The following is a 57,671-nucleotide window of genomic DNA, read 5'->3' on the forward strand; positions in this document are numbered from 1 at the left end:
GGGTTCCACACGTACCCATCCCGAACACGACCGTTAAGCCCTCTAGCGCCGATGGTACTTGGACCGCAGGGTCCTGGGAGAGTAGGACGCCGCCAAGCAAAGAACCACTGCCGATGTTATTCGGTGGTGGTTTTTATTTGTTTATAAGGATTAGAGATGACGAATTGAAGCTCTAAGATGATCGTTAAATGAAGGTAACATTTTTGTTACGGATAACAGCGGCAAAACCAGTATAATAGGACTATGTTAAATATGCTAAAAGTACCTGACCACAGAGCTGGAATGTGCAGCTGTGAAAAGGAGGGTGTGTGTGTTAAGTTGGCGGAGACTTGGACTACAATCAATTCTGTTGCTTTGTTTGACCGTTGTTCTGGCAGGATGCGGTGAAGCTTCAGGATCTGTATGGACTTCATATGAAGGTGCGGTGAACGAGAAGAGTTTCCCGGTGCCTAAAGTAGCGAATAAATCTGACCAGTCCGAGAACAATTCGGATATGGATTATGTTCGATATACGCTGTCTGGTATTAGTGAGAGTACTAGCTTGCCTGAGGTATATCTAGACGAGATTAAAAGCTGGGGTTGGACAGAGAGGCAAGCCAAGGGTACATCCAATGAATCCAGTACCTTGCGTGTATTTGCAAAGGAAGGGCATACTGTGCATTTAGCAGTACATGATGGATCCTTTACACTAATGGTTCCTAGAAATGATGCTACTCAAACGACAGTTAAATCATTGGATGAAGACGATTGAGTTGTCGCGTGTAAGATTGGATATGGAAATTAACACTGTGATGTTCCTTATATAGTAAAGCTCCCGTGTGCTTGATCGGGGGCTTTTTGTTATTTTACAAAGTAGGCATTCGTGATCGGATGACCTAAGGCGTAATGCAGGGGAGGTTATAAAGGTACAGAATATTAGGAGTAGATTGTCGTACAGGAAGGCGAGTATACGTGATTGAACTAGTATATAGGGGAGTGCCTGAGCTTTAAAGGTAGAGGACTAGAGATGAGACTGAGCAAGAGATCGAGATCGCTCAAAGGTGTAAGACCTACGAGATACCTGGGTGAGGAGACTATGGAACGACAGATGAAAAGAGGAGGAGAACGGTGCCTGATGTGGGGATAACTAATTTGACTATACCCATACTGTGGATAAGGGATAAGAAGGGGACGAAAAACAAAGGTTATCCACTGTGGATAACCTTTGTTTGAGCATGTGAGGCTGAGTCCACTGGACGATACGGGATCTTGTTTTTTTCCAACAAATATCCGAGGGGCTCAGGCCATTATGTATTACAGGTAAATGAGGTACAGATACTATTAAATGTATGAAGGACAATAATTATTGCAGATAGTATGAGACATCTTGTTCATTCAATTTGATGAGTCCATCTTTGCGTTCGCGGGAGAGTACCATTACAACATATAAGCGAGGACCCAGTAACCACAAATGCCAGAAGATCAGCGAGAGGGTGAAGGACAAAGGCGACCATATCAAACATACTGTAATGATACATAGTCCAATCCAGCTCATGTTAAGGTGTACCCGGACAAACATACGGAAGCTGAAATGCTGATCAGGGATATAACCCAACCAAGGCATACGCAGATTCCAGCGCCACCGTTTGGCGTAAGAGGTACGGACCAGAAGTAATATCGTTCTGGCGATGACATAATGAATCCAGATGGTGATTGGGCCTGCCAGTACAAAAAAGAAGAGGCCAGTCCAGGAGAATGCAAGTAGATTGAATAAGAGCATGATGACCGGCAGGCACAGATAACTATAGATGACACTGCGGGCGATAGCCTTTTTTTTCAAGAGCCGGTATTGATAAAATGTTGCTTTATTCTCCGGTTCGGCGATCATACGATTATATATCCTCCTTCAAATTCACGTTTGTGTGGGATAGGTATTCGTTTTTCTTATACGTGTAAAAGGGAATGAATCATGTATGTATATATGAACCTTGTATCTCACGCCATGACGAATGTACAAGATATTGAGATTCGACAGAGCTTATCTCAGTATACTCTCGAATGCATGGACTGTCAGGCTTTGATATCGTTATCATGTATTATATATCGGCTGCGATTCCAAGTTTTTTTAAGTAATTTGAATATAAGTTTTGAGCCAGACTAAGGGATGCGTGATTTTAAGGAAAATGCGATGGATGTAGGATAACTATGTAGACATGATTGGAGGAAGGCTCATGATAAGAAGAATGGATGTATTTTTCGGTACAGACACCCTAGAGGGGGCGGGCGAATATATATATTTTATAGAAAGAAAGCACTATGAAAATGTATAAAATAATAGAAACTGTGCAATACTGATAGTAAACGTAAAACAAGGTGGGATGGTTCATGGAAGAACATGCCGAACACACATGTATTATCTGCGAGCAAAGAAAAAAAGAAGGCATTTTTATTGTATCTGAATTCATATGTGACACTTGTGAAGCAGAAATGGTTCATACCGATGCGCAGGATGCCAAGTACAATTATTTTATTCATCAAATGAAGCAAATTTGGGTACAAAAAAACGCATAAATGAATACAGCTAATAGAAGTAGAAGCGAAACATCACATTGTAACGATGCTGATGTGTGTAGAGGCCCAATGGGCCTTTTTCTGTTTTTACGAGAGATAGTCTTGTCTGCCATTTAAGGAAGGCGTATGCTGATATAATGATATAAAAAAATTGCAGTAGCGCGTGTGGAGTTGGGGAAGAAGGGCGTCCTTAGATTAGGAAGCATTTTGGAACGTATCGGACGCACATTATATATGTACAGGATGGTTATTTCATGGATTATAAAACTAAATCAAGTAGAGCCCCTTTATATGAAGCGTTGCTTGCGTATCGTGATTCGAAGCAGCGTTCTTTTCATGTGCCTGGGCATAAGAATGGACAAGCCTACCGACAGTTGGTGGAAGAAGAAGCAGAAGCAGGACAACCAGGACAAAATCATGTTAAGGAGATTATTAATGAGGAATGTCAGCACAACGGAGAGATTCAAAGTGATACAGGTAGAAATGTTAACCGAAGGCTAGAGCGATTCAGTTCAGTGAAGAAACATGGGGATGACATGGGAAGTAGGGAACGACTCAGCGATGAAGGGACTCATTCGGGAATAGGGTTGGTACCGGATCGTTCATTCCTGGAGATGATGGAGATGGATGTTACAGAGATTACGGGCACTGATGACTTGCATCATCCGGAAGGTGTGATTCGGGAAGCGCAGGAGCTTGCAGCAGATTGTTTTGGAGCTGAGGAAAGTTTCTTCCTTGTGGGAGGCAGTACGGCCGGTAATCTGTCCTTATTGCTTACCGTATGTGATGAGGTGAACAGTATTGTGCTGGTGCAACGGAATGTACACAAATCCGTTATTCACGGATTAATGCTGGCCGGCGCAAGAGCTGTATTTCTGGAGCCGTGGGTCGATCCTGCGTCTGGACTTGCGGTCATGCCGTCGGTGGAGACGGTTCAGGCTGCTGTCCAGTCTTATCCTGAGGCAAAGGGAGTACTAGTCACGTTGCCCAATTATTACGGCATGGGCGCTGATCTGACGCCCATAGCCGAGGTGTGCCACGCCGCTGGCATGCCATTGCTCGTGGATGAAGCGCATGGCGCGCATTATGGGCAGCATCCGGAACTGCCTGTCTCTGCACTGTCATGCGGAGCAGACGGTGTTGTGCAGTCGACGCATAAGATGCTGACGGCCTTCACCATGGGTGCCATGCTGCACATTCAGGGACCACGGTTAAACCGGTCCCTGTTAAGGCAGCGCCTGGCCATGGTGCAAAGCTCAAGCCCATCATACCCGGTGATGGCTTCGCTCGATCTGGCGCGCCGGCTGCTGCACGTGCAGGGCGCGGACACATTCACGGCGGGACTCGCCGCCGTGAATGCCTTTAAGCGCGGTCTCGCAGAGCTGCCGCGCTTCCAGTTGCTGCAGTCTGCACAGCCGCTGCAGCCAGAACCGCCAGCCGGAACAGCGAAGCCGGCTGGCATGTCCGTGTCCGCTGCGCAGCAGACACGGGAGGGCCTTAACGTGGCGGCGATGACATCTGCCGCGGGGTATACCGCTCAGGACCCATTCAAGGCCGTCATCTATGACGGCGCAGGGGTGCTGAGCGGTTATGGGCTACAGCAGCAGCTGGAAGCATGCGGCTGTGTGCCCGAGATGAGCGACGAACGGTACGTCGTCTTGCTCTTCAGCCTGGGCTCAACGGTGCAAGATGCTCAGCACTTGTTGCAGGCTTTACACCATATCAGCTCTGCCGATGGGCATGAGCAGGTCCAATCCAATGCAGCGCCATCACATCAGCTCGCTAAAGATTCTGCGCATTATATTTCCACGTGGAACAATTTACAAGAAAACACTGGTTACTCCGAACCGATCTCCTTCACACTGCAACCAATTGTGGAGACGGATACGATCAATGTTCCGATAGAAGAAAGTGCGGGCTGTCGATCAGCTGAGATGGTAGTCCCGTATCCTCCAGGCATTCCGCTTGTATATCCGGGTGAACGCCTAAGTTCATCGATGGTGAAACGTATACAACTCCTACGGGATGAAGGAGCAAAGTTTCACGGGGTATCAGATGTATCTCTACAGGTATTGAAAGTCATGAAGGATTGAAAGATACGCATAGAAGTCTGAATTGCATTTACCAAAGGTAGTTTGCGACAGTACGGATAGTGATGCCGGGCCCTACACATGTGAGGGTCTCTTGGTCATTAATCTACTTGCTAGTTCAACTTATAATGATAGACATAAGAAAGAAGGGAACACTTTGGGTATTCCGCTAAAAAAATATACAGGAATAGTCCTGCAAGTTCTGTTGATGTACGGTTTTTATTGGATTGGGAACTTGATTAAAGCTATATTACATTTGCCGTTAACAGGCAGTATTGTGGGCATGCTGGTATTGTTTATTACCATTCAACTGGGATGGATCAAAATGAGCTGGGGAGAAGAAGGGTCGACGTGGCTTCAATCTCATCTGCAATTGTTGTTTATCCCGCCAACTGTGGGCATTATGAATCATTTTGATTTTTTTAGAGCCAACACATTGTTATTGGTTATTGGTTTGATCGTGAGCACATTAGTCACATGTCTGATATCTGCCAAATTAAGTGAGTGGCTCATGACATGGAGATCGTCTCAATCAGGTATAAAGGAGGCGATCACTTGTCAGCATTCATCCTCGGAATTGGAATGATCGCGCTAACCATCGCTGTATATATTCCAGCCAGTCGTCTATATAAAAGGCTGAAATGGCCGATACTTATGCCTGTACTCACAACAACTGCCATAATGATCCTGATCTTGGTGATTTCCAGTATAAAGCTGGATACTTACATGCTGGGTGGCAGATGGATACAGGAGCTCCTGGGACCAGCAGTTGTATCTCTCGCTTTTCCCCTGTCCAGACATCTGCATGTGCTGAAACAAAATATTATTCCAATTGTGGGTGGAACGATCGGAGGTAGTATTACAGGTGTCTCCACAGGTGCCTTAATCGCCATTCTGCTTGGTTATCCTCAAGAGATGGTCATCGCTTTATTGCCGAAGTCCGTGACCACTCCTGTTGCTATTCAACTTGCTAATCAGGTTGGAGGGAATGCCTCATTCACATCGCTGTTTGTGATGATTGCAGGATTCTCCGGGATATTACTAGGGCCGATGCTCTTGAAATGGGCCAAAGTCCGCAGTAAACATGCCTATGGAATTGGACTGGGTTCAGCATCTCATGCCCTCGGCATGGCAAGGTCTTTTGAATATGGAGAGAATGCAGTAACCCTCAGTTCAGTATCCATGATTGTTAGTGCCATTGCCGGATCAATTATGCTTCCATTATGGGTATGGATCATCTACGGTTGAACGTGTTACTTTGTTGTTCATGTTGGAGTAACCGCTGACCTATAGTATTATAGAAAGAAACAAGCTTGTATGATCTTGGTTTTATTATTACGTACCGATATAGCTGTAGCTATACACCTCTGGGCGGGGGAGATCATATCCTGTAGCAAGAGGGTCTAAGCATATTCACTACAGCAGCAATAGATGCAATTATCGACATAGAAAGCAGGGAAGCATATGCAGGGCAGAGGTAAATTCATTACGCTGGAAGGGGGAGAGGGTTCCGGTAAAACAACGATGATTGGTAGAATAGGTTCTTATTTTGAAGAACGGGGTATACCTTACGTAGTTACGCGAGAGCCTGGCGGAATTGAGATTGCGGAGAAAATACGTTCCATTATCCTGGACCCTCTTCATACGGCTATGGATGCTCGAACCGAAGCGCTATTATATGCAGCTGCACGCAGCCAGCATCTGGCGGAGAAGGTAGAACCTGCGCTGAGAGCTGGGAAAGCAGTCATCTGTGACCGATTTGTCGATAGCAGTCTGGTCTATCAAGGATATGCCCGTGGACTCGGGATAGAGAATGTATGGGCCATTAATCGCTTTGCGATCGGGGATCTCATGCCGGATGTGACCTTGTATCTGGACATCGAGCCTGAAGTGGGCCTTGCACGGATTAACGCTCATGATGGCCGCGAAGTGAACCGTTTGGATCTGGAGAACCTGGAATTTCACCGTAAAGTGCGAGAGGGTTACTTCCTATTAAAAGAGCAGTTCCCGGAACGAATCAGAGTTATCGATGCTTCCATGAAGCAGGAGGATGTTTTGACAGCGATGATTTTGTCGCTGGAGACAGGGATTTTGAAGGATTTTGACGAGTAATTGTCTAATATATAGACAGGGCATTTAATAAAGGTGCTTATTCTAAAGGAGGTTATGCAGGATGAAACTGATTGTTGCGATTATACAGGATAAAGACAGCAACCGATTATCCAGCGCATTGGTCAAAGCAAACTTTCGGGCAACGAAGTTGGCCAGTACGGGTGGATTTTTGAAGGCAGGCAACACGACGTTTATGATCGGTGTCGATGATGGTCAAGTCGAGTCCGTTATGAACGTCATTCGCAGCAGCTGTAAGGTTCGTGAACAGCTCGTGACTCCGGTCACACCGATGAGTGGAACAACCGACTCTTACCTGCCGCTACCTGTTGAAGTTCAAGTAGGTGGAGCTACTGTATTTGTTCTCCCGGTAGATCGCTTCGAACATTTCTAATTTAAACTTTTTGCATGGATCCCATGAGGGTCTTTCATGATGATTGATAGCATGTTGGAAACGATGGAAGCAAGAAGATTTAAATGGAATTCGTGCGTGCTGCGTAATGGAACCACCTTTCTTGATCAGAAGAATTGGCACATTCTTTCCGGGTGAGCATTTCCTAGCTGGGGAATGCTCATCCGGAAAGAGGTTGACTACAAACAACAAGTCCTTGATGGTGATGAGTATCTACCATTATATATAGAGTGTGATCAGCACATATACAAGCCTCATCCTCACGCACAGGCGCAACGCGCACTGTGCTGATGGGCGATTGGCTAACTATGATAGAAAGCGGGCGTATCCATGAAAATCAATCCTGGATTCAGACCGATTCAGAGCGGGATCAGTTCTACTGATTCAGGTTCCAAACCGGTTCAATCCAAAAATTTCTCTGATATGATGAACCACCAGGGGGAACGGGCCTCACAAGCTGAACTGAATCGCCGGTTTAGTGAAATCCAGCTTCAGGGCGATCGCTTGGCACGTTCCATGACGATTCGTGAACTGAAGGCGTACAAGCAACTTGTTAAAAGGTTCCTGGAAGAGACCGTTCGTCGCGGTGTATCCATGAAAGAGACAAGGGGTTGGGATCGTCGTGGCAGAGGCAAGCGTTATAAGCTGATTGATGAAATTGACTCCGCTCTGTTATCCATGGCTGATGAATTGCTGGATACAGAAGAAGGAAAAATCTCTCTATTACAACAAGTAGGCGAAATTCGGGGGATGCTTATTAATTTAAGCTTCTGAGGAGGAAGTATGTCCTTTCAACAGATTATGGGTCAACAAGCGGCCAAGCAAATGTTACAAAGCAGTTTGAGACGTCACGCAATAAGCCACGCGTATCTGTTTAGCGGTCCAGCTGGTAGCGGGCAACAGAAGACGGCAATTACCTTTGCCAAGGCAATATTCTGTACAGAGCTTGAAGATGATGCGTGCGGGCAGTGTCTTGAATGTCGTAAGGTGGAGCATGGTAACCATCCGGATCTAACCATGCTTGCACCAGATGGAAACAACATTAAAATAGATCAAATCCGGGATCTGCAGCGTATCTTTTCATACCGATCAGAGGCAGGCCATCCCAAAGTATATATTATAGAACAAGCCGAGAAAATGACGGTGCAGGCAGCAAACAGTTTGCTCAAATTTCTGGAGGAACCGCAGGTACCAGCAGTCGGCATTCTGATTACAGATAATGGACAGGCCATGTTGCCTACGATTCGTTCCCGTTCCCAATTGGTGCCGTTCAGCGCACTGAATCCGGAAGAGATGCTGCAATCACTAATTGAGGAAGGGCACCCTGCCAATCTGGCTCGCTCTGCCGTCCATTTAGCGTCAGGATTGGAAGCATGTAGAGAAATTCTCCAGCAGAATTGGTTTGCAGAAATTAGAAACGTAATGTTACAATTAGGGAAGGAGTCCCTGGGTAGAGGAAGTACATCATTGATCTCTGCACAGCAGAAGCTTTTTAAAACCGGACTCTCTGAACATCTGGACATGTTACTTAGTTTGTTCCATCTATGGTTTAGGGACATGCTATATGTTCAGTACGATAGGCATGAACATATCGTTTTTATAGATCAGTTAGACATGTTATCTCAGTTGGCACATACCCGCAGCACAGAGCAGTGGGTCTCCTATATGGATATGGCCGCAGCATGCAGAAAAAAATTGCGTTTCAACGTCAATGGCCAGCTTTGTCTGGAGCAATTTTTGATCGGTTTGGCATAAGACTGGGAGAGGGATATGTTAGTTCCAATCATATGCAAACGGTTATAACTTCGGCCGGTTCCCTAAGAAGACGGGGCTTCAGACGAAGTGGGGTTGGCTTACAAGGGGGTTAATTTTTTGTACAGTGTAGTGGGTGTCCGTTTCAAAAAAGCGGGCAAAATTTATTACTTCGATCCCCTAGACCTTCCCATTGAGAAAGAAAACTGCGTTATCGTGGAGACAGCGCGGGGGGTAGAGTACGGTAAGGTTGTTGTTGGTAAGAAGGAAGTGGGCGAGTCCGATGTGGTGTTGCCGCTGAAGAAAGTCATCCGCGTTGCGGGCGAGACCGATGCCCGTGTGGTTGATGAAAATAAGCGTGCAGCGAAGGAAGCATTCGGTACTTGTTTAAATAAAATCAAAGACCATGGCCTCAAAATGAAGCTGGTCGATGTGGAATTTACGTTTGATCGCAATAAAATCATATTTTATTTTACAGCTGAAGGAAGAGTCGATTTCCGGGAGCTGGTCAAGGATCTGGCAAGCATATTCCGGACACGAATCGAGCTGAGACAGATTGGTGTACGTGATGAAGCGAAGATGCTTGGCGGTATCGGACCTTGCGGCCGTGTATTGTGTTGTTCTTCCTGGCTGGGAGACTTTGAGCCGGTATCAATCAAGATGGCTAAAGATCAGAGCCTGTCACTGAATCCGACGAAAATTTCAGGGTTGTGCGGAAGACTCATGTGCTGTCTGAAATTTGAGCATGATAACTATGAAAGTGTGAGAGAAGAACTGCCAGCTGTAGGCAAATTGGTCGTCACCTCATTGGGTGAAGGAAAAGTTGTCGGAATTAATGCCGGTAGCCGCACAGTCCATGTTCAACTGTTCGACATCAGTAAAGTCAAAGAACTTCCGCTGGATGACGTCGTTATCAAGTAAACCATAAAGGTTGCTTCGGGGTGGAAACTTGGAAAAGAAAAATCTGTTTACGCACATTCATGAAATGGAAACCCAACTGGGTCAGTTGCACGGTGATTTAGGAGAGTTAAAAATGATTGTGAAGGAGCTGCTTGAGGATAATCAGCGGCTTACCATCGAGAATGAGCAGTTACGCAAACTGCTCAAACGTGAGGCACCAGCAGATCTGCCGATCTCCTCAGCACTCGCTCCCGTAGCAAGACCAGCAGGTCCGGCTACAGGTGAAGATGTTGTGGGTGAAGGCTATGATAATCTGGCCCGGTTGTATCACGAAGGCTTCCATATCTGCAACGTCTATTATGGACATCTGCGGACGGAAGGCGATTGTCTGTTCTGCCTGTCTTTTTTGAATAAATGAAGTGACCGTAGGGATCCCCTACGGTTTTTTTTCAAGGTTACAAACTTAAATGTAATGAAGATGAGATATAGAGTACCGGAGGATGAGCGTAATATATGAAAGCAAATGAAGTTGTGTTACATGAGTCAGAGCGGATTGATGATCTGCTCTCTCATGATTTAAGAATCATTCAGAGTGATGAAGTGTTCAGTTTTTCGATGGATGCGGTATTATTAGCCCGATTTGCTTCCGTACCTAAACGGGGTCGTATACTTGATTTGTGTACAGGTAACGGGGTGGTTCCCATTCTGCTTACAACGCGTACGCAGGCTAGTCTGGAGGGGATCGAGATTCAGCCTCGTTTGGCTGATATGGCTCGTCGCAGCGTACAATTAAATGCACTGGATGAATCGATTATGATTCGTGAAGGTGATTTGCGGGAACTGGTGAAAGAAACGGGACATGCTGTATTCGATGCAATAACGGTTAACCCCCCATATATGCCCCTGAATGGCAGTGACCTCAAAATGAACACACATCAGGCAATGGCACGTCATGAGATCGGATGTACGCTGGAAGAAGTGATCCAGGCTTGCAGTCGCCTTGTACGTAATGGCGGCAAAGTATCGATGGTTCATCGTCCACAGCGACTTGCAGAGATTATCTCCCTCATGCGTGAGTATAAGCTGGAGCCAAAACGGATTCGGATGGTACATCCCCGTGCTCATCTGGAAGCTAACATGGTATTAATTGAAGGCATGAAAGATGGTAAACCTGAAGTAAGGATGCTTCCTCCACTCATTGTCTACAATGAAGAGGGGAAATATTGCGAAGAGATTATGGATATTTACTATGGCCAGCAGCATACTGAGCGTACTACGAAAGGAGGACTATAGATGACTTTGCATATTCAGAAAAGCTATGCGGAGCAGCTTGAAGGATCAGGCAAGCTGTATCTGGTTGGAACACCCATTGGTAATCTGGAGGACATGACCTTCCGAGCGATCAAGACATTGCAGAGTTGTGACATCATTGCAGCAGAGGACACACGCCAGACCCGAAAGCTGCTTACCCATTTTGAAATTACACCTTCGATGCTGTTTAGTTATCATGAGCATAATAAGGGGGCGAGTGGACCTGAACTGATACGCTATATAATAGAAGGAAAAAATTTGGCACTCGTCAGTGATGCCGGTCTACCGGCCATTTCCGACCCTGGTTCCGACCTTGTACAGCTTGCACTGGCAGCTGGAATAACGGTCATTCCCATCCCTGGACCCAATGCTGCCTTGTCTGCTCTGATCGTGTCCGGATTACCGACGGAGCGTTTCACATTCGGCGGTTTTTTGCCGCGGGAGAAAAAGGACATGCGAAAAGTGCTGGAGGCTTTTGACGAATCCAACGGGACTTTGTTATTTTATGAATCACCTCACCGTATTCGAAAAACATTAGTCCACCTCGAAGAGATTCTGGGTGATCGCTCGATTGTCCTGGCTCGTGAACTAACCAAGCGTCATGAGGAATTCGCAAGGGGCACTGTGAAGGAATGTATAGACTGGCTTGAAGAGCATCCACCTCTTGGCGAGTACTGTTTGCTGGTAGAAGGGATTAAGGAAGAGGAGCGTAAGGCTGAGCGCGAAGCATGGTGGCAGCTGATGTCACTCGCGGATCATGTCAGCCATTATGAGGGTGAAGGATATAATCGCAAAGATGCGATGAAAAAAACGGCGACCGATCGTGGTCTGACGAAGCGGGATGTATATAATGCGTTAATTGAGTAGCCAATCTAACCATATATGTTCTGTTATGGGGAACATAACCTGAAAAGAACCTTATACAACATTAAGGAACCCATAACAGGGCAAAAAAATACCTTCCGCGGTGGGGTTCACACCGGGAAGGCCATTAAGGAATATTAAAAAGGTTAGAAATAACAATGTAATAAGTCCAGTATACCTGGTTGTTCTTATTTTGTCACAGGTGCAGGGATTTCGGAAATACATTCGTTACAAACAATTTTACCTTTGAAGTAAGTAACATTCTCTGCATTACCACAGAAGATACAAGCAGGCTCATATTTTTTCAACATGATGCGCTCGCCGTCAACATAGATTTCCAGAGCATCTTTTTCACCAATACCGAGCGTACGGCGCAATTCAATTGGAATAACTACCCGTCCCAGTTCGTCCACTTTTCTTACAATACCTGTTGATTTCATCATTATAATCAGTGCTCCTCTCAGCTAACTATCATTGTCATTATTCGACATTATTTTATGTTTTATGATACCCATCATACCAACGATTCCCAAAACAGTCAACCTTAAAATTAGCTTAAAATTAAGGCTGTTTTTCACAAGGTTACTGGTGGTAAGGGATTGGTAGCCGTTTTTCGCATTTAAACAACAATGTCAGCTTTGTCGATTTGGAAAACGACAAAATTACCTTATTCGACAAAGTTCGTCATGGCGTGTCGAATCTTAGATGAATCGTAGAGTCCAAAGCGTTAATATAAAAGAAATTAAAGGAGTGAGTCGACATGGAACAACGTTTAACGGAAGAGAAAGTATTCAAAGATCCGGTACATAATTATATCCACGTGCAAGATCCGGTTATATGGCAGTTAATTAACACGCCGGAATTTCAGCGTTTACGCCGGATTCGTCAACTAGGTACTTCTTACCTTACCTTTCACGGAGCAGAGCATAGTCGGTTCTCACATTCACTAGGTGTTTATGAGATCACACGTAAGATCATCTCTCAGTTTGAAAGAAGTCATTATTCGGATTGGCCGAAGGAAGAAAAGATTGTAGCTCTGTGCGCAGCTCTACTTCATGATCTCGGGCATGGGCCATTCTCTCACTCCATCGAGGAAGCTTTTGACATGAATCACGAAGATTGGACTTGTCGCATTATTACAGGTGATACCGAAGTAGGGGCGATCTTAAGACGGTATGCTCCTGATTTTCCTGAGAAAGTCGCGTCTGTCATTCAAAAAACGTACGAAAAGCCAATTGTGGTGAATTTGGTGACCAGCCCGCTTGATGCAGACCGAATGGACTATTTGCTCAGGGATGCTTATTTTACAGGTGTAAATTACGGCACGATTGACCTTGATCGCATCCTTCGGATGCTGCGTCCCTATCATGGACGGATTGTAGTCAAGGAGTCAGGCATGCATGCTGTGGAGGATTACCTCATGTCTCGGTACCAGATGTATTGGCAGATTTACTTCCATCCGGTAACTCGTAGTTCTGAAATTATATTGCGGCAAATATTCAAGCGAGCGAAAATGCTCATACAGCATGGTTTTCAATTTCGCTTCATGATTGATCCACTCCCTCAATTATTTGGAGGAGAATTATCCGTAGATGAATATTTGCAGTTGGATGAAGCATTAATTCAGACGGCATTTACGCAGTGGCGCAAGGAGGACGATACTGTTCTGAGTGAGTTATGCGAACGTTTCATGGATCGCAAGTTATATAAGTATGTAGAGCTTGAACAGGTCGACTTGACAATGATGGAAGAGATTCGGGAAGCTTTTGTACAGGCAGGGCTCGATCCCGAATATGATCTTGAAATTGATTTTCCTTCGGATAATCCGTATGATGTGTTTCGTCCGGATGAATCCACAGATAAGCAGATTCTTCTTCTGGATCGACAGGACAATTTACGTGAGTTGTCAGAAGTATCTGACATTGTCCGTTCCATCAGTGGGCTTCACCGAGGGAAACATCATTTGTATTACCCGCAAAACAAGGTGGATGCGATTATTCATGAATTACCGTCACATATACGCCCCTATTTCTTGTAATCGTCTGGATGTAATCCGATGAAGAATTTCGATATCAAAACACTTTCTAAAAGAGCTATTTTTCATGATACAGTAATCTGCTTTAATGGGGAGTATATGTAGATCGACATAATTTTGTAAATGCAAGCAGGTAGAATGAGCACAATCAGCAAGATATAGATGAGAATATCCGTATATCTTCTATATATTGTAGTTGTGAAGAAACAAACGGAATGAGGTAATACACAGATTACCCAAAATATTTTTTGTGTGAGTCCATGAGTTATTGAATTTTACAAATTGAATTTTCAACAGGAGATAGTCGTTATTTCGACATGAAGGGAGATACAAACATGATGCTGTTCGACACACATACACATCTGGATGCACCACAATTCGACGAGGACCGCGAGGACATGATTCAGCGTGCGGTGGATGCAGGAGTTGGTCGCATGATCAACATTGGCTTTAACCGGGAGACGATTCCAACGACAATGAAACTCGCTGAAACGTATGACTTTATCTATGCGGCTGTAGGGTGGCACCCCGTAGATGCGATTACAATGCAGGAGGGCGATTTGGAGTGGATTGCATCTTTATGCAAGCATGAAAAAGTGGTTGCCATCGGTGAGATTGGATTGGATTATCACTGGGATACTTCACCGAAGGAAATACAGCATCGCGTATTACGACAACAAATTGCTTTGGCGCGTGAAGTGAACATGCCGATTGTCATCCATAATCGGGATGCACATGAGGATATCATAAGAATTTTGCGTGAAGAGAAGGCGGGTGAAGTTGGTGGTGTAATGCACTCGTTCTCGGGCAGCTGGGAAACAGCGAAAAGTTGTCTCGATATGGGCTTCCATCTCTCCTTCGGAGGACCGATCACATTCAAAAATGCAAAACAGCCCAAAGAGGTGCTCGCGAAGGTTCCGATGGACCGGTTTTTCATTGAAACAGATGCGCCATATTTGACACCTCACCCATATCGTGGGAAACGAAATGAGACAGCGCATGTACGTCTGGTTGCAGAGGCAGCTGCGGAAATTAAAGGCATTTCGGTGGAGGAAATTGCTGCAATAACCACCAAAAATGCCATGGAACGATTTGGAATTCGTTAAAAAAACGAGCAAATGAGGTGAAAAAGGCAGGTAAGCGGAGTTAATTTGCCCTTTGATCCAAATAAATCAAGAATATTACAATATTTTAACCAAATATTCAGAAAAACGTACTTGATCAACGCTTTACAACATGCATCAAAACAGGATATCATCTTTTCAGTGAATTGTTGTGCGGAAAATTGGACAGATGTTCGGGGGATGAACAAAGGGACACTTTCCGATGAAACAACATTACTTTCATGAATCAGTCTCGCTGAGTCTCCGTTAACGGAGAGCGGGGGAACCAATAGGGCTTAAACATCGGTATATTTGGCCGATGCGCAACGTTCGCTGACCCAAAAGCAGCGAAGGGAACTGCGAAGCCGTATTTGATTTCTTCTTTGGGTCTCGGGGTGAATTCAAGGGCATCCGCCATGAGCGGGTGACCCAAGATAGGGCGGCTCTCTTTCGCCCGAACCCGACAGCTAACCTCGCAAGCGGAAAAAGAGAGGCAACCTCGTGCATGAATTTCCGATATTCAAAATCATTCGGAAGCCACGAAAGAGTTCCTCTTACACTCTTTCTTTGGCTTTTTTGTTTTTGAATAAAAGAAATATTGTCATCATACGGTAGGTATTCAGGAGGATGACATCATGTTGCGAAGATTGATTCATGGTGCAGAACCGGTCATATGGTCTGATCTGTGTTCTGTAGAAAATTTGGTATAGTCACGTCAAAGACATCATGCATTACTTTAGACGGCGAGGCTATGAAGGAGGACGGAGAAGTGGGCACATTCCAACCAGAAGAGACCCATGAGTCACGATCATCCAGTAAGTCTTTCGCGTTGCGGTGGAAGCATGAGAACATGCGTCAAATGGCATTGATCGCGATTTTCTCAATTGCGCTTACAATCATGATCTTGTTAGTCGTTTACGGTCAGGCCGGGAAACAAATTTCACTGGTTATTGACGGCAAAGCTCAGGTGGTAGAGACTCGTACAGGAATGCTTCAGGAAATGCTGGAGGAGCAGTCAATCACAGTCAGCCCTCACGATAAGGTATCCATGTCCATGAACGGGGCGATTACAGATGGAGACCGAATCGTTATTGAGCGGGCCGTTCCAGTCAACATTACGGCAGACGGAGACACCAAGACTCTGTATACAACGGATTCATCGGTAGAAGATGCAATTCAAAAATCAGGTATTCAAGTTGAGCGTAATGATAAAGTGTATCCGGCGCTTGGAACTGCTATCAAAGCGGATATGAAGATCCGTGTAGTGCGCGTAACAAAGCGTACAGTGGAGGTAGAGCAACCAATCGCTTACAAAGTCATTAAAACGGCTGACCCTAGCTTATACAAAGGGGATAACCGGGTCGTTGTAAACGGCAAAGAAGGCACACTTGTACAGCATATCGAAAAGGTATTTCAGGATGGAGAATTGGTCTCCAAAAAAATGGTCGGCAAATCTGTCGCGAATAATCGTGTAGATAAAGTGATCGCTGTCGGCACCAAAGCAAAACCGGTCGTGAAAGAACCTGAGATTCAGACCGTATCGGCTCAAACTTCAACAACCAAAAAGGCTACAACAACGAACTCGAAGAAAACATCTGCCTCGGGCAGCAAAGTAATTACCGTATCCGGGACTTCTTTTAAATACTCCAAAGTACTTAAAAATGTATCCATGACGGCCTACTCTTCCGAAGAGCCTGGCATTGGAACTAAAACAGCTTCCGGTACTCGTGTAACGGAAGGACGCACCATTGCGGTTGATCCCAAGGTCATTCCAATTGGCTGGTGGGTGTATATCGAAGGTCTGGGATTCCGTCGTGCGGAAGATACAGGCGGTGCCATTAAAGGCAACAAAATTGATGTATATTATGACAGTGTGAAGCATGCCCTGAATTTTGGACGCAAGAAAGGCAAGACGGTCTACGTGATCGGTCCGGTGAAGCCGGAAGCGAACTAAAATCGTTTTACTTTGAAATGGGAATGCTATAAAATAGTTGCATGAATGATTCATGCGGAATATGCGGCGGAGGGGTCTGAATTCAGTCTCCCCCGCCGTTTGGCAGAGAAGAGGATATTCCTCTTCTTTTTGCGTTAGAAAGGAAGAAATGGAACATGATAAAAGAAGTCATTGTGGTGGAAGGCCGTGATGATACGGTAGCCATCCGTCGGGCCGTGGAAGCCGATACCATAGAAACAGGCGGATCAGCCATCAACCAACGCATTCTGAAGCGGATTGCGCTTGCTCAGGAGAGACGGGGAGTCATTGTACTGACAGATCCGGATCATGCCGGCGAACGCATTCGTAAAATTATTGCAAATAAGGTCCCTGGCTGCAAGCATGCCTTCATTCCGGAAGCCGATGCAACCCGCAAAGGGGACATTGGGGTGGAGAATGCCTCACCGGAGGCGATCCGTCATGCTCTGGCACGTGTACATACTTCATACGAAGGTGCTCCGAGCCTGATCGATTGGGAGGACCTGATCGCGGCAGGACTTATCGTACATCCACAGGCGGCTGCACGTCGCATGGAGATGGGTAACCTGCTGGGTATCGGATATTGTAACGGGAAGCAGTTCCACAAACGTCTCAGTGTATTTCAGATTACACGGGAAGAGTTCTCTACAGCATTAGCGCAAATTGAACGTGAAGGATTGTGAGCATATGAAGGACATGGAAGAGACGATAGAAATTGCAACGCCCAAACGAACCAAAGAGATTATTCAAAGACACGGATTCTCATTTAAAAAAAGTCTGGGTCAGAATTTTTTGATCGATCAAAATATACTGAACAAAATTGTGAATGCAGCCGATTTGGACGAGTCCAAGGGTGCGTTAGAGATCGGGCCGGGTATTGGAGCCCTCACGGAACGACTCGCTCGGGTAGCTGGTCCTGTCACAGCTGTAGAGATCGATCAGCGTTTGATCCCCATCCTGGGAGAAGTGATGCAGCCTTATTCGAATGTACGTGTTCATCATGGAGATGTGTTGAAGCTGGATCTGGCTGAGTTGTTTAATACGGATTTTGCATCCGTGGACAAAGTCAGTGTTGTGGCTAACCTGCCTTATTATGTAACGACTCCAATCATGATGAAACTGCTGGAAGAGAAGCTGCCGGTAGACAGCATTGTGGTCATGATCCAAAAAGAAGTGGCTGAACGGATGGCGGCTGCACCGGGATCAAAAGATTACGGCAGTCTGAGCATCGCAGTTCAGTACTACAGTGTGCCGGAGCTTGTGTGTATTGTGCCTCCTACAGTCTTCATTCCGCAACCTAATGTGGAATCAGCTGTCATTAAGCTGAAAGTGCGTGAGCAACCACCAGTGGAGATTCCGGACGAAGCACATTACTTCGAAGTGGTACAGGCTTCTTTTGCCCAGCGAAGAAAAACAATCTCGAACAACCTGAAAGCACGCTTCTTCACGAAGGAGAACCGGGAACAGGCAGACATTCTGCTGGAGCAGGCAGGTATTCAACCATCCCGACGCGGAGAAACGTTAAGTCTGCAGGAGTATGCTACACTCAGCACCGTAATGTGGGAAGCAGGGGTACGCGCAGCGCTATAAAATTCGAATGAACCAAACCGGGTCTCTGCCCATACGATGGGGGTAGAGGTGATTACGTTGATGAATATCGGAGACTTGGTCGTTCGGAAGTCATACGGCGGCGATGTGACTTTTCGGGTGGAAGGCCTCCAGTTGGATGCTGCGGTCATTAAAGGGACTGAGTTCCGGCTGATTGCCGATTCCCCGGTGGACGATTTGATACAGGTTCCTTACGAACCACAAAGCGCCAAGACCAGACAGGCGCATATTAAAGCACATCAGACTCTGTCCCGTCTGCAGCAGAATCGTATGGAACAGGCTGAGCGGAATCGTGAAGGTCTGGTACAGGATTGGTCTGCTCAGCAGGAACCGGCTTATTTTGAAATGCCTGGAAAGGTGCTTCATCTGGATGGAGATCCGAACTATTTGAAAAAAAGTATGGATCTTTATGAGCAACTTCGTGTGCCCGCAGAGGGACAATATGTCCACGAATCGGCAATGGCAGATACCTTATATCGGTTATTACCCAAAGTACGTCCGGATATCGTGGTCATTACGGGTCATGATGGGGTGTTAAAGACACGTCAGCCCTATGACTTATATAGTCTTGGTAGCTATAAGAACTCGCAAAATTTTGTGGCGGCCATTCAGGTGGCCAGACAATATGAACGTCATCTGGACGCACTCACGATTGTGGCAGGGGCCTGTCAGTCCCATTTTGAGGCACTGCTGCGCGCTGGAGCGAACTTTGCCAGTTCTCCAGGCAGAATTCTGATTCATGCACTTGATCCGGTCTATGTGGCAGCCAAGGCCTCTTTTACCTCTGTGCGGGATACGGTCAACATGAGTGATGTTCTGCACAATACCATCAGTGGTAGCCAAGGTGTGGGTGGTGTCGAGACACGGGGGAGTTACCGGGTAGGTCTGCCGGGGCTGAATGATTTATCCACACTAAAAGTGAACCCGTCGGCAGTCTGATGTAGGCCATTTAAAGTCCCAATTTGGGGCTTTTTTTGTTTGCAAAAAAATTCATTGACAACAACTTTTTGATGCTGATATAATAATTAGTTTTGATTTGACAATGACTGTAAAATCCGGTATAATGGACAAGAAAAGAGGTGGTCGTCGACAATGGCTAAAAACACGCTGTTGGATATCAAACGCAATCTCGATGCACATATTGGTCAGAAAATTATGCTGCGGGCTAATGGTGGCCGCCGTAAGACCATTGAGCGTACGGGTGTATTGGAAGAAACGTACCCTTCTGTTTTTATTGTTAAGCTTGATGAGGAGCAAGAAACCTTCAAGCGAGTATCTTATAGTTATGCGGATATACTTACGGAATCGGTGGAAGTCATGGTTTTTGACCCGGGCAGCCAGACGCATAGCTCCTATATGGAGACGTAAGTATCGTTGTACAGGCGATTCACCTCACGGGTGGATCGCTTTTTTATATTTTCTTTTTCGGTAAATCATCCGTTTATCTTCAAAACTAACCCATACATACTCAGGAATGAGCGAGGAACGGTCGCGGCATACTATATAGACAGGTATAGAGACAGTTTCTTAAGCAATGCAGGAAACTGAATTTGGCCTGATGGCAAGATGTCCAAAACGTGAACGAACTCATCACATTATGAAGGATACTTTGGAGGAGGATGGTTCATGAGTCGCAGAAGAAGAAGCGTCATGTCAGAGGATCTGAAGAATGAACTCGCAAAAGACCTTGGCTTCTATGATACGGTCCAACAGGAAGGTTGGGGTGGAATCAAAGCCAAGGATGCAGGAAACATGGTGAAAAGAGCCATTCAACTTGCTGAGCAGGCTGCCCGCAAATCTTAATCCGGTTCAAGCAGACTGAAAAGCGGGGAAATCCGTCAGGGACCACCCCGCTTTTTCCCCTTAGATGCGGAATAGAAATGACTTGACAGCCCCATTTTGATATAATATGTTAAGTTGTCTTAGGGAAAAGGTGAGGACGGGTGAACGCCTTGAAAATTTACGAAAAAGCGCCTGCTAAAATTAATTTGATGCTGGACGTTTTACATAAAAGAAGCGATGGATTCCATGAGGTTGAAATGATCATGACCATGGTCGATCTGGCTGATCGGCTGGAAATGTCGGAGCTGCCGCGAGATAACATTTTCATCTCCAGTCAGGCGGGTTACATCCCGCTGGACGAGAAGAATCTGGCTTTCCAGGCAGCCAGACTCATTAAGGAACGCTATAACGTGCGTACGGGCGTCCATATTCATCTGGATAAAAAGATTCCAGTTGCAGCCGGACTTGCCGGAGGCAGCAGTGATGCAGCAGCAGCTCTGCGTGGATTGAACCGTCTGTGGCGGTTGAATATACCGGATCACGAACTTCAGGAGCTTGGAGCTGAACTGGGTTCGGATGTTCCATTTTGTATCACAGGAGGGACTGCACTCGCTACAGGCCGTGGTGAGAAGTTGACCCCTATTCCTAATCCGCCGCAATGTTGGGTAATTCTGGCCAAGCCTCCAATCAATGTGTCTACAGCCGATGTGTACGGACGGTTCCGCAGTGACAAGATTGTCCGTCATCCAAGTGCGGCTAGAATGGAACAGGCTATTCGCAACCAATCCTTTACGGAAGTCTGTAACCAGATGGGCAATGTGCTTGAAGATGTGACGTTGAAGCTGTATCCGGAAGTTCAGCATTTGAAAGATGCCATGATTCGGTTGGGTGCAGACGGCGTGTTAATGTCCGGTAGCGGTCCAACGGTATTTGGACTGGTCTCCAAAGAATCCAAGGTTGCCCGGATATACAATGGTCTGCGTGGTTTCTGCAAAGAAGTGTACGCTGTACGTATGTTGACGTAAAATTCGCTTTTATAATGTACAAACACGTATAAAGGTGGTATATTTTTAAATAATTATTCGGATTTGGATGTTTCCGTGATCGTGAGGATGGATCTCTGTGAAGAAGTTAAAACGAAGCGCAAGGCTGGTTGAAATGACGCAATACTTATTGTCCAGACCGCATACGGTTATTCCGTTGACCACATTTGCCGAACGTTATGGTGCCGCAAAGTCTTCAATTAGTGAAGATTTGGCGATTATCAAGGAAGTGTTCGAAGAAGGTGGGTCAGGAGAACTGCATACACTGGCTGGAGCTGCCGGGGGAGTAAGATGGATTCCGAAGGTATCCCGAGAACTGGCACTGGCATTTGCGGAGCGGCTCTCGACCCAGCTCGCGCAACCTGATCGGATCTTGCCTGGAGAATACCTGTACATGTCCGACTTGCTTGGTCAACCCGCATTGATGAATGAAGCCGGCAAGATCTTTGCAACGGCCTTTGGCAATATGAATATTGATGTGGTTATGACGGTAGAAACCAAAGGGATTCCACTGGCCTATGCGACTGGAGCCCAGCTCAACCTGCCTGTCGTGCTCGTACGCAGGGACCATCAGGCTACAGAAGGATCGGCCGTAAGTATCAATTATGTATCCGGGTCCCATAAAAGTCTGCATACCATGTCCCTCTCTCGTCGGGCGATGCGTGAGCATTCCAGAGTACTTATTGTGGATGACTTCATGAAGGCTGGGGGAACGGTGCAAGGAATGATCGATCTTTTGGCCGAGTTTAATGCTACTGTTGCTGGGGTAGGGGTACTGGTGGAATCTGGTTCTGTAGATTCAGAAGAGCGGCTATTAACAGATTACGTATCTCTGGCAAAGCTGACAGCGGTTGATGCCAAGAGCAGACAGATTTCCGTCAAGCCTGGCAACTATTTTGATCTGTAGAAAGATGACGAAAGTTATGTCGGTAAAGGGTCTTTTCCATCGACCTGGCATGAACGTTGTCGAATTGTGTATTAAATAAAAAAATTCCTGAAATTAGGAAGTTTTTATGGTTATAAAAAGAAGGAGTTCGTATATGCTGTGTGGAATTATACACCAAGTTCTGATGGAAAAAGGTGGTGAACACACACATGCAAATTACGGATGTCAGACTCCGCCGTGTTAACTCGGAGGGGAGAATGAAGGCTATCGCATCCATTACCATCGATAACGAATTCGTCGTTCATGACATTCGTGTCATTGATGGTAACAACGGAATGTTTGTTGCTATGCCGAGCAAACGTACTCCTGACGGAGAGTTCCGTGATATCGCCCACCCGATCTCTTCCGGTACGCGTGAGAAGATTCAGGCAGCAGTTTTGACTGAATACGATCGTGCCGCAACTGAGGAAGAAGTCATTGAAGAAGGTGCCTGAGAACATTATTGGGGTTCGAAGGAAAAGAGAGCCATGTCTTATGGCTCTCTTTTCTTTTTGATCGGAATAAGATATATTCAGTATTGAGTTTATTAGCAGAGAACAAAAAGCGCATCGTGCGCTTGGTGGCAGGGCGGCATCTTAGGAATCATTGGGATTCGGTTAAGCTCGCAGGTACACGGCGTATACATATAGGTCACGATTCGTTGGTGTCCGCGTTGTTACGTGTGATTACAGAGACAGCAGGCGATGAACAAGACCGGCTTGAAGCCGGCTGAACGATACTCATTGGATATAGATAAACAATCCATTTTCAATGGGATTTTCAGAACAGGAGGTCGTAAATTTTGAAACGAATGGCGATCGTTCTTGCCGCAGGGCAAGGGAAACGAATGAAATCAAAATTGTACAAAGTACTGCATCCCGTATGCGGTAAACCTATGGTTGGACATGTGCTGGATGCAGCACTCAGCGCAGGCGTTGAACGCAGTGTAGTTGTTGTCGGTCATGGTGCCGAAGCGGTGCAGTCATTTTTAGGTTCCAGAGCAGAGTATGCACTTCAGGCGGAACAATTGGGTACAGGTCATGCAGTGAAGCAGGTTAAATCCTTGCTTGGAGGCGAAACAGGTTCTACAATTGTGGTCTGTGGAGATACACCGCTTGTGACCAGTGAGACGTTGGAAGGTCTGATGAAGCTCCATGAGAGTAGCGGAGCAGCAGCAACAGTTCTTACGGCTCAGTTGGACAATCCCAAAGGTTATGGTCGCGTTATTCGCGGACAAGATGGGTCTGTACAACGGATTGTGGAACAAAAGGATTGCACGGAGCAGGAAGATGCTGTGAATGAGATTAACACTGGCACTTACTGTTTTGATAATGCAAAATTGTTCGCTGCTCTGGAAAAAGTGACGAATCAGAACGCTCAGGGAGAGTATTATCTCACAGACGTAGTTGGCATTTTCCGCAATGATGGAGAAGTGGTTGAGGCTTACATGTCAGATGACATCGCAGAATCCATCGGGGTTAATGATCGCCTCGCACTTTCGCAAGCAGAAGCCTTCATGCGTGAACGTCTTGCCGTACGCCATATGTTGAACGGTGTTACAATCATTGATCCGTCATCGACATATATCGGAGCGGATGTTACGATTGGATCAGATACGGTATTGTATCCAGGGACCATTCTTAAAGGCACAACTTCGATCGGTGAAGCATGTCATATTGGTCCTCATGCAGATGTGGAAGATAGCGTTATTCAGGACGGAGTTACAATCAAACATTCGGTGTTGTCCAATGCCGAAGTGGGTTCTGATGCAACGGTTGGTCCATTTGCGAATTTGCGTCCAGGCACCAAATTGGGCCGCAACGTAAAAATTGGTGACTTTGTTGAAGTGAAAAATGCTACAATTGACGAAGGTTCCAAAGTATCTCATCTCAGCTATATTGGGGATGCCAAAGTAGGGAAAAACGTAAATGTTGGATGCGGGGCAATAACTGTCAATTATGATGGTTATAATAAAGCTGTGACAACGATTGAAGATGATGCTTTTGTAGGCAGCAACGTCAATCTGATTGCACCGATTACGGTAGGAAAAGGCGCTTATGTCGTTGCTGGCTCCACCGTTACCCATTCCGTTCCCGAGAATGATCTGGCCATTGCTCGTCCACGTCAGGAGAATAAACCTGGTTATGCGGAGAAGATTCGCGGACGTGCCAAAGCCAAGAAACAAAATGCCAAACCCCAATAAGGGGTTTAGATAACAAGATTGCCTCCCGAAGATCCGGGAGGTGCCGACATGTCGCAGACGCTTATAGATTCCAATGAACCAGCACGGAGGGTTTTTATTTTATGACTTATTTTGATTCGAAATTAAAAATATTTACTTGCAATTCTAACCCCAAGCTTGCCCATCAAATTGCTGATTATATCGGGATTCCTATGGGTGAATCTCACACAACCAGCTTTAGTGATGGCGAGATTCAAGTGAAACTCTCCGAGAGTGTTCGGGGTTGTCACGTTTACATCGTGCAGTCCACTTGCTTGCCGGTTAATGATAACCTGATGGAAATGCTCGTTATGATTGATGCACTCAAACGAGCATCTGCCAAGACGATTAACGTCGTTATTCCTTACTATGGCTATGCAAGACAGGATCGCAAGGCACGTTCGCGTGACCCAATTACAGCGAAACTGGTTGCTAACCTGATTGAAAAAGCGGGTGCAACCCGTGTCATCGCGATGGACTTGCATGCAATGCAGATCCAGGGATTCTTCGACATTCCGGTTGACCATTTGCTTGGCGTGCCAATTCTGGCTCAATATTTCCGGTCGAAACAGATCGAAAATCCGGTTGTTGTGTCGCCTGACCACGGTGGCGTAGTGCGCGCACGTAAACTGGCTGATTTCCTGAATGCACCCCTGGCGATTATCGATAAACGTCGTCCTGAGCCAAATGTGAGCGAAGTGATGAACATTATCGGTAACATCGAGGGTAAAACAGCCATTCTGATCGATGACATTATTGACACGGCGGGAACGATTGTACTGGGAGCGAATGCTCTGATGGAAGGCGGCGTAAAAGAAGTATACGCGTGCTGTACTCACCCGGTATTGTCCGGACCTGCGATGGAACGTTTGGAGAATGCACCATTGAAGGAAGTCATCGTAACGGATACGATTCCAATTACGCATGCTAACCCGACAAGCAAACTCAAAGTGTTGTCTGTAGCGCCTTTGCTCGGAGAAGCGATTATCCGGGTTCATGAGGAATTGTCAATCAGCAAGCTGTTTGAAATTGAATAAGGATGTCTGCATAAAGTAGTAGAGGGGTTACGTTTTCCGGTTCAATGGAAAATGTAACCCCTGTCGGCGTGCCGTTTATTAATAGTGAAGCATCCGCTGGTCAGTCCATATAAGGTTGAACTACTCATTTACACCAGAAGATGTTTCTGCACACGCAGTGATCCAATGTAAATGGTTCGTTCATCTTATATGGTTAATACCCGGGGCGAGAGATAAATCGGAAACGACGCCGATGAAAAAGCGTGTTGGCAATTTCGACGAATTGATTATCGAAACGTGTGATTAGACCAATCTCAATATGGGTGTCGCGGTCGTATACCTGTACAGGTACGTGATATTCGAGATGATAGATAAAATCGCTATGTTGAGTCAGTTGTCCGTGGTCTTCGCGCAAAACCCGCTCACCTTCCTGGGTCGATAAAATATGAACAGTGAATACTACAGTAAATCGATCTTTACTTTCCTGATATTATATGAAATATAAGATTCGAAGTCTATGCCTCACCTCAGGCTAATCCGAAGGAGGGAACAAGATGAAGTGGATTGTCGGACTTGGAAATCCAGGCTCGAACTATGCCAAAACCCGTCACAATATCGGTTTTATGGCACTGGATCGGTTGGCCGATCGCCATAATATCTCCATTACACAGAGTAAATGTAAAGCGCTGATTGGAGAAGGAAACATTGGCGGTGTGAAAACCGTACTGATCAAACCAATGACCTATATGAACTTGTCTGGCGAATCGGTTCGAGCATATATGGATTTTTATAAAGTTAGTCTTGAAGATCTGATTGTTGTGTACGATGACATGGATACAGAGATTGGCAAAGTCAGATTGCGTTACCAAGGTAGTGCAGGCGGACATAATGGAATCAAGTCCATTATTCAGCATACCGGTACACAGCAGTTTAACCGGGTACGCATGGGAATATCCCGACCTGAACCAGGACATGCCATTGTTGATTATGTACTGTCGACATTCATGAAGAAAGAAAAGGAAGCCCTTGATCAGACCATTGAGCAAACATGTGATGCTCTGGAGCATAGCTTGACTCATACGTTTGAACAAACCATGGCGAAGTTTAACGGTTAATTTTGTAAAACAATCTGGTAAAATGATCATAAACAGACGGGTTCAATTCAACCATACTGGACATACTGGACGTATAAACCTTGTTCAGGAGGAATAAACATGTCAGTGAATTACGTATGTAGGCATTGCCGTACCTTTATTGGACGAATCGATTCTGCCCGAATAACGGAAGTAGAGCTCGGCTTTCATTTCTTGACCCCCGACGAGCGGAGGGATATAATAGCGTATAATTCCGGTGGTGACATTACCGTTCGGATTACATGTGATTATTGTAAGGAAGCCCTGGAGCACAATCCGGAGCTTAGCCTGCTCGCGAGTCCGCTTCAGTAGACATCGCCCGTACAGGATCGAATGACAGTTGAGGGCGGTTGCGTAATAACGCTCCACCTTTTATAGCCTTGGCAGCCTGCTGAGGCTTCTTTTCAGTTGGGATGAAAGCCATGACTATTACGAAACCAGGCTCAGCCGCATCAACAGATGTGGCAATATTACGAGTAATCCGATATGATGAAACAGGACAAAAAGGAATTTGTATCCATTTTAATAGTGATGCTACGCGTATGCGTGAGATAATCAAGTAAGTTATAAGAGAGGTGCCCCTTTTGTTACAAGCACTTATACAGGCTTTTTCCAAAGATCCGGACTTCGGGTCCATTACAGCCGGAATCAAGTCCGGCATGAAGGAACAATTGGTTTCGGGTCTATCCGGCTCGGCGCGTCAGATTATGCTGGCTGCTCTGCATCAGGAAATGAACCGACCATTGCTCGTAGTAACGCACAATATGTTTTCAGCTCAAAAAATTGCAGAAGATTTACAGGAAGCGCTTTCACCTGATCAGGTGTTGATCTATCCTGCCAACGAACTTGTCGCTGCTGAAGCTGCTGTTTCCAGCCCGGAAACATTGGGTCAGCGTATTGATGTGTTGGTCCGCTGCGCCCAGGGATTCAGGGGTGTTGTTGTTATTCCTTTTTCCGGAGTAAGACGTTATGTCCCGCTTCCCGAAGTGATGGCCAATGCTCGAATTTTGATTAAACAGGGCAACACACTTGAACTTGACTCCTTCCTGCTGGAGATGGTTAAGCTCGGCTATGAGCGTGTGGAGCGTGTAGAATCTCGTGGTGAGATGAGTGTACGCGGAGGTATCATCGATTTCTATCCGGTTACTTCATCGATTGCATATCGAGTGGAGTTATTTGATGACGAAATCGATTCTATTCGGACATTTGACCCGGCCGATCAGCGTTCGATTGAACGGATTGAAGAGGTTACGGTTTTGCCATGCAAGGAATTAATTGCAGATCGTGAGCGAATGGAAAAGGCTGCCGATGCTGCTGCTCTTTTGCTCGAACAACAGCTGGAGAAAATGACGGACCGGCAGGCCAAGCTGCGTCTTCGTGAAGAAATTCACCGGGAGATCGAGCTTTTGCGGGAGCACGTGTATTTCTCTGAAATGTATAAATATATCTCTCCGCTCTATCCGGAGAATAAAACGATTTACGACTATATGCCAGAAGATACCCTGCTGGTCCTTGATGAACCTGCCAGACTATCGGAGACATCCAAACAGCTGGACCGTGATGAATCGGAGTGGAATCTGCACCTGATGCAAAACGGAAAAACACTTCCCGATCTTCCATTATCCGCAGACGGTGATGAACTATTGTATGAGCGTCCATTCCAGACGCTGTTTATGTCGATCTTTTTGCGTCAGGTTCCACATACCCAACCACAGAACATTCTGAACTTCATCAGTCGTGGCATGCAGGATTTCCATGGACAGATGAACGTGCTGAAGGCAGAGATGGAACGTTGGCAGAAGGCCGGAGTTCAAGTACTTATGCTGGCGAACGGTGAGGAGCGACTCGAGCGGATGCGCCGGGTACTGATGGATTATGATATTCCGGAGCCGGAGATGCTGATTGGTAACTTGCAAACCGGATTTGAAATGCCGTCCATTCATTTGGCTGTCGTGACCGAGGGCGAGATGTTCTCGCAAAAACAGCGTAAAGTACGCAAACCGATTCGAAATGTAGATAATGCGGAACGCATCAAATCCTATAGTGAGTTAAAAGTGGGCGATTATGTCGTTCACCAGAATCACGGGATTGGTAAGTACCTTGGGATCGGCACCCTCGAAGTTGGCGGTATTCATAAGGATTACATGCATATTCTCTATGCGGGTGGAGACAAACTGTCTGTACCTATTGAGCAGATCGATCTCATTCAGAAATATGTTGGTTCCGAAGAGAAAGAACCGAAAATATACAAGCTGGGCGGCAATGAGTGGACACGGGTTAAAAATAAAGTCCGCACATCCGTACAGGATATTGCTGATGATCTGATCAAGCTGTATGCCGAGCGTCAGACCTCCAAAGGATTTGGATTCGACAAGGATTCTGCGGAGCAGCAGGAGTTTGAGGACTTGTTCCCTTACGATGAGACACGTGATCAGGTGCGTGCCATCGAAGAAATCAAGAAGGACATGGAACAAAACCGTCCAATGGACCGTTTATTGTGTGGGGATGTGGGTTACGGCAAAACCGAGGTGGCTATTCGGGCTGCATTTAAAGCAGCGATTGAAGGCAAGCAGGTGGCTGTACTCGTTCCAACAACGATTTTGGCACAGCAGCATTTTGAGACATTCCGTGAGCGGTTCTCCGGTTATCCGTTCAACATTCATGTGCTTAGCCGGTTCCGCTCCCGTAAAGAGCAGAATGAAACCGCCAAAGGCATCAAGGCAGGCACAGTAGATATTGTCATCGGGACGCATCGATTGCTGTCGCAGGATCTGGTGTTCAAGGACCTGGGACTGCTTATTGTAGATGAGGAACAGCGCTTCGGAGTAACCCATAAGGAGAAACTGAAGAAGCTGAAAACCAATGTGGACGTGCTGACGCTGACGGCAACGCCGATTCCGCGAACGCTGCACATGTCGATGTTGGGTGTGCGTGATCTGTCCGTCATTGAGACTCCCCCAGAGAATCGTTTCCCGGTACAGACCTATGTGGTTGAACACAGCCAGGCGCTTGTTCGTGAAGCCATTGAGCGTGAGCTTGCTCGTGGTGGGCAAGTGTATTACCTCTACAACCGTGTTCAGGGAATTCAGGAGATGGCTGCGGAGATTTCTGAACTTGTGCCTGAAGCCAAGGTTGGTGTGGGACATGGTCAGATGTCGGAAACAGAGCTGGAGAAGACAATTCTGGACTTCCTGGATGGTGAATATGACGTGCTCGTGAGCACAAGCATCATCGAGACCGGGGTAGATATTCCGAATGTAAACACACTGATCGTACATGATGCAGACAAAATGGGGCTATCCCAGCTGTATCAGCTGCGCGGACGTGTGGGTCGTTCCAACCGTATTGCGTATGCCTATTTTACGTACCAACGGGACAAAGTACTTACTGAGGTTGCCGAGAAGCGTCTGCAATCGATCAAAGAATTCACCGAACTGGGTTCGGGATTCAAAATCGCCATGCGTGACTTGTCGATCCGTGGTGCGGGAAATCTGCTAGGTGCAGAGCAGCATGGCTTCATCGCTTCCGTCGGGTTTGATCTGTATTCCCAGATGCTTGCGGAGGAGATCAACAAACGCAAAGTTACGATGCTTGGCGAAGAGCCGGTACCTTCCGACCAGTGGAACACAACCCTGGATCTCAGTATCGATGCCTACTTGCCATCCGATTATATCTATGACAGTATTCAGAAGATCGAGATCTACAAAAAAGTGGCGGTTATTGCATCATTCGACGATGCGATGGAGCTGGAAGACGAATTGGTTGACCGATTCGGTGATCTTCCGGAAGCCGTCATTAACTTGCTGGCTGTTGCGCGGATGAAAGTATACGGCAAAATCTACGGTATTGAATCCATTTCCCAACGCGGAGAGGACATTACCGTGAAGTTTTATGAAGGGCGTGAACATGCCTTTGAACTCTCGAAAATCGCACACATTGGAAATCAGTTCGAAAGACGTGTACAATTTGAACAAGGACCCCATATGCTGATTCACGCTAAAGGCAAGGGGCTTGGGGATAAGCAACTGATGGAGCTGGTAGAGAAAATTCTGGAGTCCATGAAAACTGCTTTTAAATCAAAGGGGGAACTAAAGGATGTTAGCAAAGTATAAAAAAGTAGGAAAAGTACTGTCTGTGAGCATGGTCGCAGTACTATCCCTATCACTGCTTGCTGCATGTGGCAAGAAGGAAGAAGCAAAAACACCTGAATCGACGGATACAAGTGCTGTAGTCGCTACGTATGATGGTGGTACTATTACAGCCAATGAATTCGACATGGAGCAACGTGTCATGAAATTCCTTTATCCGGAGTATGCACAAATGATGGATATGGACGATTTCAAAGAGTATCTGGTAAAACAGGAAGTTGCTTATGAATATCTGAGTGGCAAAGCTAGTGAGGAAGCCAAAACAGCAGGTTCCAAAGCGGCAACCGAGCAATTCGATAAAATGAAAGCTTCTGTTCAGGCAGATCAATGGACAGAAATGCTCAAAGCTCAGAACCTGACAGACGATAACATTAAAAACTACATGACTCGAATCATGACAGTGATTAAAGACAAAGAAACAGGGGTTACGGAAGATGCAGTCAAGGCTGAGTTTGAGAAAAACAAAGATCAGTTCACAACAGCTTCCGTTCGCCACGTGCTGATTAACTTCACAGATCCAAAAACGCAAAAAGAGCGTAAAAAAGAAGATGCACTGAAAATTGCAAAAGAAGTAAAAACCAAGTTGGATGGCGGAGCTGATTTTGCTGAAATTGCAAAAAAATATTCCGAAGATCCGGGTTCTGCTGAAAAAGGTGGACTGTACGAAGAAACACCTGTGGGCAGCTGGGTAGAGGCATTCAAGGAAGCTGCAAAAACATTACCATTGAACAAGATCAGTGATCCGGTTGAGACGGAGTACGGTTACCACATCATGAAAGTGGAAGCTCGTACAGAAGCGGACTTCACCAAATTGACGGCTGAGCAAAAAGAAAGCCTGAAGAGTCAATTGGCAGCTGCTGAGATCGATACGTTCATGCAAAATGAGTTGGATAAAATCGTAAAAGAAGTGAAGCTGCCAAAAACAGAAAAAGCTGAAGAAGGCACAACTGAAGGTACGACTGAAGGAACAACGGGTACAGGAACTGAAGGAGAGAAAACAACCGAACCAAAAACGGATGACTCCAAAGGTACAGATACCAAGACTGACCAAGGTACGACTGGAACAGACAAAGATGCAACTACAGATGAAGGTACAAGCAGTAAGTAAGCTGGCAAAATTGCTGTGTTAGCATACGTTCAGGGTTAAATCCGCCCGAATGAGTGCCTTGTACTACGTAAATATGGACAACCATACAGAGAAGCAAGGGGAGGACTTAGGACCTCCTTCTTGCTTCTTCTTGTATACATTCAAGCCGTATGGGTACATGGTCGCCATCTTCGAAAGTTACACAACTATATTCTCCAAAGCATGTATAAGGAAATGGGAACAGATGAATACTATGGTCAAGATATCACACTAAACGTTCTGGGACTTTCCTCTACCCATTAAGGAACAGTAGTTGAAAAATCTTCTCGAGAAAGTGGGGCAACATGTGAAATGAAAGCTACTGGTATTGTCCGCCGTATAGATGACCTAGGTCGTGTGGTCATTCCAAAAGAAATCCGCCGTACGTTACGTATTCGTGAAGGTGATCCACTGGAAATTTTCGTGGATCGTGATGGAGAAGTTATCCTTAAAAAATATTCGCCGATTGGCGAACTTGGTGATTTTGCCAAAGAATATGCAGAATCCCTGTATGAGAGTACAGGTCATGTAACCATGATCTCCGACCGGGATACCATTATCACGGTGGCAGGGGGCTCCAAGAAAGAGTATCTGGACAAGCAGGTAGGTCAGCTGTTGGAAGGTTGTATGGAAAACAGGAAGACCATTTTGGAAACAAACAACGGTTCTTATGAGCTTAGCAAAGATCATGACGAGACGTTATCCTCTTTTGTTATTGCGCCGATTATTTCTGGTGGTGACCCCATCGGAACAGTGATCCTGTTCAATAAGGATGAATCCGTGAAGATGTCTCAGATGGAAGTGAAAATGTCCGAGACCGCTGCCGGTTTCCTTGGCAAGCAGATGGAACAATAGACAGCAAATCGACTCCTGGTGCCCTGATTTGGGCATACGGGAGTTTTTGCATTTTAAGGGACAAGGAGTTGATCCAGGCGGGTGTCATCGTACAGAGTTAGTCTGTACGCCCTCAGGCAGGTATAATAACAAGGTATGCTTAAAAGGATTGCGCAGGAGGGATTTATGAAACAGCCGTCTACAGGCTCAAGGTTGCTACAGGGTGCATTTGTTCTTGGGCTTGCTGCCATTATCTCCAAAATCATTGGTGCTTTTCAGAAGATTCCGCTGCAGAATCTGGGGGGAGACGGTGTTTTTGGCATTTATAATACGGTGTATCCGTTATATATGCTCATTGTTACGCTTGCTGCTGCAGGGCTGCCTCTGGCCGTATCCAAATTCGTAGCAGAGCAGAATGCACTTGGAAGACCGGACGAGAGCAGAAGGATTATCCGGTTATCTTCCGTGCTGCTTGGAGGAATTGGACTTATTATGGCGCTCTTGATGTATGCAGGTGCGCCGCTGATCGCTGACATGATTGGCAATCGACATGTGGCTCCATCGATTCGTGCAGCTTCATGGGCTTTGTTGTTCGTTCCGGTGATGACAGGGCTACGTGGGTACTTTCAGGGATTGCAGCAGATGGTGCCAACCGCAGTATCGCAAGTGGTGGAGCAGACGATACGTGTCACCGTCATGATTGTTCTGCTGCTATGGTTGATGAGACAGGACGCTTCGCTTGAGACGATTGCCGCTGGAGCCATGATGGGCTCCGTTGCCGGCGGAATGGTTGGGCTGCTTACCATGTTAGGGTACATGGTCCGTCATCGGCGGAAAGGCAAGGAAGTCGGAACGGGGCGGTTGGATTCGGAATGGAGCAGTAAAGACGGAGAGGTTGGATCAGAACGTCAGGAGCGTCAAGAGCATCAAGAGTACCAGGATCATAAGCCGGTTACGCCGCAGTTGAAAACGGTGAGTGCCATTAACCCCAGTCTGGCAGAACGATCACGATCCAATGGGGAGTGGATCAGGACGCTGCTTATGTATGCCATTCCGGTCTGCCTCGGTTCGCTGGCTGTACCGCTGATGAATCTGGTGGATACCTTCACTGTTCCACGGCTTCTGCGGGGAGAAGGGCTGGATGAGCTCCAGTCGATGGTTTCCTTCGGCATCTACAACCGTGGCTTGCCGCTGGTTCAACTGGTGACGATGCTTGCCACGTCACTGTCTGTGTTGTTTATTCCGGCGATGGCGGAAGCCCGGTTAAAGGGCGGGCCAGAAGCCGTCAGGCAGCAAGCAGGCCTCGCGCTGCGGTGGTTTTGGTTGATCGGCCTGGCGGCATCCGCGGGTCTCGCGGTGCTGGCGGAGCCGATTAACCGCATGCTGTACGGAGATGCTGCAGGCACCGAAGCACTGCGGTACATGGCGCTGACGGCTGCGGGCAGCACCGTCAGCATTATTGCGGCGGCGCTGCTGCAAGGCCTCGGCGCCGTACGCGCACCCGCGTTTAGCATGCTGGCCGCCGCAGGCGTCAAGGCGCTGCTAAACGTTATGCTTGTGCCGACGCTGGGCATCAGCGGCGCGGCTCTTGCAGGCGCAGTCGCCTACATGCTGGCGGCTGGCCTGAATGTGGCGCTGCTGGCGCGACTTGTCGCCCTGCGCCCTGCCCCTGGCGCCGTCCTGGCGAAGCCGGCGCTGGTGATCGCCGCCATGAGTCTGGCGGCGGCAGGCACGGCCTGGGCCACCGAAGCTGTGCTCGGTGGCATGGGTATCGCGGCCGACCGCAGGCTGGCCGCGATGGGCGTGAGCCTGCTGGGCATTGCCGCAGGCTCGGCCGTGTTTTTGCTGGCGGCGGCCCGGACAGGGTTGCTGACCGCCGCAGAGCTGGCGGCTGTGCCCAAGTTGGGGCCTCGCCTTGCCAAACTGCTGCGCAGACTGCGTGTGCTGCGCTAACTTCATGCTCACGGTGCTTCTGCATGAGCACAGCCCATATGCAATTATAGGATATCGACTGATTCTGGTATAATACGTGGTAATTATAGAGCGCCATCCTGTATAGGCACGATGATTGTAGGCTTGCAACAGGATGGTTCGGATGGAGGTTTACGTAATGAGTGCAGCTTTAACCGTAGTAGGTCTTGGATCTGGAGATGCAGACCAACTGACTGTAGGTATTATCAAAAAAATGAAACATGCAGCTACGCTGTATGTGCGTACGCTGGATCATCCCGTATTGAATGATCTGAAGCAAGAGGGACTGGAGATGACCTCATTTGATGCCATCTATGAGGCGAAGTCCTCCTTCCCCGAGGTGTATGATGAGATCGCGAACCAACTGATAGAGGCCGCTCGCAAGGGTGAGGCTGGAGCCGAGATTGTGTATGCCGTACCCGGTCATCCGATGGTCGCAGAAGCCAGTGTACGCCTGCTCAAAGAGCGTTGTCCGCAGATGGGCATTTCACTGCGGGTTATGGGCGGAGAGAGCTTCCTGGACGAAGCCTTTATCCGGCTTGGATTCGACCCGATTGAAGGCTTTCAACTCCTGGATGCCAGCAGCCTGAACACAGAACTCGTACAACCACAGCTACATACGTTGATCGGACAAGTCTATGATGTGTTCACTGCTTCGGATGTGAAACTGTGCCTGATGGAAGTCTACCCGGACGATTATCCCGTATTTGTGGGTCACGCGCTGGGTGTACAGGGTCAAGAGGTCATTCACAAAATTCCGCTACACGAATTGGACCGGATCGAAGGATACGGCAATCTGTCATTGATCTATGTACCGAAGAACACGGATGATGCCTTGCGTCGCCGATCCTTTGCACGTTTGCATGAGATCGTGAACATTCTCCGCAGTCCGGGTGGCTGTCCATGGGATCAGGAGCAGACGCATCAGTCCATTCGCAAAAACCTGATTGAAGAGACGTATGAAGTCATTGAGACGATCGATGAGGATGACCCCGACCATATGAAAGAGGAGCTGGGTGATCTGCTGCTGCAAATTTTATTGCATTCCCAGATGGAAGAAGAAGTGGGCACATTTAATGTCTATGATGTCATCGAAGGTTTGAATGATAAGCTGATCTTCCGCCATCCCCATGTTTTTGGTGAACATCAGGCAGAAGATGCGAATGAAGCCCTTCAGAACTGGGAACAGATGAAAGCAGAGGAGAAGAAGCGCAAAGGCCAGGATCAGCAGAAGGTTTCCGTGCTGGATGGCATACCGCGTGACTTGCCTGCGTTGATGAAGGGATACAAGTTACAGAAGAAAGCAGCCAAAGTGGGCTTTGACTGGGATGATGTTGAAGGTGTGTTTGCCAAGATCGAGGAAGAATTGGCGGAGTTGAAAGAAGCGGTGCAACAAGGCCACTCTGCGGAAGAACGGAAACTTGAACTGGGTGACTTGTTATTCGCAGCCGCAAACGTTGCAAGATTCATCGATACGGACCCGGAAGAGGCGCTTGCTGCGACTAATCGCAAGTTCGTCGGACGGTTCCAATACATCGAGGAGCGTTTGCGTGAACAGGGGAGAACACCGGCGGACAGCAATGTAGATGAGATGGAGCAATTCTGGCAGGATGCGAAGAAGGCTGGATTATAACGGGTTCAATTTTCTGGAAAATACCAACAAACCTTATTCCATCATGTTATGCAGTATGTTATGATATACGAACGTGTGTTCAACTGTATTGACTGGATTGGTGTTTAGGGACGGATGGTTTCGGGTACTGGTCTTAGACTGTTCCCTGCAGACCATCGACAAAAAAGCTAAAAAAGTCGCGGACCAAGGCAGGATTTCAGATGCCAAGCCAGAATACATGTGTAGTGACCTAACGCGAATCGTGGCAATCAATGTATTGTCAGGGATCGCAGATACTTTTTTTTCAATTTGGGAGGCTTTTAAAAATGAACAAAACAGATCTGATTAACAACATTTCAACCAAAAGTGGTTTGACTAAAAAAGACGTTGAGTCCGTATTGAACGGCTTTTTGGGAGAAATTACAGATGCACTTGCCAGCGGAGACAAAGTACAATTGATCGGCTTTGGCACTTTTGAGACCCGCAAACGTTCCGGTCGTACCGGACGTAACCCACAAACAGGGAATGAAATCGTGATTCCTGAGTCCACTGTTCCTGCATTCAAAGCAGGCAACAAACTTAAAGAAGCCGTAAAATAATGCGTCTTGATAAATTCCTGAAGGTCTCCCGGCTTATCAAACGCCGCACTGTGGCCAAGGACGTCTCTGAACAGGGACGTGTTCTGGTGAACGGACGTGAAGCAAAGCCCAGCGCCAATGTCAAAGTAGGCGATGAGCTGACGGTTCAGTTCGGTCAGAAACTGGTCACCGTGAAGGTGGAACGAATTGCTGAGAGTACCAAGAAGGATGAGGCGAGCAGCCTCTACACCTTGGTGAAGGAAGAGCCGATCGTCAAGGATAACGGGATGAACTGGTAACAGTACATTCGGTATTAAATACTCATTCGATGCAAGGTGAATCGAAACGTCCTCCTGTAACAGGGAAGGGCGTTTTTGTTTTTACTAGATGCCGAGTTATTTGTTCAACAACACTGGTTCTATTCCAACCTTCTCATCCATAAGCTAGGTGTATGAAGGAGGGGTACATGCCATGGTTGAGCACGGTAAGGCCAAACAGCATCATCTGAGCATGCAGAATCGGAAACTGCTGGATCTGACGGGTGTCTCCAACGTGGAGAGCTTCGACAGTGAGGAATTTTTGCTGCAGACTGAACTTGGGCATCTGACCATCCGGGGGCACAATTTACATATCAAAAACCTGAGCCTGGAGGAAGGTCTGTTATCCATTGAAGGCACAGTCAGTTCGCTCCAATATCTGGACCCCGGTTCCCAGTCCAAAAATGGTAAAGGCCTGTTTGGCAAGATGTTCCGATGAGTCCGGATACTCAATGGATCACATTGATGTGGATGCTTACTTCGGGGGTCGTGATGGGAATGGCCTACGACAGTTACCGGGTACTGTCCGGACAGCTGCGGTTTCCGAGATGGAGTATTCACACACTCGATCTGTTGTACTGGGTTGCTTCCGCGCTGTTCGTTTTTCGGATGCTATACGCCGGAAACCACGGACAGTTGCGGTTTTATGTCTTTTTGGGGCTGATTATAGGGGTTTGCTTCTATTTTTGGCTTTTAAGTGTTACAACCCAGCGTTTTGTGGTAATGTTAATTAAACTCGCAAGAACGCTGATTCATTGGTGTGGACATATCCTTAACATCCTGATCGTTATGCCGGCTAAAGGAATTTATAAGTTAATTCGCGTATTATTCGGTTTTGTAATTGCGATACTATTATTCCTGGGCAGGCTGGTGCTGCAATGTTTGGTACCTTTCGGCAAGTTGTTCCGCTGGATGTTTAGGCCGCTCCTGAAATATTGGGTAACGCCACGCTTCATGATCCGCGTGGGTACAAGAATTGCAGCGATGTGGAAACGCTGGTTTTAAGGAGGTCCGTAATGGGTAAAACACCTGTGGGCAGATCAAAGGCTCCAACTAACCAAGGAAAATCTGCCGGTGCAAAAAGGCGCCTCATGCTTTGGATGACGTTTATGATTGTATTTGTAATATGGGCAGGATATACATTCCTTGTGCAGAATGCACAAATTTCGGACAAGAGTTCTCATCTGGCCACTCAGCAAGCTTCAAAGGAAGATACGTTGAAGAAGCTGGAACAGTTGAAGTACGAAGTCAGCCGGTTGAATGACCCTGAATACATAGGACAGCTGGCACGGAAAAAAGGATATTATCTTCCTGAGGAAACGCCGATCCAGGTTGAAGAGTCAGGGAACTGATGGAATTCGGTCCATTACCGAGCTAGGTTTGTTATCCGTGTGTCTGAAGCCGTTAAACCGGAAAAAATAGGCTCTTTGATGGGGTAGTGTTCAGTTGACCTTGGTTTACGGCATAAGGTATAATTACATTAGCGCAGCATTGATTTTGGCATTCAAAAAATCGGGTTGTATATTTTTAAGGGAGGATCATTTTATTCTATGGCAATTGAAGTGGGCACCAAGTTAGAGGGCAAGGTGACAGGAATCACGCATTTTGGAGCATTTGTGGATCTGTCAGGAGGTGTCACGGGTCTCGTTCACATCTCGGAAATCGCCGACAATTACGTCAAAGATGTCAACGACCACCTGAAGCTGAATGACCTCGTTACAGTGAAGGTTATCAACGTTGACAAGGATGGCAAGATCGGACTTTCCATTAAGCAAGCTGTTGACAAACCGGTTGAGCAACAAACACAGTCCAGACCCCCGAGAGCTCCTAGACCGGAACGCAGTGGAGGAGATCGCGAACGATTCAGCGGCGGAGGCCCAAGTGGTGGCCAAGGTCGTGGTGGCGGCGGTGGTGGATTTAACCGTGGCGACCGTGGAGGCCGTTCTTTCAAGCCCGCAGCAGGCAAACCTTCATTTGAGGATAAAATGTCACGCTTCCTGAAAGATAGTGAAGAGCGGATCTCTTCGCTTAAGAAGAACACAGAAGGCAAACGCGGAGGCCGTGGAGCCAAGCGTGTGTAATCTGTCACAACCTGATCTAAACATATAAGTAAAACCGTTAGCCCCTGGCTAACGGTTTTTTTGCGTTTCTTTAACTTATGAGCAGGTGAATAGCTTTTTTTGTAAGGTGAAGCTCCATATCCCCAGTTTTTCTGCACAGCAAAATGGAACCATAAGAACATTTGTCGTCTACCATTTTTTACCGACAGGTTTCCGTGGCATTCCACAGTTATCCTGCTCAAATGATGGCGAGACTTAACCATCGCCGGTTCAAAATCAGACATTCCGATTGTCGGAATCAAGTAACAGAATGAATGAAACCACAATAAGGCCGGGGGTTTCGCTCCACCGCGCCAGGCTCGTTTCTTTTGTCGTAAACTTTTTGAACCCTGCCCACCTATTCTGACAAACTACGTCTTCTAATCTATCTATAATCAGAACCATCGAGAACGAAACACGAAAATTCAAATTAATCGAATGGGGTGCCTTGAGGATGATGGAAAAGTGGAATGTCATTCAATTTCCGGGAATGAAAGCAGGTAAAGGAGGTACAGAAGCTCGGGAGGAGCTGTCGGTACGTCTGAAACATTGGCTTGGCTCCCGCAAGGCTGTCCAAATGGTTGCTTCCCGCAAATGGGTACTGCTGCTCACGTTTATGGGATTTCTGCTCGGAAAGGCGATGATCCTGAATGAGTTATCTCCCTTTGCCATTGCTTACTTTGCCGTAATTGCTTTCATGCGCAGGGATTACATCATTCCCGTTGGCGCCGCTCTACTCGCAGGCAGTCTCTTTGCACCATTTCCCGTACCACTCATTGTTGCATCGGAGATCGCCATCTTTTATCTGCTCTTCCGTGGGCTGGAGTCGTATGATCGTGCTGAATTATCTTATGCGCCGACGATGGTGTTTACGACTACATTTATGGTCAAATTATTCGCCGTTGTGATCGGGCCATCCTTCAGCTGGTACGCTATGCTGATGCTCACGATGGATTCGGTACTAAGCTTCGTGCTCACCCTTGTTTTTATACAAGCCATACCGATCTTCACCTACCGCAAAAAAAAATTCAGCCTAAAGAACGAGGAGATCCTCTGCCTGATCATATTACTCGCTTCCGTGATGACGGGAGCTGTAGGGTGGACCGTTCAGTCCTTGTCCGTCGAGCATATGCTCTCCCGTTACCTCATACTAATCTTTGCGCTGGTGGGCGGAGCCCCCCTTGGAGCCTCGGTTGGGGTCATTACCGGCTTGATTCTGAGTCTGGCTGACATGTCAGCGGTGTATCAGATGAGCCTGCTCGCTTTTGCCGGGATGCTGGCCGGTATGCTTCGAGAGGGCAAACGTGCGGCGGTTGCACTGGGCATGCTGCTGGGTTCGTCCATTCTATCCATATATCTGGGAGGACCGGGCGATGTTATGAACTCATTATGGGAGACGTGTGCAGCTATCGTACTATTCATGTTGACACCTAAGAGCCTGCTGACGGCGATATCCAAATATGTACCGGGTACGCAGGATCATACGAAATCCCAGCATGAGTATGCCAAACGGATAAGGGATATTACGGCAGAACGGGTAACCCGGTTCTCGCAGGTATTCCGTCAATTGTCACGCAGCTTCGATCAGATGTCCGGTGCGGGGGAGCCGGTACAGAAAGAAGGTGGAATGGATCATTTCATGAATGCGGTTGCCGAAGGCACATGTGCAAGTTGCTTCAAGCGTACGCAATGCTGGGATGCAAAGTTTATTCAAACCTACAAATATATGACCGACGTGATGAGTACCATTGAAGGAAATCCGGAGATCTCAGGCAAGCAAATTCCAGTGGACTGGAACAGGGTATGTGCGAAACCGGAAGAAGTTCTTGAAGTCATGCGTGCCCAGTATGGGTTGCATCAACATAACATGCAGTGGAAACGCCAGATTATCGATAGCAGACAGTTGGTTGCTGAGCAATTGTCCGGTGTATCGCAGGTCATGGAGGACCTGGCCAAAGAAATTCAGCGGGAAAGTGAGGAGATGGTGCAACAGGAGGAGCAGATTCGAGATGCACTGGAGTCACTGGGCCTGTCCATTCACTCTATCGAGATCATCAATCTGGAAGCGGGCAATGTAGAGATTGAGATTGTACATGCATATACACGGGGATTCGATGAGTGCCGGAAAATGATTGCTCCGCTGATCTCGGATGTATTGGACGAGCATATCGCCGTCTTGCATGAGACTATGACGGACCCTCGCCAGGGACTGGCGACCGTTACGTTTGGTTCAGCCAAGACGTTCGAGGTCACCACGGGTGTTGCTGCCGCCGCAAAAGGGGGAGATGTGATGTCAGGCGACAGCTTCAGTACAGTTGAGTTAGGCAACGGTACATTTGCGGTGGCGCTCAGTGATGGAATGGGCAATGGAGAACGGGCACGCATGGAGAGCAGCGCGGCGCTGAACATACTGGAACAGTTGCTGCAGTCCGGCATGGACGAGAAACTGGCGATCAAATCCGTGAACTCCGTTCTGATGTTACGCTCCCCTGAAGAGATGTATGCCACAGTGGATATGGCGCTGATTGATGAATATACGGCAGAGACCACGTTTATGAAAATCGGATCGACGCCAAGTTTTATCAAACGCGGACAGGAGGTTATTCAAGTCTCCGCCAGCAATTTGCCAATCGGTATTATCAAGGATATCGAAGTAGATTTGGTGACGGTACAGCTTCAACCTGGGGATATTCTCATTATGATGACGGATGGTATCTATGATGCACCGGGGTATGCGGTGAACAAAGAGCTATGGATGAAACGGCTCATTCAGGAGATTGATACAGATGATCCGCAAGATTTGGCCGATTGTCTGCTGGAGAGTGTTATAAGATATCAGCAGCATGAAATTTTGGATGATATGACCGTTGTTGTTGGAAAAGTAGAGCACTTCCGTCCTGAATGGGCCACACTGCGTGTGCCTGGCATCAACCGGATGGAGCGTCCGAGGACCGTCAGCTAATTGCATATTCTTCTGTTTGAAGTCTCTTCATTCTGGCAATGCTAGTCATAGAGTTGGAGAGTAACGAATAACGGAGGGATATCGGATGAAGCAAATCTTATTGATCACCGACGGTTGTTCCAATGTAGGACCAAGTCCGGTGCTGGCAGCGGCCGAAGCACAGGAAGAGGGGATTACGGTTAATGTGGTTGGTGTGATTGATTATGGAACCATTGGTGAGTTGGGCAGTCGGGAGATTGAGGATATTGCCAGAGCCGGAGGTGGAATCAGCCAAATTGTAGGTACACGGCAGCTTGCCCATACCATGCAGATGATGACAAGGAAAACGGTGGTTCAGACAATCCAGCAGGCGGTTAATAGAGAGTTAACACAAATTTTGGGAGAGAAGGGGCCCAAAACGGTAACCGATCTGGAGCCTGCACAACGTGCCCAGGTCGTGGAAGTGATGGATGATATGGCTGAAACTACAGCGTTACAGGTTATATTGCTGATTGATGTCAGTGCCAGCATGAAGCCCAAACTGGCAGCGGTTGAAGAAGGCATTCGCGATCTGATGTTGAGTTTGCAGGCGCGTGTAGGTCAGAGCAAGCTTTCCGTATTTCATTTTCCGGGACGACACAGTGGAGAAGATGCGGTAATGGATATTGACTGGACAACGGATCCGGGCCGTGTTCGGTCCCTGTTTGGAAGGTTGCAGATGAAGGGTGCAACACCGACAGGTCCTGCAATTCAGAAGGTGATTGATTTTTACCGTTATGGTACACTGGAGGGACAGCAGGAAATAGAAGGGAACTATCGCATTGAAAGAGAAGGGATGCTCGGTGACAACGTTGTCTGACGCCTCTTTCCCGCCAGGAACAGTGGTTACAGGGAAATGGAATCGCAGTCGTTACACGATTCGGAAGCTACTGGGCAAAGGAGCCAATGGCATCGTTTTTCTTGTCCAACGGGGTGAAAATGGCAAACACTACGCGCTAAAAATGGGATTTGATCCGGTAGATCTGCAATCGGAAGTCAATGTGCTCAAATCTTTTCAACTACAGCGTAATCATGAAGCCCTTCGGCAGAGCGGCATTCCTTCCTATCTTAAAGATGTGGATGATTATGCCGTTCGTGGCCGGGATATTCCCTTTTATGTGATGCGTTACGTTAGAGGTGAGGCTCTTCATCACTTCATTCGGCGTCAGGGGACAGACTGGACACTTCTGGTGGGACTTAGACTCTTGCAGAAGCTGGCACAATTGCATCAGGCGGGATGGGTGTTTGGTGATCTCAAACCTCAGAATGTGCTGGTATCCGATTATGGGCAGGTGGAATTGATCGACTACGGCGGAGTTACGTCTATTGGTCGAAGCGTCAAACAGTTCACCGAATGGTATGATCGAGGCTTCTGGAATGCAGGCAGCCGTACAGCAGATGGTACCTATGATGTATTTGCATTTGCATTATTGTTGATTCATGTACTTGAAGCAGACGCGCTTAAGGCACTGGCAGCAGAAGGCTTACCGCAACTGCGAAGTGTGAATCAGCTCGTAGCGCTGGTGGAGCGCAGTGAACGCCTGGGTCCTTTTCGCCATTGGACGATTCAGGCCTTACGAGGTCAGTTTCGGGATGCAGGTCATGCGGCACAAGGATGGAAGGAAATGATGGCACGCCCCACGCCTCTTCGTCGTCGTTCCAAAAGTACAACCCCGCGCTGGCTTAAGAACGCATTCGCTGTATCTGTGATATTACTTATTGGGGTGCTCATCTATGCACTACGTTTCTGATCTGTGAGAGTGCATATACATAACGCAAGGAATGAGGAACAGGTATGGAGGCTTTACGCTGGAACATGCTGGTGAAAAACGTGCTGGATGCAGCGGAAGAGCATCAGTTATGGGTTCCCGGGGATCGGATTATCGTCGCAGTATCGGGCGGGCCGGACTCGGTGGCTTTTTTGCATATCATGCATGAGATCAGCAAGCGGCATGTCCCGCTTGAATTGATCTGTGCTCATGTGCACCATGGTTTCCGGACCGAATCGGATGATGAAGCGGAGAAAATGATGGAACTGGCACAGCAGCTTGGGGTTGCATTTGAATGGACCAAGGCCGATGTTCCTTCATATATGGAGCTGACGGGTCAAGGACCACAGGAGGCAGCCCGCAACAAGCGATATGCCTTTCTGCACGAAGTAGCGACCAAATATAATGCGGCAAGCATCGCTTTGGCACATCATGCGGATGATCAGGCGGAGACGGTCATGCTTCATTTGCTTCGTGGAACCGGGTTGTCGGGACTCTCAGGAATGAAGTTTAAAAGGCGAGAAAAAAATGTGGAACTTATTCGTCCATGCCTTCGTATAAACAAGACAGACCTTGTAGAAGCTTGTAATACCCAAGGTTTTATGTATTTCAATGATGCAAGCAACACCCTGCGTAAATATCGGCGTAATGCCATTCGCTTGGATGTGCTTCCTTTTTTGGGGCAGTATAATGGACAACTCACGCCGTCATTGAATAGGCTTGCCGAAATTGTGGGTGATGAAGACGATTTCATGGAGCAGAGTGCATATGACACATACAGGTGTCTAGTGCAGGTGAACGGCGGAAGGCAAACCTTTGAGGTGCCTTCCTTCTTGAAGTTACATGTCGCTTTACAACGAAGGTTGATTAAACTAATATTGAATTATCTGCCTTTGGACAGTGATTTTGTCGACTTTACCCGTATAGAAACCATTCGACGCAAGGTCATGGAGACCCATGTGACGACCTGGAGCCTGGATATAGGACAGACACTCGCCTGCACCCGGGAGTATAATCTGATTTCTTTTGGCATACGGACGGACGTACAGGATCAATCTTACGAGTATCGTCTTGCGCAATGGAGTGGAACTTATGAGCTTTCACTCACCCCAATTAACCGGTATATTCGGTTGATGACGGTGAGTCCCGAGGACTATCATGTACCGGAATCGGCGGATCAAGCCGCGTTTGATGCGGATCAACTGCTTATGCCGCTGGTTGTGCGTTCACGGTTACCTGGAGATACCATGAAAGTAATGGGATTAAACGGAAGCAAAAAGGTGAAAAATATTTTCATCGATGAGAAAATCCCCCCATCTGTCCGTCCACGTATTCCTGTGGTATGTGATGGAGCAGGTCATATCATCTGGTTACCGGGTGTTCGACGGTCCAGTGTGGCTCCTGTCAGGGAGGGCACTTCCGCAATCCTGTACATGACTGTAGGCGATTCAGCGATTCAGGGGTAGTGGTTATGGTTCAGGTAAGGCTTTCATAGTATAACTTAGGAGGTTCGCACAGTTGCAGAACGACATTCAGGAAGTATTGATCAGTGAAGAAGAAATTCAGAGTAAAGTCAAGGAATTAGGCGCAACACTAAGTGCCGAATATGCAGACCGCAATCCTTTGGTCATTTGTGTGCTCAAGGGTGCGTTTATATTTATGGCTGATTTGGTTAAAAACATAACGGTACCTGTTGAAATGGATTTTATGGCGGTATCCAGTTACGGGGCTTCCACCAAGTCATCAGGTGTTGTCAAAATTATTAAGGATCTGGATGTATCCGTTGAAGGACGGGAAGTTCTCATTGTCGAAGATATTATCGACAGCGGACTTACACTCAGCTATCTGATTGAACTGTTAGAAAACCGCGGTGCCGAATCGGTGCGTGTGGTTACGCTGTTCGACAAGCCTTCAGGCCGTAAAGTTGAGTTGGAAGCTCATTACACAGGCTTTGACATTCCTGACGCGTTCATCGTTGGTTACGGTTTGGATTTTGCGGAGAAGTACCGGAACCTGCCCTATATCGGGATTTTGAAGCCGGAAGTCTATAGTAGCTAATATCCTGCCCGACCCAAGCCTTGAGCTGTTCTTGGCTTCTGTTGAGAAGCCATGTCGGGCTATGTTAAAATAATTAAAGTGTCTCGAGAGGAGGTAGGGGATGAATCGGTTCATCCGGAATTCTGGTTTTTATTTGATTCTTTTTTTAGTTGTGGTGGGGATAGTCCAGTTCGTCAGCAATGGCGGCGAAGCCACCGATAATCCTAGATATGATCAGTTGCGTGCAGCGATCAAAGCCAACAATGTCTCTGAATTGACGGTTCAATTCAACGGTCAGACGTATCTCGTGACCGGTCAATACAAGAAGGCACCTGATGGCGCCAAATCAGAAAATTTCTCAACGTATATTCCTCCTACGGATGAGGCAATTAGTGAGCTTGTAGCTGCAAGTGAAACTAACAATTTCCAATATCATCAGGAGCCAATGAAAGGTGACAGCATCTGGTTGACGTTGCTGACTTCCTTTATCCCTTTGATCATTATGTTCCTGCTGTTCTTCTTCCTGTTTAATCAGGCTCAAGGCGGCGGCGGTAAAGTAATGAACTTTGGTAAAAGCCGTGCTCGTCTCTATAACGAAGAGAAGAAGCGGGTTACTTTTGAAGATGTTGCGGGTGCTGACGAAGAGAAACAGGAACTTGTTGAGGTTGTAGACTTCCTCAAGGATCCTCGTAAATTCGCAGCAGTAGGTGCACGGATTCCTAAGGGTGTATTGCTCGTAGGTCCTCCAGGTACCGGTAAAACGTTGCTCGCTCGTGCCGTAGCCGGTGAAGCGGGTGTACCATTCTTCAGTATTTCAGGTTCCGACTTCGTTGAAATGTTTGTCGGTGTCGGTGCATCACGTGTACGTGATTTGTTTGAAAATGCGAAGAAAAATGCGCCATGTATTATCTTTATCGATGAGATTGATGCTGTAGGACGTCAGCGTGGTGCCGGTCTTGGTGGTGGTCACGATGAGCGTGAGCAAACACTCAACCAGTTGCTCGTTGAAATGGACGGTTTCGGAGCTAACGAAGGTATTATCATCGTAGCTGCAACGAACCGTGCAGATATTTTGGACCCTGCCTTGCTTCGTCCAGGACGTTTTGACCGTCAAATTACGGTTGACCGCCCTGATGTAAGAGGTCGTGAAGCTGTCTTAAAAGTACATTCCCGTAATAAACCACTGACCAAAGATGTGAAAATGGATATTATCGCGAAGCGTACAACAGGTTTCTCTGGTGCGGATTTGGAGAATCTCTTGAACGAAGCGGCATTGCTTGCAGCGCGTCGTAACCGTAAAGATATTTCCATGAAGGAAGTTGACGAAGCGATTGACCGTGTCATCGTTGGTACGGAGAAGAAAAGCCGTGTCATCAGTGATCGCGAGAAACGAATCGTTGCTTATCACGAAGCAGGTCATACCATTGTAGGATACTTCCTCGAACATGCTGATATGGTACATAAAGTGACCATTATTCCGCGCGGACGTGCGGGTGGATATGTAATCATGTTGCCAAAAGAAGACCGTATGCTGGTTACCAAGCAGGAACTGTTGGATAAGGTAACCGGACTTCTCGGAGGTCGTGTAGCTGAAGAATTGTTCATCGGAGAAATTGGCACTGGTGCATACAGTGACTTCCAGCAAGCGACAGGTATTGTTCGTAGCATGGTTATGGAATACGGTATGAGTGAGAAATTGGGACCTATGCAATTCGGAAGTTCACAAGGACAGGTATTCCTTGGTCGGGATATCGGTCATGAACAGAATTACTCGGATTCCATTGCGTACGAGATTGATCAGGAAATGCAACGCTTTATCAATGACTGTTATGAGAAGTGTAAGGACTTGCTTGTTAAACATTCAAAAGAGATGCACCTGATCGCTCAAACTTTGCTTGAGGTAGAGACTTTGGAAATGGATCAGATCAAGCAATTGATCGAAACAGGTTCTTTGACTCCAAAAGCAGAGAATGACAATGATGGTGAAGGCACACCAACTGAAGGCGGAGAGCCAATCATCGACAACATCGGCGATGTGCGTGTTCGTATTCAAGGTAAAGATGAAACGCCTGAACCACCAGCCGGAGATATTCCAAACGAAGCTCCGAATCTGGAAAAGGGTAATAACAATAACCCGGATGATGGCGGAACAAAGCCAACGTCTTAATGCATAATTCACCTGGCTAGGATAGCAGATGAAATCAGGAGAGCCCTCGGGCTCTCTTTTTTTGTCCATTATTTTAAAAGAGGATAGATAAAGATAAACGGGAGTTAGATGGCGAACCAGTTAGCAAACAGGTGGTTAAGGCGCTGTACTGGGCCTTTTTCATTTATTGACAGAGTCGTGAACGTTGTGTAAATTAGTTGTTAAACCGCTTGTGATTCGTTTCTCAAGCGAAGTTAACGACTTAGGTTAGCCCTACGAAACAGCGATGACGCTGTCCCGATAAAGGAGAGGATCACAGGTGGAAGCTCTGGCTTTAGAGCGCAAGGCTGAGATGAACCGCGAGCTACGTGAGCGGCTGATGGAACTGAAGAAGGAACGTAATGCCATTATTCTTGCCCATTATTACCAACGTGACGAGGTACAGGAGGTTGCTGACTTCCGTGGAGATTCATTTCTGTTAGCCCAGAAGGCAGCACAAACCGATGCTGATGTGATTGTTTTCTGTGGTGTTCATTTTATGGGTGAAAGCGCTAAAATACTGGCGCCGAACAAAACAGTTATTATTCCGGATGAGCGTGCGGGCTGCCCGATGGCAGATATGGTGAACGTGGATGGACTACGCAGATTGAAAGCACAACACCCTAACGCCAAGGTGGTTACTTATATCAATTCCTCGGCTGAGATCAAAGCAGAGACTGACATCTGTTGTACTTCAGCGAATGCAGTTCGGGTTATTCAATCTGTGGATTCCGATGAAATTATCTGGGTACCTGATAAAAACCTGGGACATTATGTGCAGCAGCATACAGATAAGAAAATGATTATCTGGGAAGGGTACTGCAACACGCATGATATGCTCACAGTCAAAGATGTGGTGGAGATGAGAGCCAAACATCCAAATGCAGAGTTTGTTGTCCATCCAGAGTGTCGCCCTGAGGTTGTAGAAATGGGTGATTTCGTAGGCAGTACAACAGCCATTCTGGAGTATTGCAAGAATTCATCAGCGAAGGAATTTATCGTAGGTACCGAAGATGGTACAGGATATCAGCTTCGTCTGGATAGTCCGGATAAACAGTTCCATTTTGCGACTAAGTTCCTCGTATGTCCCAACATGAAGGTGAACAACTTGAAGAAACTGGTGAAATGCCTGGAAACGATGAAGCCGCAAATCTACGTGCCACCGGCTGTTGCCGACAAAGCCAGAGAATCACTAGAGCGCATGTTGTTGGTAAAATAGGATGCGCTACTCTTGCTCCAAGACAGGTGAATAACATGATACCGCAATATTTAGTTGATTTTGATCTGTCTGCGCTACCCATGGTAGAGACGGATGTACTGGTTATAGGCTCCGGGATTGCCGGTTTGTTTACTGCCATTAAGGCAAGTGAACAACAACGTGTATTAATGATCACGAAGAAGTCATTACTTGAAAGTAACACCAGATATGCGCAGGGAGGAATCGCTGCGGTTATTGCTGAGGATGATTCACCTGCTTACCATTTGCAGGACACACTTGTTGCAGGAGCGGGCTTATGCCGCTCCGAGGCGGTAGAGGTATTGGTGAATGAGGGTCCGGACGGAGTGAAGGAACTCATTCGTTTGGGTACTTTATTTGATCTGGAGAACGGCGAGTTGGCATTGACGCAGGAAGGTGCGCATAGCCACCGCCGTATTTTGCATGCCAACGGGGATGCAACGGGATATGAGATTGTACGAGCACTTGCTGTAGAAGTGAATGAGCATCCCGGGATTGAAGTATGGGATGAGCACTTTGTTGTTGACCTGATTACAGATCGAGGGGAATGCATTGGTGCTCTGGTTCAGAAGGATGACGGATCGCAAGTGTTTGTGAAGGCACAGGCAACCGTTCTTTGCTCTGGTGGGGCAGGACAACTGTACCGATACACGACGAATCCGGATGTAGCTACTGCCGATGGTGTAGCCATGGCTTATCGGGCTGGGGCTATTGTTCGTGACATGGAATTTATCCAATTCCACCCCACCTCTCTATGTTACCCGGGGGCCCCGCGTTTCCTTGTATCAGAAGCCGTACGCGGCGAAGGAGCATATTTGCGCAATGTGAAGGGTGAGCGCTTCATGGATCGTTATCATGCCCAGCTTGAACTGGCCCCACGGGATATCGTGGCACGAGCGATTGTTAGTGAGATGGAGTCCACCAACAGTACCTTTGTGTATCTGGACATTACACATGAACAGCCAGAGATGATCAAGCATCGGTTCCCTACCATATATGAGACTTGTATGCGTTATGGATTAGACATGACAACGGACTGGATTCCCGTTGCACCTGCTGCCCATTACATGATGGGTGGTGTGAAAACGGATCTAAGTGGAGAGAGCAGCATCTCCCGATTATTTGCTTGTGGCGAGGTGTCTTCTACAGGAGTGCATGGAGCTAACCGTCTGGCAAGCAACTCCTTGTCTGAAGCGATTGTATTTGGCCGGAGAATTGTTGATCGTATTCAATCTCTTCCACCGCTTGGTTCATTACAAGTAAGAGGGACTGCGCCTTCATCTGTGGACGTGAATAGCAAGATCAAAAAGCTTATGGAAGAGCAAAAGCCGGTATCCGAAAGACGCTTACGATTACAGAAAATGATGGTTCGTCAGGTAGGCTTGCGCCGGAATGGTGAGGACCTGCAGAAGGCCATGGACAAGCTGCAACAGGAATTGCAATATTTTGATCAGACACTCACGCATAAGGAAGAGCTGGAGTATGCCAACCTTCTGACCTGTGCCTGGTTAGTTACCAGCGGAGCATTACACCGCGAGGAGAGTCGGGGGGCTCACTACCGTGAGGATTTTCCGGCACGTGATGATATCGTGTGGCAGAAGCATAGTCTGCAGCAGCGAGAACAAGCGATTGTGGAGGAATTGATGTCATGATACTGAACGGATATAATGAAGGGCTTATCGAATCAATCAAAAACTGGCTTCGTGAAGATGTTGGTGCAGGGGACGTTACAACGAGTGTGACGATCCCTGCAGGCAACCAGTCCAAGGCTATTATACACGCCAAAGACAATGGTATTATTGCAGGCATGACCGTGGCTGAGCTTGTATTTCAGGTCGTTGATCCTGATCTTGTATTTACACCAAAGGTAACCGATGGAGACAAGGTTACCCATGGCACGATTTTGGCCGAAGTAGAGGGAAGTACACATTCACTGCTTACGGGGGAACGACTGGCACTTAACTTGCTGCAACGTATGTCCGGAATTGCTACACGTACGCGTGCCTACGTGGATGTGCTGGATGGTCTTGAGACCAGGCTTGTAGATACACGTAAGACAACGCCGGGTCACCGATTACTTGAGAAATACGCAGTGCGTGTAGGTGGCGGAGCGAATCATCGATTTGGACTGTACGATGCCGTTATGATTAAGGATAACCATATCAAGGGTGCAGGCGGAATCACCGAGGCGGTACAGCGTGCACGAACCGTTATCCCACATACGATGACAATTGAAGTGGAGACTGAAAATCTGGAGCAGGTGAGAGAAGCCTTGCAAGCCGGGGCAGATATCATTATGCTGGATAACATGCATCCAGAGCGGATGCGTGAAGCAGTTGAGCTTATTCGTGAACAGGCTCCTCATGTGAAGGTTGAAGCATCCGGTAACGTATCCCTCCAGACCATTCGTGGTATTGCTGAGAGTGGTGTGGATGTAATTTCGGTTGGCAGGTTAACCTATTCCTTTGAGAGCCTGGATATCAGCCTGGATTTAAATGAAAAGAAAGAGGGGTGAACCTCTTTGATTCTAGTTGTAGACGTGGGGAACAGCAATATGGTGCTCGGCGTATATCAAGGCCGGGAATTGCTGCACCACTTTCGTCTGAGTACATCACGTCAGTCAACAGTGGATGAATACGGCGTATTGATTTATAATTTATTTCATATGTCCGGCATCAGGGCAAGTGACATCGAAGGTGTCATCATCTCATCTGTGGTTCCGCCACTGGTGAATGTAATCGAAGCGATGTGTGAGAAATATGTAGGCAAAAAAGCTTTGCTCGTTGGACCTGGTATCAAAACTGGCTTGAACCTGCGATACGAGAACCCTCGTGAAGTGGGTGCAGATCGTATTGTTAATGCAGTGGCAGCCGTTGAGAAATATGGGGGCCCTCTCGTCGTGGTTGATTTCGGTACCGCAACGACCTTTGACTGTATTGACGAGAAAGGTCACTACCTGGGGGGAGCTATTGTACCTGGCATTCAGATCGCCACTGAAGCGCTCTATGAGCGGGCATCCAAGTTGCCTCGTATAGAGCTGGAGAAACCCAAAAAGGTCATTGGCCGTAATACTATTCATGCCATGCAAGCAGGTATTATATTTGGCTATGCAGGACAGGTAGATGGTATTGTAGAGCGTATTCGCGAGGAGATGGGAGCGAAGCCCCGAGTTATCGCGACGGGTGGTCTGGCTACACTTATTGCAGAAGAAACCCGTAGTATACAGGAAGTTGATCCGCTGCTTACGCTTGAAGGGCTGCGTATTATATATGAGCGGAACCGGGAAAGGTGAGCATAGAGACGGCATACAGCGGGCTGAGATTACAGCTTAAGTGTTGTGCCGTTTTTTCTGTGTTAAAACGATTATGGCGATACGCCAAAGGAGGCTGAATGACTTGGAAAACAACAACAAGCATGACCGGTTAATTCGTGGTACAGCAATGAATGGAAAGGTAAGAGCCTTTGCTGTCCAGACTACGGAACTGGTTGAGGAACTACGCAGAAGACATGATACGTTTCCCACGGCTACAGCTGCCATGGGGCGTACAGTTACAACAGCAGCCATTATGGGTGCAATGCTCAAAGGTGAAGAGAAGTTAACGGTACAAGTCAACGGTGATGGGCCAATTGGACAGATTGTAGCTGATGCCAATGCCAAAGGCGAAGTACGAGGATACGTTTCTAATCCGCATGTACATCTGCCAAGTAATAGTGTGGGAAAACTGGACGTTGCCGGCGCGGTTGGAACGGAAGGTTTCATTAACATAACGAAGGATCTGGGACTGAAAGAGCCATATCGTGGCAGTGTGCCCATTATTTCAGGAGAACTGGGCGAAGACTTCACGTACTACTTTGCTCAATCGGAGCAAACACCTTCTGCTGTAGGCGTTGGTGTGCTCGTTGATACCGATAATTCGGTTATTGTCGCAGGCGGATTCATTATGCAGCTGTTGCCCGGATTGACAGATCAAGAGATCACGGCGATCGAAAACGCCATTAGTACGTTGCCGCCAGTGACGACGTTGCTGGAGCAGGGGCTTGAATTGGAAGAGTTGCTTCGCCGATTGTTGCCAGATGTACAAGTGATGGAAGGATTGGATATTCATTTTAGCTGTGAGTGTTCACGTGAGCGGGTAGAGAAGACACTAATCAGCCTGGGTCAAACGGAGATGGAGCAATTAATTGAAGAAGAGGGTCAAGCTGAAGTAATTTGCCAATTCTGTAATGAAGCCTATGACTTTAACAAAGAACAACTTGAGACCATCCTAGAGCAAGCCAAGAACTGATCTATGCGGGGACGGGATGCGGAATGACAAGACAGGAAAAAGGGTTGTGGACGGCTGTAATTGTCTTGACGCTGGGCATGTTGGTCATGGGTACGGTGATGGCTATGCATGGTCTCAAACAGGGCAAAGACGAGGCAGATACATCCCATGATGCCAATACGGAAGAAGGAAGCACCGTAGCAACGATCAACGGAGAAGTGATCACGGATAAAGAGTGGACCGATGCGCTGAAACGACGTTACGGCAGTGAGTTATTACTCCAGATGTTAAACCGTAAAGCGGTATATGCCGAAGCAATTGAACGCAAGCTGATTGTCACTCCTCAGGAGATTGCAAGAGAACTGGCTACTGCGATGGAGGGGTACGATTCAGAGAAATCGTATTTTGACGAAATGAAGTCCCAATTGGGCCTGTCGAAACAGGAACTTGAATTGGAAGCCGGCTACAGGCTGCTGCTTGAGAAAATCGCTACGATTGGTATACAGATCAAGGATGCAGATATTGAGCAATACTGGACTGAACACCGTGAAGATTACGTTTCCCCCGAGAAATATGACTTGTCCATCATCATAGTGAAGGAAGAAGAGGAAGCCGATTCCTTACTGGATGCGTTGGAGAAGGGGGAGGACTTTGAAGAAGCGGCTCGCAGGCAATCGACAGACAGCTTCTCTCGTGATGCTGGTGGGAGGCTGGGCTGGATTGAACGGAATGATCCATTCCAGTCAGAAGAAATTCTTCAACTCGCTGCCGGTTTGGATGTAGGTAATATCGGTGGTCCAGTTCGAGTGGAAGAGGGCTATGCCATTATCAGACTCAATGATAAAGAAGAACAACAGGTACAATCGGCTGAAGAGGTCCGTGAGGAGATTCGAATGCAGCTGGCTCTGAGTCAGGCTGATCCGTTGCCACAGGTGGAGCAAATGTTGCGTAACAAGTATGAAGCTGTGATCCTGTCCGAGATTCCTGCCTCCTGAATGCAATGAAAAGATTGTCTTGTACTGCTGCATCTTGATAAAAATACGCTGTCTACGGTCTTAGAGCCGAAGGCAGCGTATTTTTTTTGAGTACTCATATTGACAATAAGAGTTATCGTTGATAAGATGAAAATAATAAATACCTACTCGTTTACTCGGATATAAAAGATGTACTTCTGAACAAAGAAACTTTCGGAAACCTTCATCCTGTCTGGAAATCTTAGCAGTAAGGGATGGGAGCAACAGGATTTCCGCAGTTCTTCTATAACATCCCAGAGGCTATCGGCCACACAGTATAGATTAACAGGACTCAAGTATTATTCATCCACTAAGGAGGGCATTCATATGGCTAAAGTAGTTAATAACGTAACAGAACTCATCGGAGGTACTCCGCTTGTTCGTCTGAACCGTATCGTACCTGAAGGCAGTGCTGAAGTATTCGTGAAGCTGGAGTACCAGAATCCGGGTTCAAGCGTAAAAGACCGTATCGCAATTAGCATTGTGGAAGAAGCGGAAAAAGAAGGCAAGTTGAAACCAGGTGATACCATTATCGAAGCAACCAGTGGTAACACGGGAATTGGACTCGCGATGGTGGCTGCAGCCAAAGGATACAAGTCCGTTATTGTAATGCCTGAGACGATGAGCTTGGAACGTCGCAACTTGCTTCGTGCGTATGGTGCTGAGCTTGTGCTTACACCTGGAGCTGAAGGTATGAATGGTGCTGTTAAAAAAGCCGAAGAACTGCTGAAAGAAAACCCATCCTATTTCATGGCTGAGCAATTTAAAAATAAAGCCAACGTGAAGATCCACCGTGAAACGACTGGCCCTGAGATTGTTGACGCAATCCAGTCTGTGGGCGGTACGTTGGATGCTTTCGTTGCGGGAATTGGTACAGGCGGAACAATTACAGGTACAGGTGAAGTGCTGAAAGAAGCTTTCCCTGGTATTAAAATTGTTGCAGTTGAGCCAGCAGCTTCGCCAATTCTTGCAGGTGGCAAACCAGGACCTCATAAAATTCAAGGAATTGGTGCCAACTTTATCCCTGAGATTCTCGATCAGGAAATCTATGATGAGATTATTCACATTGAGAATGATGATGCCTTTGAGACCGCTCGCCAAGTAGCAAAAGAAGAGGGGATTCTGTCCGGTATCTCCTCCGGTGCAGCGATTCGTGCCGGTCTTCAGGTTGCGAAACAATTGGGTGCGGGCAAACGTGTTGTTGTAATCGTGCCGAGTAACGGCGAACGTTACCTTAGCACACCGCTTTACAACTTCGAAGCTTAAGCCTACAAATGACAAAACCAATCCTCCTTGCCCGCATAACGGGTATGGAGGATTTTTGGCGTAATGCTTTTAAAAGGAGCGACGCTTTAGTATACTATCAGACAATAGAACTAGCGACAGATGGAGGGCGGTACACCGCAATGACACACCTGATGACAACATACGCCGACTGGATGGAGTGGGCTGAACAAGGCTGGACCATGATGCCCTATATCACGAAGTCGGATGAGGGGCCGTATCATGGCGGTTTACCGTTATCGTGGGAGGCAGCCTGGGAGCAGGCGTCACCATACGCAATGGTGTTGGAAAATGGCAAGGGCGGCAGATATACATTTCTGGGGCTAGATCCCGTATCCGTTATTTCCGGTAAGGGACAAGAAGCGGTTATTCGTGATGTAGCGGAAGGAACCACCTCGACGGACAGCGGCAAGCCGCTTGATGTTTTGAAAAGATGGACGGCTCCTTATCGGGCACCCAAAGTTACTGGGGCTCCAGACTTTGGGGGTGGATACGCAGGTTATCTCAGCTATGATGTAGCGAGATCGTTGGAGAAGCTTCCAGTCTTAGCTGAAGATAACCCCGCTTTGCCGGATTATTGGTGGATGCGTTTTGAAGAAATATGGGCGTACGACCATCAGCAGCAAGCCCTTTTCTGCATGGTCCATCTGGCTATAAAGTCTGATCAGAACGAAACCGATATCCGTGGTCTATATGCAGTGGCCGAAGCACGAGCGACAGCGATGAAGCAACGATGGCTTCATATCATGGGGTTTGCACAGGCCGAGGAACAACAGCAGGCACTGGAACGCCGTAACAAGCAGGTCAATCGCACACCGCAACCGGAAGATGCGGAAAGGGAAACCGACGGGTGGGAAACCGCTTTCCCACAGGAGGACTTTGAACAGGCAGTACGTACGGTACAGGAATATATCAGGCAGGGCGATGTGTTCCAGGTGAATCTGTCCTTGAGACAGGAAAAGCGGCTTCACTCGAGCGCTGAGCATATTTATGAATGGCTGCGCCTCGTGAATCCATCACCGTATATGGGTATACTGCGTAGTCCAGACTTTCAACTGGTAAGCGGATCTCCTGAACTTCTGGTCAAAGTGGAGAATGGCAAAGTCAGTGCACGTCCCATCGCAGGTACCCGAAGAAGGGGCCGTGATGAGGCAGAGGACAAGGCTATGGCTGATGAATTGCTGGGTAGTGAGAAGGAACGTGCGGAGCATATTATGCTTGTTGATCTGGAACGTAATGATATCGGACGGATTGCAGCCTACGGTTCGGTTCATGTGCCTGAATTGATGACCATCGAGAAGTATTCCCATGTCATGCATCTCGTCTCCCAAGTGGAAGGCAGACTGGCAGAAGGGTTATCCGTATTTGATGTGATTGCTGCGACCTTCCC

At 47.2% G+C, this 57,671-nt stretch carries 57 protein-coding genes, 1 rRNA gene and 1 riboswitch (1 of these 59 running past the window's edge); of the genes, 55 read left to right on the forward strand and 3 right to left on the reverse strand.

Annotation, left to right across the window (positions count from 1 at the left end):
- A 5S ribosomal RNA gene (gene rrf, locus ACE3K2_RS21905) occupies nt 1-98 on the forward strand; the annotation flags it as partial.
- A gap of 212 nt (nt 99-310) precedes the next feature.
- A complete protein-coding gene (locus ACE3K2_RS21910; RefSeq protein ID WP_421895019.1) occupies nt 311-751 on the forward strand; it encodes a hypothetical protein in 441 nt (146 codons plus the stop codon).
- A gap of 591 nt (nt 752-1,342) precedes the next feature.
- Here ACE3K2_RS21910 and ACE3K2_RS21915 read toward each other — a convergent pair.
- Nucleotides 1,343-1,867 (reverse strand): hypothetical protein, encoded by a 525-nt coding sequence (locus tag ACE3K2_RS21915; protein ID WP_076216777.1) that lies wholly within the window; start codon nt 1,865-1,867, stop codon nt 1,343-1,345.
- Nucleotides 1,868-2,364: 497 nt separating this feature from the next.
- Here ACE3K2_RS21915 and ACE3K2_RS21920 point away from each other — a divergent pair, with 497 nt between their 5' ends.
- From ACE3K2_RS21920 to rsmI, 12 genes are all read left to right on the forward strand, one after another.
- Nucleotides 2,365-2,550 (forward strand): sigma factor G inhibitor Gin, encoded by a 186-nt coding sequence (locus tag ACE3K2_RS21920; protein ID WP_315939719.1) that lies wholly within the window; start codon nt 2,365-2,367, stop codon nt 2,548-2,550.
- A gap of 254 nt (nt 2,551-2,804) precedes the next feature.
- On the forward strand, nt 2,805-4,643 hold the full coding sequence (locus ACE3K2_RS21925) for an aminotransferase class I/II-fold pyridoxal phosphate-dependent enzyme (protein WP_421895024.1): 1,839 nt from the start codon (nt 2,805-2,807) through the stop codon (nt 4,641-4,643).
- 232 nt (nt 4,644-4,875) lie between these two features.
- Nucleotides 4,876-5,226: a CidA/LrgA family protein gene (locus ACE3K2_RS21930; RefSeq protein ID WP_421895027.1), complete on the forward strand. Its 351-nt coding sequence runs from the start codon at nt 4,876-4,878 to the stop codon at nt 5,224-5,226.
- On the forward strand, nt 5,196-5,888 hold the full coding sequence (locus ACE3K2_RS21935) for an LrgB family protein (RefSeq protein ID WP_421895030.1): 693 nt from the start codon (nt 5,196-5,198) through the stop codon (nt 5,886-5,888). The genes ACE3K2_RS21930 and ACE3K2_RS21935 overlap by 31 nt, the downstream gene beginning before the upstream one ends.
- 216 nt (nt 5,889-6,104) lie before the next feature.
- Nucleotides 6,105-6,752: a dTMP kinase gene (tmk, locus tag ACE3K2_RS21940; RefSeq protein ID WP_421895033.1), complete on the forward strand. Its 648-nt coding sequence runs from the start codon at nt 6,105-6,107 to the stop codon at nt 6,750-6,752.
- Between the two features lie 61 nt (nt 6,753-6,813).
- Nucleotides 6,814-7,143, forward strand: coding sequence for a cyclic-di-AMP receptor (locus ACE3K2_RS21945; protein ID WP_017691391.1), 330 nt, complete (start codon nt 6,814-6,816; stop codon nt 7,141-7,143).
- A gap of 348 nt (nt 7,144-7,491) precedes the next feature.
- Complete coding sequence (locus tag ACE3K2_RS21950) at nt 7,492-7,935, forward strand: YaaR family protein (RefSeq protein ID WP_017691389.1); 444 nt, start codon at nt 7,492-7,494, stop codon at nt 7,933-7,935.
- Between the two features lie 9 nt (nt 7,936-7,944).
- On the forward strand, nt 7,945-8,916 hold the full coding sequence (holB, locus tag ACE3K2_RS21955) for a DNA polymerase III subunit delta' (RefSeq protein ID WP_421895038.1): 972 nt from the start codon (nt 7,945-7,947) through the stop codon (nt 8,914-8,916).
- A gap of 117 nt (nt 8,917-9,033) precedes the next feature.
- Entirely contained in the window at nt 9,034-9,834 is an 801-nt protein-coding gene (locus ACE3K2_RS21960; protein ID WP_053778939.1) for a PSP1 domain-containing protein, read from the forward strand.
- Nucleotides 9,835-9,862: 28 nt separating this feature from the next.
- Nucleotides 9,863-10,231 carry a DNA replication initiation control protein YabA gene (yabA, locus tag ACE3K2_RS21965; RefSeq protein WP_017691386.1) on the forward strand — a complete coding sequence of 123 codons (369 nt, stop codon included), beginning with the start codon at nt 9,863-9,865 and terminating at the stop codon, nt 10,229-10,231.
- Between the two features lie 95 nt (nt 10,232-10,326).
- Nucleotides 10,327-11,106 (forward strand): tRNA1(Val) (adenine(37)-N6)-methyltransferase, encoded by a 780-nt coding sequence (locus ACE3K2_RS21970; protein ID WP_421895042.1) that lies wholly within the window; start codon nt 10,327-10,329, stop codon nt 11,104-11,106.
- A complete protein-coding gene (rsmI, locus tag ACE3K2_RS21975; protein WP_421895045.1) occupies nt 11,107-11,991 on the forward strand; it encodes a 16S rRNA (cytidine(1402)-2'-O)-methyltransferase in 885 nt (294 codons plus the stop codon).
- 185 nt (nt 11,992-12,176) lie between these two features.
- Here rsmI and ACE3K2_RS21980 read toward each other — a convergent pair whose 3' ends face one another.
- Complete coding sequence (locus tag ACE3K2_RS21980; protein ID WP_024633700.1) at nt 12,177-12,431, reverse strand: AbrB/MazE/SpoVT family DNA-binding domain-containing protein; 255 nt, start codon at nt 12,429-12,431, stop codon at nt 12,177-12,179.
- A gap of 317 nt (nt 12,432-12,748) precedes the next feature.
- Between ACE3K2_RS21980 and ACE3K2_RS21985 the strand changes: the two genes are divergently transcribed.
- From ACE3K2_RS21985 to ACE3K2_RS22050, 14 genes are all read left to right on the forward strand, one after another.
- Entirely contained in the window at nt 12,749-14,026 is a 1,278-nt protein-coding gene (locus tag ACE3K2_RS21985; protein WP_421895049.1) for an HD domain-containing protein, read from the forward strand.
- Nucleotides 14,027-14,358: 332 nt separating this feature from the next.
- On the forward strand, nt 14,359-15,129 hold the full coding sequence (locus tag ACE3K2_RS21990) for a TatD family hydrolase (protein WP_190945000.1): 771 nt from the start codon (nt 14,359-14,361) through the stop codon (nt 15,127-15,129).
- A 241-nt stretch (nt 15,130-15,370) separates the two neighbouring features.
- A riboswitch (cyclic di-AMP (ydaO/yuaA leader) is annotated at nt 15,371-15,624 on the forward strand.
- A 271-nt stretch (nt 15,625-15,895) separates the two neighbouring features.
- On the forward strand, nt 15,896-17,080 hold the full coding sequence (locus ACE3K2_RS21995) for a ubiquitin-like domain-containing protein (protein WP_421895053.1): 1,185 nt from the start codon (nt 15,896-15,898) through the stop codon (nt 17,078-17,080).
- Nucleotides 17,081-17,235: 155 nt separating this feature from the next.
- Nucleotides 17,236-17,781 (forward strand): ribonuclease M5, encoded by a 546-nt coding sequence (gene rnmV / locus ACE3K2_RS22000; RefSeq protein WP_017691379.1) that lies wholly within the window; start codon nt 17,236-17,238, stop codon nt 17,779-17,781.
- Between the two features lie 4 nt (nt 17,782-17,785).
- A complete protein-coding gene (gene rsmA / locus ACE3K2_RS22005) occupies nt 17,786-18,688 on the forward strand; it encodes a 16S rRNA (adenine(1518)-N(6)/adenine(1519)-N(6))-dimethyltransferase RsmA (protein ID WP_421895056.1) in 903 nt (300 codons plus the stop codon).
- 60 nt (nt 18,689-18,748) lie between these two features.
- Nucleotides 18,749-19,645 (forward strand): sporulation peptidase YabG, encoded by an 897-nt coding sequence (gene yabG, locus ACE3K2_RS22010; protein ID WP_421895059.1) that lies wholly within the window; start codon nt 18,749-18,751, stop codon nt 19,643-19,645.
- Nucleotides 19,646-19,798: 153 nt separating this feature from the next.
- A complete protein-coding gene (veg, locus tag ACE3K2_RS22015; protein WP_053778931.1) occupies nt 19,799-20,074 on the forward strand; it encodes a biofilm formation stimulator Veg in 276 nt (91 codons plus the stop codon).
- 258 nt (nt 20,075-20,332) lie between these two features.
- Entirely contained in the window at nt 20,333-20,509 is a 177-nt protein-coding gene (locus ACE3K2_RS22020; protein WP_017691375.1) for a small, acid-soluble spore protein, alpha/beta type, read from the forward strand.
- A 149-nt stretch (nt 20,510-20,658) separates the two neighbouring features.
- Nucleotides 20,659-21,513 carry a 4-(cytidine 5'-diphospho)-2-C-methyl-D-erythritol kinase gene (gene ispE, locus ACE3K2_RS22025; RefSeq protein WP_421895064.1) on the forward strand — a complete coding sequence of 285 codons (855 nt, stop codon included), beginning with the start codon at nt 20,659-20,661 and terminating at the stop codon, nt 21,511-21,513.
- Between the two features lie 97 nt (nt 21,514-21,610).
- The gene (gene purR, locus ACE3K2_RS22030) at nt 21,611-22,438 is read left to right on the forward strand and encodes a pur operon repressor (RefSeq protein ID WP_017691373.1); all 828 of its coding nucleotides are present in this window, start codon (nt 21,611-21,613) and stop codon (nt 22,436-22,438) included.
- Between the two features lie 188 nt (nt 22,439-22,626).
- Nucleotides 22,627-22,911 carry a septation regulator SpoVG gene (gene spoVG / locus ACE3K2_RS22035; protein WP_017691372.1) on the forward strand — a complete coding sequence of 95 codons (285 nt, stop codon included), beginning with the start codon at nt 22,627-22,629 and terminating at the stop codon, nt 22,909-22,911.
- 83 nt (nt 22,912-22,994) lie between these two features.
- A complete protein-coding gene (locus ACE3K2_RS22040; RefSeq protein ID WP_124118801.1) occupies nt 22,995-23,189 on the forward strand; it encodes a hypothetical protein in 195 nt (64 codons plus the stop codon).
- Nucleotides 23,190-23,267: 78 nt separating this feature from the next.
- Complete coding sequence (gene glmU, locus ACE3K2_RS22045; RefSeq protein WP_421895152.1) at nt 23,268-24,659, forward strand: bifunctional UDP-N-acetylglucosamine diphosphorylase/glucosamine-1-phosphate N-acetyltransferase GlmU; 1,392 nt, start codon at nt 23,268-23,270, stop codon at nt 24,657-24,659.
- Nucleotides 24,660-24,760: 101 nt separating this feature from the next.
- The gene (locus tag ACE3K2_RS22050; protein ID WP_017691370.1) at nt 24,761-25,714 is read left to right on the forward strand and encodes a ribose-phosphate diphosphokinase; all 954 of its coding nucleotides are present in this window, start codon (nt 24,761-24,763) and stop codon (nt 25,712-25,714) included.
- Between the two features lie 193 nt (nt 25,715-25,907).
- On the opposite strand, the gene ACE3K2_RS22055 is transcribed toward ACE3K2_RS22050, so the two are convergent.
- On the reverse strand, nt 25,908-26,108 hold the full coding sequence (locus ACE3K2_RS22055) for a hypothetical protein (protein WP_421895069.1): 201 nt from the start codon (nt 26,106-26,108) through the stop codon (nt 25,908-25,910).
- Nucleotides 26,109-26,247: 139 nt separating this feature from the next.
- Between ACE3K2_RS22055 and pth the strand changes: the two genes are divergently transcribed.
- The 27 genes from pth to ACE3K2_RS22190 form a co-directional block, all read left to right on the forward strand.
- Nucleotides 26,248-26,808 carry an aminoacyl-tRNA hydrolase gene (gene pth / locus ACE3K2_RS22060; protein ID WP_091039104.1) on the forward strand — a complete coding sequence of 187 codons (561 nt, stop codon included), beginning with the start codon at nt 26,248-26,250 and terminating at the stop codon, nt 26,806-26,808.
- Between the two features lie 99 nt (nt 26,809-26,907).
- Nucleotides 26,908-27,138: an anti-sigma-F factor Fin family protein gene (locus tag ACE3K2_RS22065; protein WP_017691368.1), complete on the forward strand. Its 231-nt coding sequence runs from the start codon at nt 26,908-26,910 to the stop codon at nt 27,136-27,138.
- Between the two features lie 272 nt (nt 27,139-27,410).
- A complete protein-coding gene (mfd, locus tag ACE3K2_RS22070; RefSeq protein WP_421895074.1) occupies nt 27,411-30,938 on the forward strand; it encodes a transcription-repair coupling factor in 3,528 nt (1,175 codons plus the stop codon).
- Nucleotides 30,922-32,082 (forward strand): peptidylprolyl isomerase, encoded by a 1,161-nt coding sequence (locus ACE3K2_RS22075; protein ID WP_421895077.1) that lies wholly within the window; start codon nt 30,922-30,924, stop codon nt 32,080-32,082. Before mfd ends, ACE3K2_RS22075 begins: the two co-directional genes overlap by 17 nt.
- A 330-nt stretch (nt 32,083-32,412) precedes the next feature.
- The gene (gene spoVT / locus ACE3K2_RS22080) at nt 32,413-32,955 is read left to right on the forward strand and encodes a stage V sporulation protein T (RefSeq protein ID WP_036606123.1); all 543 of its coding nucleotides are present in this window, start codon (nt 32,413-32,415) and stop codon (nt 32,953-32,955) included.
- A 165-nt stretch (nt 32,956-33,120) separates the two neighbouring features.
- On the forward strand, nt 33,121-34,887 hold the full coding sequence (locus ACE3K2_RS22085) for a putative polysaccharide biosynthesis protein (protein ID WP_421895155.1): 1,767 nt from the start codon (nt 33,121-33,123) through the stop codon (nt 34,885-34,887).
- 157 nt (nt 34,888-35,044) lie between these two features.
- The gene (gene mazG, locus ACE3K2_RS22090) at nt 35,045-36,538 is read left to right on the forward strand and encodes a nucleoside triphosphate pyrophosphohydrolase (RefSeq protein WP_421895080.1); all 1,494 of its coding nucleotides are present in this window, start codon (nt 35,045-35,047) and stop codon (nt 36,536-36,538) included.
- A 305-nt stretch (nt 36,539-36,843) separates the two neighbouring features.
- Nucleotides 36,844-37,116, forward strand: coding sequence for an HU family DNA-binding protein (locus ACE3K2_RS22095; RefSeq protein WP_017691362.1), 273 nt, complete (start codon nt 36,844-36,846; stop codon nt 37,114-37,116).
- Nucleotides 37,116-37,394, forward strand: coding sequence for an RNA-binding S4 domain-containing protein (locus tag ACE3K2_RS22100; RefSeq protein WP_421895083.1), 279 nt, complete (start codon nt 37,116-37,118; stop codon nt 37,392-37,394). Before ACE3K2_RS22095 ends, ACE3K2_RS22100 begins: the two co-directional genes overlap by 1 nt.
- 172 nt (nt 37,395-37,566) lie before the next feature.
- Entirely contained in the window at nt 37,567-37,851 is a 285-nt protein-coding gene (gene yabP / locus ACE3K2_RS22105; RefSeq protein WP_036606119.1) for a sporulation protein YabP, read from the forward strand.
- Complete coding sequence (gene yabQ / locus ACE3K2_RS22110; RefSeq protein WP_421895087.1) at nt 37,848-38,417, forward strand: spore cortex biosynthesis protein YabQ; 570 nt, start codon at nt 37,848-37,850, stop codon at nt 38,415-38,417. Before yabP ends, yabQ begins: the two co-directional genes overlap by 4 nt.
- A gap of 11 nt (nt 38,418-38,428) precedes the next feature.
- Entirely contained in the window at nt 38,429-38,764 is a 336-nt protein-coding gene (locus ACE3K2_RS22115) for an FtsB family cell division protein (protein WP_076254642.1), read from the forward strand.
- 198 nt (nt 38,765-38,962) lie between these two features.
- Nucleotides 38,963-39,493, forward strand: coding sequence for a S1 domain-containing RNA-binding protein (locus ACE3K2_RS22120; protein WP_017691357.1), 531 nt, complete (start codon nt 38,963-38,965; stop codon nt 39,491-39,493).
- 472 nt (nt 39,494-39,965) lie between these two features.
- Nucleotides 39,966-42,473 carry a stage II sporulation protein E gene (gene spoIIE, locus ACE3K2_RS22125; protein ID WP_421895092.1) on the forward strand — a complete coding sequence of 836 codons (2,508 nt, stop codon included), beginning with the start codon at nt 39,966-39,968 and terminating at the stop codon, nt 42,471-42,473.
- An 85-nt stretch (nt 42,474-42,558) separates the two neighbouring features.
- Nucleotides 42,559-43,311, forward strand: coding sequence for a VWA domain-containing protein (locus tag ACE3K2_RS22130; protein WP_421895095.1), 753 nt, complete (start codon nt 42,559-42,561; stop codon nt 43,309-43,311).
- Nucleotides 43,295-44,242, forward strand: a complete 948-nt coding sequence (locus ACE3K2_RS22135) for a serine/threonine protein kinase (protein WP_421895098.1) — start codon at nt 43,295-43,297, stop codon at nt 44,240-44,242. The genes ACE3K2_RS22130 and ACE3K2_RS22135 overlap by 17 nt, the downstream gene beginning before the upstream one ends.
- 44 nt (nt 44,243-44,286) lie before the next feature.
- On the forward strand, nt 44,287-45,726 hold the full coding sequence (gene tilS / locus ACE3K2_RS22140; RefSeq protein WP_421895101.1) for a tRNA lysidine(34) synthetase TilS: 1,440 nt from the start codon (nt 44,287-44,289) through the stop codon (nt 45,724-45,726).
- A gap of 52 nt (nt 45,727-45,778) precedes the next feature.
- A complete protein-coding gene (gene hpt / locus ACE3K2_RS22145) occupies nt 45,779-46,318 on the forward strand; it encodes a hypoxanthine phosphoribosyltransferase (RefSeq protein ID WP_278297458.1) in 540 nt (179 codons plus the stop codon).
- Between the two features lie 100 nt (nt 46,319-46,418).
- Entirely contained in the window at nt 46,419-48,464 is a 2,046-nt protein-coding gene (gene ftsH / locus ACE3K2_RS22150) for an ATP-dependent zinc metalloprotease FtsH (RefSeq protein WP_091039119.1), read from the forward strand.
- A 298-nt stretch (nt 48,465-48,762) separates the two neighbouring features.
- Nucleotides 48,763-49,701: a quinolinate synthase NadA gene (gene nadA, locus ACE3K2_RS22155; protein ID WP_253428910.1), complete on the forward strand. Its 939-nt coding sequence runs from the start codon at nt 48,763-48,765 to the stop codon at nt 49,699-49,701.
- A gap of 35 nt (nt 49,702-49,736) precedes the next feature.
- On the forward strand, nt 49,737-51,371 hold the full coding sequence (nadB, locus tag ACE3K2_RS22160; RefSeq protein WP_421895106.1) for an L-aspartate oxidase: 1,635 nt from the start codon (nt 49,737-49,739) through the stop codon (nt 51,369-51,371).
- Entirely contained in the window at nt 51,368-52,234 is an 867-nt protein-coding gene (gene nadC, locus ACE3K2_RS22165) for a carboxylating nicotinate-nucleotide diphosphorylase (RefSeq protein WP_253428914.1), read from the forward strand. Before nadB ends, nadC begins: the two co-directional genes overlap by 4 nt.
- Before the next feature lie 6 nt (nt 52,235-52,240).
- Nucleotides 52,241-53,011: a type III pantothenate kinase gene (locus ACE3K2_RS22170; RefSeq protein ID WP_421895110.1), complete on the forward strand. Its 771-nt coding sequence runs from the start codon at nt 52,241-52,243 to the stop codon at nt 53,009-53,011.
- A gap of 73 nt (nt 53,012-53,084) precedes the next feature.
- Nucleotides 53,085-54,005, forward strand: coding sequence for an Hsp33 family molecular chaperone HslO (hslO, locus tag ACE3K2_RS22175; RefSeq protein WP_421895113.1), 921 nt, complete (start codon nt 53,085-53,087; stop codon nt 54,003-54,005).
- 23 nt (nt 54,006-54,028) lie between these two features.
- A complete protein-coding gene (locus ACE3K2_RS22180; protein WP_421895116.1) occupies nt 54,029-54,979 on the forward strand; it encodes a peptidyl-prolyl cis-trans isomerase in 951 nt (316 codons plus the stop codon).
- Nucleotides 54,980-55,324: 345 nt separating this feature from the next.
- Nucleotides 55,325-56,263 (forward strand): cysteine synthase A, encoded by a 939-nt coding sequence (gene cysK / locus ACE3K2_RS22185; RefSeq protein WP_421895119.1) that lies wholly within the window; start codon nt 55,325-55,327, stop codon nt 56,261-56,263.
- 140 nt (nt 56,264-56,403) lie between these two features.
- On the forward strand, nt 56,404-57,671 hold the 5' portion of the coding sequence (locus ACE3K2_RS22190) for an anthranilate synthase component I family protein (protein ID WP_421895122.1). The gene runs 346 nt beyond the window's last position; the window shows 1,268 of its 1,614 coding nt (coding positions 1-1,268); its start codon is at nt 56,404-56,406; its stop codon lies off the right edge, out of view.

It is taken from the genome of Paenibacillus sp., from assembly GCF_048976745.1.
Lineage (GTDB): Bacteria > Bacillota > Bacilli > Paenibacillales > Paenibacillaceae > Paenibacillus.

What these genes read in the sequence shown, in the direction of transcription:
- nadC (WP_253428914.1), top strand. Translation starts at nt 51,368, where the DNA reads ATGATACTGAACGGATATAATGAAGGGCTTATCGAATCAATCAAAAAC.
- holB (WP_421895038.1), top strand. Translation starts at nt 7,945, where the DNA reads ATGTCCTTTCAACAGATTATGGGTCAACAAGCGGCCAAGCAAATGTTA.
- rsmI (WP_421895045.1), top strand. Translation starts at nt 11,107, where the DNA reads ATGACTTTGCATATTCAGAAAAGCTATGCGGAGCAGCTTGAAGGATCA.
- tilS (WP_421895101.1), top strand. Translation starts at nt 44,287, where the DNA reads ATGGAGGCTTTACGCTGGAACATGCTGGTGAAAAACGTGCTGGATGCA.
- hslO (WP_421895113.1), top strand. Translation starts at nt 53,085, where the DNA reads ATGGCGATACGCCAAAGGAGGCTGAATGACTTGGAAAACAACAACAAG.
- mazG (WP_421895080.1), top strand. Translation starts at nt 35,045, where the DNA reads ATGAGTGCAGCTTTAACCGTAGTAGGTCTTGGATCTGGAGATGCAGAC.
- spoVG (WP_017691372.1), top strand. Translation starts at nt 22,627, where the DNA reads ATGCAAATTACGGATGTCAGACTCCGCCGTGTTAACTCGGAGGGGAGA.
- pth (WP_091039104.1), top strand. Translation starts at nt 26,248, where the DNA reads ATGAAGTGGATTGTCGGACTTGGAAATCCAGGCTCGAACTATGCCAAA.
- ACE3K2_RS21915 (WP_076216777.1), bottom strand. Translation starts at nt 1,867, where the DNA reads ATGATCGCCGAACCGGAGAATAAAGCAACATTTTATCAATACCGGCTC.
- ACE3K2_RS22115 (WP_076254642.1), top strand. Translation starts at nt 38,429, where the DNA reads ATGGGTAAAACACCTGTGGGCAGATCAAAGGCTCCAACTAACCAAGGA.
- ACE3K2_RS21980 (WP_024633700.1), bottom strand. Translation starts at nt 12,431, where the DNA reads ATGATGAAATCAACAGGTATTGTAAGAAAAGTGGACGAACTGGGACGG.
- ACE3K2_RS22095 (WP_017691362.1), top strand. Translation starts at nt 36,844, where the DNA reads ATGAACAAAACAGATCTGATTAACAACATTTCAACCAAAAGTGGTTTG.
- veg (WP_053778931.1), top strand. Translation starts at nt 19,799, where the DNA reads ATGGCTAAAAACACGCTGTTGGATATCAAACGCAATCTCGATGCACAT.
- ACE3K2_RS21925 (WP_421895024.1), top strand. Translation starts at nt 2,805, where the DNA reads ATGGATTATAAAACTAAATCAAGTAGAGCCCCTTTATATGAAGCGTTG.
- ACE3K2_RS22085 (WP_421895155.1), top strand. Translation starts at nt 33,121, where the DNA reads ATGAAACAGCCGTCTACAGGCTCAAGGTTGCTACAGGGTGCATTTGTT.
- ACE3K2_RS22120 (WP_017691357.1), top strand. Translation starts at nt 38,963, where the DNA reads ATGGCAATTGAAGTGGGCACCAAGTTAGAGGGCAAGGTGACAGGAATC.
- spoIIE (WP_421895092.1), top strand. Translation starts at nt 39,966, where the DNA reads ATGATGGAAAAGTGGAATGTCATTCAATTTCCGGGAATGAAAGCAGGT.
- ACE3K2_RS21990 (WP_190945000.1), top strand. Translation starts at nt 14,359, where the DNA reads ATGATGCTGTTCGACACACATACACATCTGGATGCACCACAATTCGAC.
- ACE3K2_RS22180 (WP_421895116.1), top strand. Translation starts at nt 54,029, where the DNA reads ATGACAAGACAGGAAAAAGGGTTGTGGACGGCTGTAATTGTCTTGACG.
- cysK (WP_421895119.1), top strand. Translation starts at nt 55,325, where the DNA reads ATGGCTAAAGTAGTTAATAACGTAACAGAACTCATCGGAGGTACTCCG.
- yabG (WP_421895059.1), top strand. Translation starts at nt 18,749, where the DNA reads ATGAATATCGGAGACTTGGTCGTTCGGAAGTCATACGGCGGCGATGTG.
- glmU (WP_421895152.1), top strand. Translation starts at nt 23,268, where the DNA reads ATGGCGATCGTTCTTGCCGCAGGGCAAGGGAAACGAATGAAATCAAAA.
- yabQ (WP_421895087.1), top strand. Translation starts at nt 37,848, where the DNA reads ATGAGTCCGGATACTCAATGGATCACATTGATGTGGATGCTTACTTCG.
- ACE3K2_RS22075 (WP_421895077.1), top strand. Translation starts at nt 30,922, where the DNA reads ATGTTAGCAAAGTATAAAAAAGTAGGAAAAGTACTGTCTGTGAGCATG.
- yabP (WP_036606119.1), top strand. Translation starts at nt 37,567, where the DNA reads ATGGTTGAGCACGGTAAGGCCAAACAGCATCATCTGAGCATGCAGAAT.
- spoVT (WP_036606123.1), top strand. Translation starts at nt 32,413, where the DNA reads ATGAAAGCTACTGGTATTGTCCGCCGTATAGATGACCTAGGTCGTGTG.
- ACE3K2_RS21950 (WP_017691389.1), top strand. Translation starts at nt 7,492, where the DNA reads ATGAAAATCAATCCTGGATTCAGACCGATTCAGAGCGGGATCAGTTCT.
- ACE3K2_RS22050 (WP_017691370.1), top strand. Translation starts at nt 24,761, where the DNA reads ATGACTTATTTTGATTCGAAATTAAAAATATTTACTTGCAATTCTAAC.
- ACE3K2_RS22020 (WP_017691375.1), top strand. Translation starts at nt 20,333, where the DNA reads ATGAGTCGCAGAAGAAGAAGCGTCATGTCAGAGGATCTGAAGAATGAA.
- rsmA (WP_421895056.1), top strand. Translation starts at nt 17,786, where the DNA reads ATGAAGGACATGGAAGAGACGATAGAAATTGCAACGCCCAAACGAACC.
- ACE3K2_RS22100 (WP_421895083.1), top strand. Translation starts at nt 37,116, where the DNA reads ATGCGTCTTGATAAATTCCTGAAGGTCTCCCGGCTTATCAAACGCCGC.
- ACE3K2_RS22130 (WP_421895095.1), top strand. Translation starts at nt 42,559, where the DNA reads ATGAAGCAAATCTTATTGATCACCGACGGTTGTTCCAATGTAGGACCA.
- rnmV (WP_017691379.1), top strand. Translation starts at nt 17,236, where the DNA reads ATGATAAAAGAAGTCATTGTGGTGGAAGGCCGTGATGATACGGTAGCC.
- ACE3K2_RS21970 (WP_421895042.1), top strand. Translation starts at nt 10,327, where the DNA reads ATGAAAGCAAATGAAGTTGTGTTACATGAGTCAGAGCGGATTGATGAT.
- ACE3K2_RS21985 (WP_421895049.1), top strand. Translation starts at nt 12,749, where the DNA reads ATGGAACAACGTTTAACGGAAGAGAAAGTATTCAAAGATCCGGTACAT.
- nadB (WP_421895106.1), top strand. Translation starts at nt 49,737, where the DNA reads ATGATACCGCAATATTTAGTTGATTTTGATCTGTCTGCGCTACCCATG.
- ACE3K2_RS22065 (WP_017691368.1), top strand. Translation starts at nt 26,908, where the DNA reads ATGTCAGTGAATTACGTATGTAGGCATTGCCGTACCTTTATTGGACGA.
- ACE3K2_RS21945 (WP_017691391.1), top strand. Translation starts at nt 6,814, where the DNA reads ATGAAACTGATTGTTGCGATTATACAGGATAAAGACAGCAACCGATTA.
- tmk (WP_421895033.1), top strand. Translation starts at nt 6,105, where the DNA reads ATGCAGGGCAGAGGTAAATTCATTACGCTGGAAGGGGGAGAGGGTTCC.
- ftsH (WP_091039119.1), top strand. Translation starts at nt 46,419, where the DNA reads ATGAATCGGTTCATCCGGAATTCTGGTTTTTATTTGATTCTTTTTTTA.
- ACE3K2_RS21920 (WP_315939719.1), top strand. Translation starts at nt 2,365, where the DNA reads ATGGAAGAACATGCCGAACACACATGTATTATCTGCGAGCAAAGAAAA.